This is a genomic window from Salinivibrio proteolyticus (assembly GCF_027286365.1).
GTDB lineage: Bacteria > Pseudomonadota > Gammaproteobacteria > Enterobacterales > Vibrionaceae > Salinivibrio > Salinivibrio proteolyticus.
In genome coordinates this window covers 901,717-959,387 of record NZ_CP114584.1, presented here as the reverse complement: position 1 = coordinate 959,387, position 57,671 = coordinate 901,717, and the positions used below count along the sequence as shown (strand labels likewise).

At 49.0% G+C, this 57,671-nt stretch carries 52 protein-coding genes, 4 tRNA genes, 1 other RNA gene and 1 pseudogene (1 of these 58 running past the window's edge); 25 read left to right on the top strand and 33 right to left on the bottom strand.

Annotated elements, in window-relative coordinates; translation table 11 throughout:
* Window positions 1–660, top strand: the 3' end of a protein-coding gene (locus N7E60_RS04700) for a TonB-dependent receptor (RefSeq protein WP_269598246.1). 1,419 nt of this gene lie to the left of the window's left edge; the window shows 660 of its 2,079 coding nt (coding positions 1,420–2,079); its start codon lies beyond the left edge, outside the window; it ends in the stop codon at window positions 658–660.
* A 133-nt stretch (window positions 661–793) separates the two neighbouring features.
* Window positions 794–1,126 (top strand): hypothetical protein, encoded by a 333-nt coding sequence (locus tag N7E60_RS04695; protein WP_408642334.1) that lies wholly within the window; start codon window positions 794–796, stop codon window positions 1,124–1,126.
* 154 nt (window positions 1,127–1,280) lie between these two features.
* Here N7E60_RS04695 and ffs read toward each other — a convergent pair.
* The 3 genes from ffs to N7E60_RS04680 form a co-directional block, all read right to left on the bottom strand.
* Window positions 1,281–1,377: signal recognition particle sRNA small type (ffs, locus tag N7E60_RS04690), an RNA gene on the bottom strand.
* A 128-nt stretch (window positions 1,378–1,505) separates the two neighbouring features.
* Window positions 1,506–2,234: a VP0952 family biofilm-associated protein gene (locus N7E60_RS04685; protein ID WP_269598245.1), complete on the bottom strand. Its 729-nt coding sequence runs from the start codon at window positions 2,232–2,234 to the stop codon at window positions 1,506–1,508.
* A gap of 41 nt (window positions 2,235–2,275) precedes the next feature.
* A complete protein-coding gene (locus tag N7E60_RS04680) occupies window positions 2,276–2,695 on the bottom strand; it encodes a YbaY family lipoprotein (protein ID WP_069588014.1) in 420 nt (139 codons plus the stop codon).
* A 99-nt stretch (window positions 2,696–2,794) separates the two neighbouring features.
* Between N7E60_RS04680 and tesB the strand changes: the two genes are divergently transcribed.
* Entirely contained in the window at window positions 2,795–3,658 is an 864-nt protein-coding gene (tesB, locus tag N7E60_RS04675) for an acyl-CoA thioesterase II (protein WP_077457642.1), read from the top strand.
* An 89-nt stretch (window positions 3,659–3,747) separates the two neighbouring features.
* Here the strand turns inward: tesB and N7E60_RS04670 are convergent, their stop codons facing one another.
* From N7E60_RS04670 to N7E60_RS04660, 3 genes are read right to left on the bottom strand one after another with little or no spacing between them, the layout of a single operon-like run.
* Window positions 3,748–5,508, bottom strand: a complete 1,761-nt coding sequence (locus tag N7E60_RS04670) for an ABC transporter transmembrane domain-containing protein (RefSeq protein ID WP_269598244.1) — start codon at window positions 5,506–5,508, stop codon at window positions 3,748–3,750.
* A complete protein-coding gene (locus N7E60_RS04665) occupies window positions 5,501–7,261 on the bottom strand; it encodes an ABC transporter transmembrane domain-containing protein (protein WP_077457639.1) in 1,761 nt (586 codons plus the stop codon). Before N7E60_RS04665 ends, N7E60_RS04670 begins: the two co-directional genes overlap by 8 nt.
* A 42-nt stretch (window positions 7,262–7,303) precedes the next feature.
* Window positions 7,304–7,771, bottom strand: a complete 468-nt coding sequence (locus N7E60_RS04660; protein ID WP_077457637.1) for an Lrp/AsnC family transcriptional regulator — start codon at window positions 7,769–7,771, stop codon at window positions 7,304–7,306.
* A gap of 130 nt (window positions 7,772–7,901) precedes the next feature.
* Between N7E60_RS04660 and N7E60_RS04655 the strand changes: the two genes are divergently transcribed.
* The 3 genes and pseudogenes from N7E60_RS04655 to N7E60_RS04645 all read left to right on the top strand — a co-directional run bounded on the left by N7E60_RS04655 (window position 7,902) and on the right by N7E60_RS04645 (window position 11,493).
* Window positions 7,902–8,966, top strand: a complete 1,065-nt coding sequence (locus tag N7E60_RS04655; protein ID WP_269598243.1) for a PLP-dependent cysteine synthase family protein — start codon at window positions 7,902–7,904, stop codon at window positions 8,964–8,966.
* A gap of 85 nt (window positions 8,967–9,051) precedes the next feature.
* Window positions 9,052–10,256, top strand: a pseudogene (locus N7E60_RS04650) (IS256 family transposase).
* 28 nt (window positions 10,257–10,284) lie between these two features.
* A complete protein-coding gene (locus N7E60_RS04645) occupies window positions 10,285–11,493 on the top strand; it encodes an IS256 family transposase (RefSeq protein WP_077605338.1) in 1,209 nt (402 codons plus the stop codon).
* Window positions 11,494–11,598: 105 nt separating this feature from the next.
* On the opposite strand, the gene N7E60_RS17400 is transcribed toward N7E60_RS04645, so the two are convergent.
* From N7E60_RS17400 to dbpA, 6 genes are all read right to left on the bottom strand, one after another.
* Window positions 11,599–11,718 (bottom strand): hypothetical protein, encoded by a 120-nt coding sequence (locus tag N7E60_RS17400; protein WP_408642341.1) that lies wholly within the window; start codon window positions 11,716–11,718, stop codon window positions 11,599–11,601.
* Window positions 11,705–11,992 carry a bacteriocin immunity protein gene (locus tag N7E60_RS04640; RefSeq protein WP_077668730.1) on the bottom strand — a complete coding sequence of 96 codons (288 nt, stop codon included), beginning with the start codon at window positions 11,990–11,992 and terminating at the stop codon, window positions 11,705–11,707. Before N7E60_RS04640 ends, N7E60_RS17400 begins: the two co-directional genes overlap by 14 nt.
* 2 nt (window positions 11,993–11,994) lie before the next feature.
* Entirely contained in the window at window positions 11,995–14,472 is a 2,478-nt protein-coding gene (locus N7E60_RS04635) for a T6SS effector antibacterial DNase (RefSeq protein ID WP_269598541.1), read from the bottom strand.
* A 322-nt stretch (window positions 14,473–14,794) separates the two neighbouring features.
* Window positions 14,795–15,289 (bottom strand): DUF1003 domain-containing protein, encoded by a 495-nt coding sequence (locus N7E60_RS04630; protein ID WP_269598242.1) that lies wholly within the window; start codon window positions 15,287–15,289, stop codon window positions 14,795–14,797.
* A gap of 79 nt (window positions 15,290–15,368) precedes the next feature.
* Entirely contained in the window at window positions 15,369–16,193 is an 825-nt protein-coding gene (locus N7E60_RS04625) for a phosphotransferase family protein (protein ID WP_269598241.1), read from the bottom strand.
* 39 nt (window positions 16,194–16,232) lie between these two features.
* Window positions 16,233–17,615, bottom strand: a complete 1,383-nt coding sequence (gene dbpA / locus N7E60_RS04620; RefSeq protein ID WP_269598240.1) for an ATP-dependent RNA helicase DbpA — start codon at window positions 17,613–17,615, stop codon at window positions 16,233–16,235.
* A gap of 243 nt (window positions 17,616–17,858) precedes the next feature.
* Here dbpA and N7E60_RS04615 point away from each other — a divergent pair, with 243 nt between their 5' ends.
* Window positions 17,859–18,293: an acyl-CoA thioesterase gene (locus tag N7E60_RS04615; RefSeq protein ID WP_231637397.1), complete on the top strand. Its 435-nt coding sequence runs from the start codon at window positions 17,859–17,861 to the stop codon at window positions 18,291–18,293.
* 75 nt (window positions 18,294–18,368) lie between these two features.
* On the opposite strand, the gene N7E60_RS04610 is transcribed toward N7E60_RS04615, so the two are convergent.
* The 3 genes from N7E60_RS04610 to N7E60_RS04600 form a co-directional block, all read right to left on the bottom strand.
* On the bottom strand, window positions 18,369–18,668 hold the full coding sequence (locus N7E60_RS04610; RefSeq protein ID WP_021024563.1) for a type II toxin-antitoxin system RelE/ParE family toxin: 300 nt from the start codon (window positions 18,666–18,668) through the stop codon (window positions 18,369–18,371).
* Entirely contained in the window at window positions 18,656–18,913 is a 258-nt protein-coding gene (locus N7E60_RS04605) for a type II toxin-antitoxin system Phd/YefM family antitoxin (protein ID WP_025744793.1), read from the bottom strand. The genes N7E60_RS04610 and N7E60_RS04605 overlap by 13 nt, the downstream gene beginning before the upstream one ends.
* Before the next feature lie 89 nt (window positions 18,914–19,002).
* Window positions 19,003–19,527, bottom strand: coding sequence for an RES family NAD+ phosphorylase (locus N7E60_RS04600; protein WP_269598239.1), 525 nt, complete (start codon window positions 19,525–19,527; stop codon window positions 19,003–19,005).
* Window positions 19,528–19,708: 181 nt separating this feature from the next.
* Here N7E60_RS04600 and queC point away from each other — a divergent pair, with 181 nt between their 5' ends.
* Window positions 19,709–20,404, top strand: a complete 696-nt coding sequence (queC, locus tag N7E60_RS04595) for a 7-cyano-7-deazaguanine synthase QueC (protein ID WP_077640455.1) — start codon at window positions 19,709–19,711, stop codon at window positions 20,402–20,404.
* A gap of 82 nt (window positions 20,405–20,486) precedes the next feature.
* On the opposite strand, the gene N7E60_RS04590 is transcribed toward queC, so the two are convergent.
* Both N7E60_RS04590 and N7E60_RS04585 read right to left on the bottom strand, forming a co-directional pair.
* Window positions 20,487–23,636, bottom strand: coding sequence for a multidrug efflux RND transporter permease subunit (locus N7E60_RS04590; protein ID WP_269598238.1), 3,150 nt, complete (start codon window positions 23,634–23,636; stop codon window positions 20,487–20,489).
* Entirely contained in the window at window positions 23,636–24,757 is a 1,122-nt protein-coding gene (locus N7E60_RS04585) for an efflux RND transporter periplasmic adaptor subunit (protein ID WP_269598237.1), read from the bottom strand. The genes N7E60_RS04590 and N7E60_RS04585 overlap by 1 nt, the downstream gene beginning before the upstream one ends.
* Before the next feature lie 356 nt (window positions 24,758–25,113).
* On the opposite strand from N7E60_RS04585, the gene N7E60_RS04580 reads away from it, so the two are divergent.
* The 4 genes from N7E60_RS04580 to N7E60_RS04565 all read left to right on the top strand — a co-directional run bounded on the left by N7E60_RS04580 (window position 25,114) and on the right by N7E60_RS04565 (window position 25,516).
* A tRNA-Tyr gene (locus tag N7E60_RS04580) sits at window positions 25,114–25,198 on the top strand.
* A gap of 22 nt (window positions 25,199–25,220) precedes the next feature.
* Window positions 25,221–25,305 (top strand) — tRNA-Tyr (locus tag N7E60_RS04575).
* Window positions 25,306–25,327: 22 nt separating this feature from the next.
* A tRNA-Tyr gene (locus N7E60_RS04570) sits at window positions 25,328–25,412 on the top strand.
* Window positions 25,413–25,431: 19 nt separating this feature from the next.
* A tRNA-Tyr gene (locus tag N7E60_RS04565) sits at window positions 25,432–25,516 on the top strand.
* Window positions 25,517–25,573: 57 nt separating this feature from the next.
* On the opposite strand, the gene N7E60_RS04560 is transcribed toward N7E60_RS04565, so the two are convergent.
* Window positions 25,574–26,548, bottom strand: coding sequence for a glutathione S-transferase family protein (locus tag N7E60_RS04560; protein WP_077640451.1), 975 nt, complete (start codon window positions 26,546–26,548; stop codon window positions 25,574–25,576).
* Between the two features lie 242 nt (window positions 26,549–26,790).
* On the opposite strand from N7E60_RS04560, the gene N7E60_RS04555 reads away from it, so the two are divergent.
* Window positions 26,791–28,719 carry a methyl-accepting chemotaxis protein gene (locus N7E60_RS04555; RefSeq protein WP_269598236.1) on the top strand — a complete coding sequence of 643 codons (1,929 nt, stop codon included), beginning with the start codon at window positions 26,791–26,793 and terminating at the stop codon, window positions 28,717–28,719.
* Between the two features lie 47 nt (window positions 28,720–28,766).
* Here the strand turns inward: N7E60_RS04555 and arsJ are convergent, their stop codons facing one another.
* The 6 genes from arsJ to N7E60_RS04525 form a co-directional block, all read right to left on the bottom strand.
* Window positions 28,767–29,996 carry an organoarsenical effux MFS transporter ArsJ gene (gene arsJ / locus N7E60_RS04550; protein WP_269598540.1) on the bottom strand — a complete coding sequence of 410 codons (1,230 nt, stop codon included), beginning with the start codon at window positions 29,994–29,996 and terminating at the stop codon, window positions 28,767–28,769.
* Window positions 29,997–30,069: 73 nt separating this feature from the next.
* Window positions 30,070–31,077 (bottom strand): ArsJ-associated glyceraldehyde-3-phosphate dehydrogenase, encoded by a 1,008-nt coding sequence (locus N7E60_RS04545; RefSeq protein WP_269598235.1) that lies wholly within the window; start codon window positions 31,075–31,077, stop codon window positions 30,070–30,072.
* An 11-nt stretch (window positions 31,078–31,088) separates the two neighbouring features.
* A complete protein-coding gene (locus tag N7E60_RS04540; RefSeq protein ID WP_021024015.1) occupies window positions 31,089–31,430 on the bottom strand; it encodes a metalloregulator ArsR/SmtB family transcription factor in 342 nt (113 codons plus the stop codon).
* Window positions 31,431–31,536: 106 nt separating this feature from the next.
* A complete protein-coding gene (gene arsB / locus N7E60_RS04535) occupies window positions 31,537–32,598 on the bottom strand; it encodes an ACR3 family arsenite efflux transporter (RefSeq protein ID WP_269598234.1) in 1,062 nt (353 codons plus the stop codon).
* Window positions 32,599–32,613: 15 nt separating this feature from the next.
* The gene (gene arsH / locus N7E60_RS04530; RefSeq protein WP_269598233.1) at window positions 32,614–33,327 is read right to left on the bottom strand and encodes an arsenical resistance protein ArsH; all 714 of its coding nucleotides are present in this window, start codon (window positions 33,325–33,327) and stop codon (window positions 32,614–32,616) included.
* 1 nt (window position 33,328) lies between these two features.
* Window positions 33,329–33,664, bottom strand: a complete 336-nt coding sequence (locus N7E60_RS04525) for a metalloregulator ArsR/SmtB family transcription factor (RefSeq protein ID WP_269598232.1) — start codon at window positions 33,662–33,664, stop codon at window positions 33,329–33,331.
* Window positions 33,665–33,882: 218 nt separating this feature from the next.
* On the opposite strand from N7E60_RS04525, the gene N7E60_RS04520 reads away from it, so the two are divergent.
* Window positions 33,883–34,806, top strand: coding sequence for a sensor histidine kinase (locus N7E60_RS04520; RefSeq protein WP_269598231.1), 924 nt, complete (start codon window positions 33,883–33,885; stop codon window positions 34,804–34,806).
* Here the strand turns inward: N7E60_RS04520 and N7E60_RS04515 are convergent.
* Window positions 34,693–35,489 (bottom strand): IS5 family transposase gene (locus N7E60_RS04515; RefSeq protein WP_269597063.1). Its coding sequence is split into 2 segments (ribosomal slippage): window positions 34,693–35,148 and window positions 35,151–35,489, totalling 795 coding nucleotides; the frame shifts between segments, so codons are not numbered across the junction. The genes N7E60_RS04520 and N7E60_RS04515 overlap by 114 nt on opposite strands.
* Before the next feature lie 43 nt (window positions 35,490–35,532).
* Between N7E60_RS04515 and N7E60_RS04510 the strand changes: the two genes are divergently transcribed.
* The 7 genes from N7E60_RS04510 (at window position 35,533) to xthA (ending at window position 41,565) form a co-directional block, all read left to right on the top strand.
* Window positions 35,533–35,763, top strand: coding sequence for an ATP-binding protein (locus tag N7E60_RS04510; protein ID WP_332301854.1), 231 nt, complete (start codon window positions 35,533–35,535; stop codon window positions 35,761–35,763).
* Between the two features lie 2 nt (window positions 35,764–35,765).
* Window positions 35,766–36,470: a response regulator transcription factor gene (locus tag N7E60_RS04505; RefSeq protein ID WP_069589400.1), complete on the top strand. Its 705-nt coding sequence runs from the start codon at window positions 35,766–35,768 to the stop codon at window positions 36,468–36,470.
* Window positions 36,463–37,923, top strand: coding sequence for a TrkH family potassium uptake protein (locus N7E60_RS04500; protein ID WP_269598230.1), 1,461 nt, complete (start codon window positions 36,463–36,465; stop codon window positions 37,921–37,923). Before N7E60_RS04505 ends, N7E60_RS04500 begins: the two co-directional genes overlap by 8 nt.
* Before the next feature lie 15 nt (window positions 37,924–37,938).
* Entirely contained in the window at window positions 37,939–38,592 is a 654-nt protein-coding gene (locus tag N7E60_RS04495; protein ID WP_269598229.1) for a potassium channel family protein, read from the top strand.
* Between the two features lies 1 nt (window position 38,593).
* Window positions 38,594–39,958, top strand: a complete 1,365-nt coding sequence (locus N7E60_RS04490) for a TrkH family potassium uptake protein (RefSeq protein ID WP_269598228.1) — start codon at window positions 38,594–38,596, stop codon at window positions 39,956–39,958.
* A gap of 484 nt (window positions 39,959–40,442) precedes the next feature.
* Window positions 40,443–40,643, top strand: coding sequence for a hypothetical protein (locus N7E60_RS04485; protein WP_167314136.1), 201 nt, complete (start codon window positions 40,443–40,445; stop codon window positions 40,641–40,643).
* Window positions 40,644–40,761: 118 nt separating this feature from the next.
* Window positions 40,762–41,565 carry an exodeoxyribonuclease III gene (xthA, locus tag N7E60_RS04480; RefSeq protein WP_269598227.1) on the top strand — a complete coding sequence of 268 codons (804 nt, stop codon included), beginning with the start codon at window positions 40,762–40,764 and terminating at the stop codon, window positions 41,563–41,565.
* An 83-nt stretch (window positions 41,566–41,648) separates the two neighbouring features.
* Here xthA and N7E60_RS04475 read toward each other — a convergent pair whose 3' ends face one another.
* From N7E60_RS04475 to N7E60_RS04455, 5 genes are all read right to left on the bottom strand, one after another.
* Complete coding sequence (locus tag N7E60_RS04475) at window positions 41,649–42,326, bottom strand: ABC transporter permease (RefSeq protein WP_096631293.1); 678 nt, start codon at window positions 42,324–42,326, stop codon at window positions 41,649–41,651.
* Between the two features lie 6 nt (window positions 42,327–42,332).
* Entirely contained in the window at window positions 42,333–43,073 is a 741-nt protein-coding gene (locus N7E60_RS04470) for an ABC transporter permease (RefSeq protein WP_069589362.1), read from the bottom strand.
* Window positions 43,074–43,111: 38 nt separating this feature from the next.
* Window positions 43,112–43,888, bottom strand: coding sequence for an ABC transporter substrate-binding protein (locus tag N7E60_RS04465; protein WP_069589361.1), 777 nt, complete (start codon window positions 43,886–43,888; stop codon window positions 43,112–43,114).
* A 76-nt stretch (window positions 43,889–43,964) separates the two neighbouring features.
* Window positions 43,965–44,735 (bottom strand): ABC transporter ATP-binding protein, encoded by a 771-nt coding sequence (locus N7E60_RS04460; RefSeq protein WP_069589359.1) that lies wholly within the window; start codon window positions 44,733–44,735, stop codon window positions 43,965–43,967.
* A 573-nt stretch (window positions 44,736–45,308) separates the two neighbouring features.
* Window positions 45,309–46,610, bottom strand: coding sequence for a tetratricopeptide repeat protein (locus tag N7E60_RS04455; RefSeq protein WP_269598226.1), 1,302 nt, complete (start codon window positions 46,608–46,610; stop codon window positions 45,309–45,311).
* Window positions 46,611–46,963: 353 nt separating this feature from the next.
* On the opposite strand from N7E60_RS04455, the gene N7E60_RS04450 reads away from it, so the two are divergent.
* Together N7E60_RS04450 and pflB are read left to right on the top strand one after the other, a co-directional pair.
* Entirely contained in the window at window positions 46,964–48,475 is a 1,512-nt protein-coding gene (locus tag N7E60_RS04450) for a DUF3360 family protein (RefSeq protein WP_077479039.1), read from the top strand.
* Between the two features lie 136 nt (window positions 48,476–48,611).
* On the top strand, window positions 48,612–50,888 hold the full coding sequence (pflB, locus tag N7E60_RS04445; protein WP_077456182.1) for a formate C-acetyltransferase: 2,277 nt from the start codon (window positions 48,612–48,614) through the stop codon (window positions 50,886–50,888).
* Window positions 50,889–51,068: 180 nt separating this feature from the next.
* On the opposite strand, the gene N7E60_RS04440 is transcribed toward pflB, so the two are convergent.
* A complete protein-coding gene (locus tag N7E60_RS04440) occupies window positions 51,069–52,691 on the bottom strand; it encodes a methyl-accepting chemotaxis protein (RefSeq protein WP_269598225.1) in 1,623 nt (540 codons plus the stop codon).
* A 333-nt stretch (window positions 52,692–53,024) separates the two neighbouring features.
* On the opposite strand from N7E60_RS04440, the gene pflA reads away from it, so the two are divergent.
* Window positions 53,025–53,765: a pyruvate formate lyase 1-activating protein gene (gene pflA, locus N7E60_RS04435; protein WP_077456180.1), complete on the top strand. Its 741-nt coding sequence runs from the start codon at window positions 53,025–53,027 to the stop codon at window positions 53,763–53,765.
* 53 nt (window positions 53,766–53,818) lie between these two features.
* On the opposite strand, the gene N7E60_RS04430 is transcribed toward pflA, so the two are convergent.
* Window positions 53,819–54,724, bottom strand: coding sequence for a LysR substrate-binding domain-containing protein (locus tag N7E60_RS04430; protein ID WP_069589352.1), 906 nt, complete (start codon window positions 54,722–54,724; stop codon window positions 53,819–53,821).
* Between the two features lie 206 nt (window positions 54,725–54,930).
* Here N7E60_RS04430 and focA point away from each other — a divergent pair, with 206 nt between their 5' ends.
* Entirely contained in the window at window positions 54,931–56,385 is a 1,455-nt protein-coding gene (focA, locus tag N7E60_RS04425; RefSeq protein ID WP_408642340.1) for a formate transporter FocA, read from the top strand.
* 93 nt (window positions 56,386–56,478) lie between these two features.
* Here the strand turns inward: focA and N7E60_RS04420 are convergent, their stop codons facing one another.
* Window positions 56,479–57,666, bottom strand: a complete 1,188-nt coding sequence (locus N7E60_RS04420; RefSeq protein WP_167314127.1) for an MFS transporter — start codon at window positions 57,664–57,666, stop codon at window positions 56,479–56,481.
* Window positions 57,667–57,671 lie beyond the last annotated feature (5 nt).

Sequence of the window (57,671 nt, the reverse complement as noted above, 5' to 3'; positions counted from 1 at the left end):
GCTGGCGGACTTGGATACAACGAGTACCAACAACAAGTGTTTGTTTTTGAGCAGGAAGAAGTCTGGACTTATGAGCTAAGTTCCCGTTCAACTTTCCTTGAGAATAGACTTGGTTTAACTGCAAATGTCTTCTACAACGACTATGAAAACTATCAAACGGTTGTGTTTGGTGACAGTGGAAACCGTCTCGACAATTACATAGCAAACATCCCTAAAGGAAAAACATACGGTACTGAAGTTGAAACTAATTACTGGTTTGACTCAGGTCTGGACGTATTCGCATTTGTAGGCTTATTAAAAACAGAAATCACCGAAGGGCCAAGCGGTACTGTTGAAAAATTAAATGGGAATGAGTTCAGCTATGCACCTGAATTATCGGCGGGTCTTGGCTTCACCCAACAGCTAGATTCGGGCGTTTTCTTTGGTGCTCGTGTTAATCACGCAACGGATTACTTTACAGATCTCGCCAATACACGAAGTACGTCAGCAGGCGACTACACTATATTGAACCTCAATGCAGGTTATGCCATGGGTGATCTCACCATTCGGGCTTACATTAAGAATGCAACAGATGAAGATTATGTTCTTCGCCATAAGAATGATCTTATCGAAATGGGCGGACCTCGTACATTCGGTCTTGTGGCTGATTACCAGTTTTAACAACACAAAGGGCTCTAATGTTATATAGCGTCACTTAAAGGGTGTATATTGTGTATTAAGGCAGAGAAATCTGCCTTTTTTGTGTAACCTTCCCCTAAAATCTAGCCGTTAACAGTAGTCCAAGTATGTTGGTATGGATGCCTCAGATGTTAAACGATTAAAAGAGCTTGAGGATGCGAATCGGAGGCTCAAACAAATGTTTGCCGACCTCAGTCTAGAGCACCGTATTGTCAAATATATCCTGAGGAAAAAAGCTATAAGGCAAGCGTTTAACCGAGAGCTTGTCGATTATGCTCGCCACTATCAGGTCAGTTTACGCATGACCTGCCGCGCAGTTGGTATTAGTGACTCTGTGATGAAGGAATATAACGATGAACGCCATCATGATTCACTCGATGACCTGACGCCTTGGGAGTATTTAGCAACGCATGAAAGTAGAAAAATCTCTAATTTAGAATGCTACTAAAACAGGGACAGGTACGAAAAACAGAAATAGAATTCCAGAATGGAGATAGTGCGAACAACATCAACGTTATCAATGAAGCGTGTCGCATAAATGGATTAAAAGAAGGGTACGCGACAAAGAATAAGAGAAAAGCGAAGAGCAGAAAGGGCGGAGGCCTCCCCAGCTACATCCCGGCACACACGTCCCAAGCGCGGGCTGCTTCCTTCCGGACCTGACCCAGTACACAAGATAGTGTTGCGGGAGAACCAAGGAGGCCTCCATCGATATGTCGTTAAGCTTGCTTAACTGCGGAGCATTATGTGGCATGGCTGGATGCAATGCAAGGAGGATTGATAGCTGCGCCGCTTAACTGTTGATCTTATGAGCAATATCCACCCAGTCAGTCGTCCGGCTCTTCCAAAAACAAGTATTCCCCGATCCAAATTGCTGCTAGCATCGTTGCCCACGCGACCAAAAGCGACATGGTAAGTTGTGAGGGCGTCACTAGCGTGACCACCAAAAAAGGAACGCAAGGTAATACATGTAAAGCGATGGGACGCGAGGAAGCAAACCGTGGCGTCAGCCCTATCCACTGCAATAACCAGATCACCGCCACAACCGAAACACACCAAAGCGCAGTCGGCCAACCAAGCAGCACGGCAAGCACTGGTAGCAAAAGCCATGCACTTTGCCGAGGTGGCATGTACGAGCGCCATTGCTGTAGCGCGCCCCATGTCACGACTAATCCCAGCAGCAAGACAGTGAATACCCAAGGTGAACCGGCGAGTTTTGCCTCCGATTGCAGCGCCATAATACCAGTCAGCATCGCAATCATCACTGAGCCCAGCAGTAGTTTGACATGTAGATGCCGCAAGGGGTTCATCAACAATGACAAGGCGGGCAGCATCAGTAAACTGGTTGCACTGAGCAATGCAGGCAGCTGGGGCATGGCATAGGCAAACGCCCCCATCGCCAACACAAGTAACCAACTCGTGAGTGTCTCGGGGTAAAAGAAAAAAACAGCTGGGACGAAAATCGCCCAACTGGATAACGAAAAACCGGAGACCAAACTGGCTGCCGCTGCAATGGCGACAAGCAACGCAGGCCAAAGCAAAGAAGAGATCCGCATGCACACTCCTTGTGCTCCACTCACTCTTCTCAGTGTAGTGATTAGTTGCCGACTCGCACCAGTGTCAGGGTGGGATCAAAGGTATGATTCGTATCCGTGATCACCTTATTGATGGTATTGGTGATAAACAGCGGGCGTTCGTTCACATCAATTTGTGCCGTGACGACGTATGTGTGTGTTGGAGAAATTTGGCTCGGATCGTAATTCAGTGAAAAGTGAATAGGCACTTGCTGGCCTTCGGTTACGAATGATTGTCGGCTAATCTCTTTACCGGGTGAACCCATTTTTTTCATTTCTACCAAACGGACCGTGACGCTGGCATTCTCAGGTAAAGCAAGTCGCTCACGATACACTAAAGTGCCGGAAACACTCGCTAAATCATTAGGTTGACTATTCCCTGAACAGGCAGTAAACACTAGGGCAGTGAATAAGGCGAACAACAGAAACGATAGTTTCTTCATTAAAGAATCCTCACTGGTACGCGTTTGAATGCGGCAAAAACGCTAAGGTTATGATAGCTTGATCAATAACACTGGAAGCATAGCACGTACCAAGGACTTATGAGCCAACCACTGACAGAACTCTTACAATTACTGCAGCTTGAGCGGTTAGATACTGGCCTTTACCGAGGTCAAAGTGAAAACCTTGGACTGCCACAGGTGTATGGTGGGCAGGTCATTGGGCAGGCCCTATCGGCCTCTAAAACCTCGGTCGACCCTGATCGCTTTTTGCATTCATTCCACAGTTACTTTCTGCGCCCAGGCGATCCTGAGCAGCCGATCATCTACGACGTTGAGATACTCAGAGACGGAAAAAGTTTCAGTACGCGACGGATCAAAGCGGTGCAAAACGGCAAACCCATCTTCTATTTGACGGCGTCTTATCAAGAAGAGGAAGAAAGCTTTGAGCATCAAAACACCATGCCGACCGACGTGCCAGCGCCCGAGACCTTGCGCTCGGAGCAGTCGCTAGTCAATGATATCGCCCACAAGCTGCCACCTAAGGTGGTCAAAGCGTTTGGGGGCGACAAGCCGATCGAAGTGCGACCTGCCACGGTGATCAACCCACTAAAGCCCCATGCGGCACCGGCTAAGCAATATTTATGGATCCGCGCCAATGGTGAAGTAGGAGACGATTTTCATGTCCACCAGTATTTACTTGGCTATGCCGCCGATTGGGGCTTTTTGGTCACGGCCTTGCAGCCTCACGCAGTGACGCTGCTTACGCCGGGTATGAAAGTGGCCACCATTGATCACTCCATGTGGTTCCACCGTCCGTTTAGAATGGATGAGTGGCTGTTGTTTGCGATTGAAAGCCCCTCCGCCAGTGGTGCGCGTGGCTTTGTACGCGGCGAACTTTTCAATCAGCAAGGCGATCTTATCGCCTCAGCGACCCAAGAAGGCTTGATGCGTAAACTCTCCTAACCATCAACGTCTCGAGCGTGAACGAGTCTGAGCAATACAAAAAAGGGGCATTGCGCCCCTTTTTATCTGTTCCACCCATGACTGGGCCGCTACACCTGCGCCTCTTCCTCTAATGCGGCTAAATGCGCGCTGGCTTGCTGGAGTTGATACATCTGCCAGTAGCGGCCTTGCTGACGCAGCAGGCTTTGATGACGCCCTTGCTCAATCACGCGGCCACGATGCAAGACGAGGATGTTATCGGCCTCGGCAATGGTCGATAAGCGGTGCGCAATCACTACCACTGTCATCTGTTGACGTAACCTGTTCAGCGCCTGTTGCACAAGCTCTTCGGTGCCAGAGTCGATATTGGCGGTAGCTTCATCAAGGATCAGAATTTTAGGCTGACGCACTAACACGCGCGCCAGAGCCAACAGCTGGCGCTGACCGGCAGAAAAGGTCATTCCGCCCTCACCAAGTAAGGTATCCAGCCCCGCTGGCAATCCTTTCACGTAATCTGCCAACGCCACTTGCTCGAGGGCATGCCAAATTTTTTCATCGTCCAGTGTCTGTCCCAGCGCGATGTTTTCTCGCAAGCTCCCCGTCAACATATGTGGGTCTTGTTGCACCATGGCAACGCCCTCACGCAAGCTTTGATGACTCAAGCTTTCAATTGGTAATCCACCCAGCGTCAGCGTCCCCTCACCTGCGCGATAAAATCCCATCAGTAACGACGCCAAGGTTGATTTACCGCTGCCCGTATGACCGACCAACGCGAGAAAACCGCCGGCAGGGACGTCTACATTCACGTCGGACAATACCGGTGTTTCACCATCATAGGAAAACGACACATTCTGCAGTGCAATGGCACCATCAGGGATCGGCGTGGTGTCATGGCCATATTGCTCAGGCGGCGTATCCATCATTTCGAAAAGCCGCTCACCGGCCGAGATAGCCTGCTGAAGCAGTGACAGTTGCTGCATCATTTCAATCAATGGCTCGGTGATCCGCCCCAAGTAGCTTAAAAAGGCGTACAGCACCCCAACCCCAATCACTGCTGTGCCGCTAAAACCGAAGATCGCCACCAAAGACAGCAACGCGGCCCCTGCCAATAAATCAATCAAAGGGCGGAGATAGATCCCGTTCAGGCGCTGAATGGTGACCATGGCATCCAAATGATCCGCGGTCATATCGCTGAATCGCGAGGAGAACGCCCGCTCTTGCTGCATTAGCTGGATCAAATTCATGCCGAGCACAGATTCATTCATCACCCCGTTGATATCTGCTAGCCGGTCTCGCGCTCGACGATACGCAGGCGCTGAGCGTTTTTGATAGCGCGCCATCACCAGCACCACACACGGCAGTAGCACCAACACCACCATTGTCAGTTGCACACTGAGCATTAGCATCGCCACCAGCATCACCCCAATCAGCGCAATGTTGCGTAAAAAGGTTGAAAGCACCGACACATACAGCTCTTTCAACGACTCGGTGTCATTGGTCAAACGCGATACAATCCGCCCCATTGGCACATAGTCAAACGCTGACAGAGGCTGTTTAATCACGTTGGCGAACACCGCTTTACGAATACGTTGAATGATGGCCACCGCCATGGTGTTAAAACGTAGCTCGTACTGATACTGAAAGCCCGCGGAAACAATGGTCGATACGATATAACCCACCGCCAGTGCCCACATGATCATCGCCGGATAATGGTCTTTGGCGACATAGTTATCGAGAAAGATTTGTACCAAGTAAGGCCCCGTCACCTCCGCCACCGCCGCGACTAGCAAGAAAACCGTGGCAATCACAAATTGACGTCTGTCGCGGCGCATGTAGCTTAGCAATCGAAATAAGATCTCTCGCTTAGTCATGGCGCGGCTCCTCATCGGCTTCCAATGCCGCTTCCAGCTGCTGATATTGGTGCATTTCTTGATACCATCCTGGCTGTTGAATCAATTGGCGATGCTGGCCACGTTCGCGTATTTGCCCATGACTGAGCACCACAATTTCATCGGCATTTTCGAGCGCCGATAAGCGGTGGGCAATCACTATCGTGGTACGGGTATGCTGATGCTGTTGCAGGTTCTGCAAAATGCGGTGCTCGGTGTCACCATCAACCGCCGACAAGGCATCATCCAAAATCAAACACTCCGCTTCCACCAACAAGGCGCGAGCAATCGAAATACGCTGCTTTTGACCGCCAGATAAGGTGATCCCTTTTTCACCCACTGCAGTTTCATACCCATGCGGCAGCTGACGGATGTCTTCATCGATGCAGGCAAGTGTCGCCGCCTGCTCGATTTCTGCTTGGGTCGCATCAGGACGACCAAGGGCGATGTTTTCCGCAATCGAGCGAGAAAACAAAAACGGCGTTTGCGTCACTACCGCGAAACGTTGTCGCCATGACGACAAATCAGCCTCCGCTATCGACACATCCCCATAGCGAATATCGCCCTTTTCAAGCTGGGTCAGATGAAGCAGCAATTGCAATAAGGTTGATTTGCCACTGCCGACTGGGCCGGCAATCCCCAACATGGCTCCAGGCGGAAGCGTCACATGGATATCTTTAAGGGCAAAACTGTCATCCGGTTGCCACTTAAACTGCTCAATCGCCAGCGTCAACGGCTGCATGGTGTCAGGCAGCGGCGTGTCACCGCCAACAATGTCTGGCTGCTCTTGCAGCAACGCATCAATCCGCGTCCAAGCGGCACGCCCACGCTCAATGATATTAAACAGCCACGCCACTGCGAGCATCGGCCAAATCATCAAGCCTTGATACAAGGTAAATGCGGTAAGATCCCCTAATGAAATCTCACCGTTAGCGACTAAGTAGCCGCCGCCAGACACGGTTAGGAAAAACGAGGCGCCAATGGTGCCTTGGATCACCGGCGAAAACAGCGCATCAACCCGCGCCACCGCGAGGTTTTTCTCCCCAGTACGATCGGCGACTTGATCAAACTGATTCATTTGATGCTGCTCTAAGCCAAATGCACGCACCATACGCACTGCTGACAGTGAGGACTGACTCACCTCTGACAGCTCAGAAAATGCCGCTTGTGATTCGGTGAAGGTATGGTGCAAACGACGGCCAAAGCGATTAACCAGCACCGCCATCACCGGCATCGGTAGCAGCGCTAAAAGCGTCAGCTGCCAGCTGATTTGGCTTACCATCACAATGAGCACGGCCGCGCCTGTGATAATGGAATCCCCCGCGGTCAGAACCCCTTCACCGGCGGTCATTACCACCGCTTTCACATCATTGGTAGAGCGCGCCATGATATCGCCACTCGGATAGCGACGGAAAAAATGCGGGGACTGGCGAGTAAAATGATCATAAAGCCGGTTGCGCAGCACAGTACCCAGCTCGGCCGCGGCACCAAATAGCCAGACTCGCCACACAATGCGTAGCACATACACCACCACCCAAATGGCCAGCATACCCGCGAGTAGCCACATCAGTAGCTCAGTCGAAATCTCTCCCGCGACCACGCCATCAACCACATGGCCCACAGCCATCGGTGGAATGAGCTCGAAGACAGAGACAAATACCAAAATAATCATGGCGCCGACATAACGACGCCATTCACGTTTAAAAAACCAGCCTAGCTGCCAAAACACCTTCATGAGGTCTCCTTTTTATCCCCGCCTTTTTATCATCACAACGACCTATCGGATCGGTAAGGCGGTGGTGTACTTAAGCGCTTCCATGGCGAATGTTGATGTCACATTATTCAGACTTGGCACAGAATTGACCAGCTTTTTATAAAAATGATCAAATCGAGTCATATCAGCTACCTGCACCTTCATCATGTAATCATACTCGCCTGCCATGCGGTAGAATTCCATCACCTCAGGGAACTCGGTTACCACCTCGGTAAAGGTCTTGTACCACTGCTCACTATGGTCATTGGTTTTGATATGGACGAAGGCGGTAAATGCGAGGCCAACGGTTTCGGGGTCAAGCAATGCCACCCGCCCGCGGATCACTCCTTGTGATTCCAGCCGTTTCAGCCGCTTCCAACAGGGGGTTGTGGTTAAATTCACCCGTTCTGCCAGCGCGGACACAGACCAGTTGGCATCTTCCTGCAGCGCCGCGAGTAAAGTGCGATCTATCTCATCTAAAGTGACAGTCATGAAAATTTATTTCCATTAATTGTTATGTAGGAGTTTATTTTTCTCTTTTGGCGTCATTATAGAGCAAAAATAGCAAGGTTTTTATCCCACTCTTTACGTAAACTGGTGCTAATTACGTATTCGGAGATGCATGATGACAACCTCACATCCTTGCCATACTTGGGTCGGTAACGCGATTCGCCTGATTGAAGCCGACTTTAAACGCTCTGCAGATACCCATTTAATTAAGCTCGATCTCCCTAGCTTTACGGACATTGATATCTATTTAAAAGACGAGAGCACCCACCCGACCGGTAGCTTGAAGCATCGCTTGGCGCGTTCTTTATTTTTGTACGGCTTGTGTAATGGTTGGATTGATGAGCACACCACCATCATTGAAAGCTCATCAGGCAGTACTGCCATTTCTGAAGCGTATTTTGCCCGTCTGCTTGGCTTACGTTTTATTGCCGTGGTGCCCAAAAACACTGCGTGTAAGAAGATTGAGCAAATCCGTTTTTATGGCGGTGAAGCGCACTTTGTCGAGCGGTCAGATCAGATCTATGCCGAGTCTCGCCGCCTTGCTAAAGAGCTAAACGGCCACTACATGGATCAGTTTACCTATGCCGAGCGAGCGACCGACTGGCGTAGCAATAACAACATTGCCAACCGCATTTTTGATCAAATGCAGTACGAGCGCTTCCCTATACCTCGCTGGATTGTGATGAGTCCGGGCACAGGTGGCACCTCAGCGACCATTGGCCGCTACATTCGTTATCGTTGCCAACCGACTCAGCTGATGGTGGCAGATGCTGAGCACTCGGTTTTTCACGATTACTACCTCACCGGCGACAGTGCACTGACCACCGATAAAAGCAGCCGCATTGAAGGGATTGGACGACCACGTGTCGAGCCCAGCTTTATTCCCGGCGTGATTGATAGAATGACCACAGTGCCGGACACTCACAGTATCGCCACCATTCATTGGCTAGAAAGCCAGCTTGGCCGCAAAGCTGGCGCGTCTACCGGTACCAATCTATACGGCGTTTTGATGCTGGCCAATGAAATGCGCGCCAACGGCGAGAAAGGCTCTATTGTCACCTTGTTATGTGACAGCGGCGAGCGCTACCTAGACACCTATTACAACCCTGATTGGGTACGCGAGCACATTGGGGATCTCGACCAAGCAACCCATGATTTGCAGACGGTGTTGGGGTAACACGCCATCGTCTCTAACTGGGTTTTCACGGTAGTGTTCAGAATTCTGTGTCATTTCGTTAGACTGTACCCAAAAGGGATGACACATGACCAAACCAACATTCGATATGGATGCCGCCTTGCAAGCTTTGCGTGAAGGTAAAGACCTCACCGGCAAAGACGGCGTCTTAACCCCCCTCATCAAGCAGCTCACTGAAGCAGCCATGCAAGCTGAGCTTGATGAACACCTCGCTGATGAAAAGCAGTCTAACCGTAAGAACGGCTCTACATCAAAGTCCGTTAAGAGCCCTGCTGGCGGCTTTGAACTCAGTACACCACGCGACCGAGCTGGCTCGTTCGAGCCGCAATTAGTGAAAAAGCATCAAACGCATTTAACCGATGAGCTGGAGCGTAAAATCCTTGCGCTGTTTTCGCTGGGTACCAGTTACCAAGATATCCGCATGCATATCGAAGAGTTGTACGGTATTCATGTATCTAACGGTACCATCAATGCCGTGACTGATAAGCTATTGCCTGAACTTCAGGCTTGGCGTGAGCGGCAATTAGAATCGGTCTATCCGATTGTCTGGCTCGATGCCATTCACTATAAAATCAAAGAGAACGGCCGCTTTATCACTAAGGCGGTGTACACCATTCTCGGCCTCAACGTTGAGGGGAAAAAGAGCTGCTGGGCCTTTACCTATCAGAGTCTGAAGGTGCCCACCACTGGCTCAGCGTGCTGACCGACCTGCATAACCGTGGTGTACAAGATATCCTTATTGCGTGCGTTGATGGCCTTAAGGGCTTCCCTGAAGCGATTGAAAGTATCTATCCGAAGACGGAAGTACAGCACTGCATTATTCATCAAATTCGCCATTCAATGAAATACGTGGCCAGCAAGCACCAAAAAGCCTTCATGGCCGACTTGAAGTGCGTGTACAAGGCAGTCACATTATCCGCCGCAGAGAGCGCCCTGGATGACTTAGAAGCTAAGTGGGGTGGCAAATACCCCATCGTTATTAAGTCCTGGCGCAATAAATGGTTCACGCTCTCTACTTACTTCAAATATCCGGAATACGTGCGTACCGCCATTTATACGACAAACGCCGTTGAGGCCGTGCACCGCCAGTTCCGCAAACTGACCAAAACCAAAGGCGGATTTGCCAACGAGAACAGCTTGCTCAAGCTACTCTACGCAGGTATGTTAAAGGCGTCTGAGCGTTGGTCTCATCCGGTGCAGAACTGGAGCCTGACGCTATCGCAGCTGACCATTCACTTCGGTAGTGTTCAAAAGTCTGTGTCACTCCTATAGTTAACCCTCAACAGGGAGTGATACATCAATGTCCGACAAATACGAAATTGATATTCAAGCTTTTGCTAAGGCACTGCAATCTGGACAGGGCCTCAACGGGAAAGATGGACTGCTAACGCCGTTGATTAAACAGATCACCGAAGCTGCTTTGGCTGCTGAGATGGATGAGCACCTGACCAAAGAGGGTCAGCCTAACCGCAAAAACGGTGTCTCTCAGAAAACCATCAAAACCGCTTCAGGCTCGTTCGAACTAGACACGCCCCGTGATCGCAACGGCTCTTTCGAGCCGCAGACCGTTAAGAAGTATCAGACTCGGCTAACCGATGAGATGGAGCGTAATATCATCTCATTATTTGCACTTGGGAATAGCTACAAAAGCATTCGTGAGTACCTTCTTGAGATGTATGGGACTGAAGTGTCCAATGGCACGATAAACGCCATTACAGACCGTTTGGTGCCTGAGCTACGCGCCTGGCAAGAACGCGAATTGGAGGCGGTTTACCCCTTCGTCTGGTTAGATGCTATCCATTACAAAATCAAAGAAAATGGCCGCTTCGTCTCTAAAGCCCTGTACACAATCTTAGGGCTGAATATCGAGGGCAAAAAGGAACTACTTGGCCTTTATCTCTCAGAAAGTGAAGGTGCCCGTTACTGGTTAAATGTACTGACAGACCTACAAAACCGTGGCGTTAAAGACATCCTTATTGCCTCGGTCGATGGATTAAAGGGCTTCCCTGAAGCCATCGAAACTGTCTATCCCAAGACGGAGGTTCAGCTCTGCATCATTCATCAGATCCGCAATAGCGTGAAGTACGTGGCTAGCAAGAATCAGAAAGCCTTTATGTCCGATCTGAAGTGCGTTTACCGCGCGACGACCCAAAACGCCGCAGAGCAAGCGTTAGATGAACTGGAAAGTAAATGGGGTGCTCAATATCCACTGGTCATAAAGTCGTGGCGCAGCAAATGGGAAAACCTATCGGTGTACTTCAAGTACCCAGAACAGGTACGCAAAGCGATTTACACGACCAATGCCGTTGAGGCTGTTCATCGCCAATTCCGCAAACTGACGAAGACCAAGGGTGGCTTTGCCAACGAGAACGCATTGCTCAAGTTGCTGTATGCAGGTATGTTGAAGGCGTCAGAGAAGTGGACGCATCCGGTGCAGAATTGGAACCTGACATTGTCCCAACTGAGCATCCACTTCGAAGGACGGCTCGACGACTACGTAGATCTTTAAACGCCGGGTGACACAGAACTATGAACACCCTCTCCCCAACTGAGCATCCACTTCGAAGGACAGCTCGACAACTACGTAGATCTTTAAACGTTGGGTGACACAGAACTATGAACATCCTCTATTTACCCGAAGGTTATCAACATCATACACTTCGCCACCATATTGAATTTCGTTAACATGATGTAATTCAAATGAGTTCCGCTTTCCTGCTTTATCTCTTCTGATTTTTAAAACAAACCTTCCCTTGCTTTTGATACCATGCTTTTATTTCACTAATAATACCACTCGGAGAGTCTTCTCGATCCTCGCTCGGATGAAATATAAGTCCATTTCCATCAGGATGTTCTACAAGACGAGTAAAATGTTCCGCAAGTTTAGATATATGCTTGTCATATTCCTCGTCCGACAAGTCATTTGTATCTGTATCCTCAAAAAAATCCTCAAGAAACCGATAGAACTCTTCTTCGGTATAGTCTTGTAATTGGTCTTTTAGCTCCATAACTAGCCCCGTTTATGTATATCAATATGTCGTTTAGGAGTCATGACACTTAAATTGTCTACATTATAGACTTCACCGCCATGTTGAATTTCTTCTATGTGATGAATCTCATATCGCTGTCTTCCGCCAATGTGTTCGCCTGGAGTTGAAAACGGAGCTTTACCTCGTTTGAGTAGTCTCTGGTTTGCTCGACTAAATTGAGACAGCAACCTAGAATCCTTTCCTACTTCGCTCCAAAATTCCTGTCGGAAAGCATCGAAGCTACTGAACTCTTTCCCTCTGAGTTTATCCGCAATCTGAGACGGGATAGGTGCCCCTAAATCTTCGCTCGCTTTCTCCAGCCACCTTCCGGTGATATCTTCTCCGTTTCCTGTCACTACGCCTGATTCATCGCGCGCCGTTTTGCGGAAGACTAAATAAAGCGGCGGCAAACCAGCATCAGCAGGAAATGTCACTAAGTACTCAGCAAGATCTTCCTCGGGGTATAATGGCGTCCCAATCTCCTGCTCGTGCTCTTCTATCGGCCGGACCCAGATATTATGCACGTCTAGCTGATCGTTCTCAGGCAATACCGTATCGGGTGTTAGAACATCTGTCGAGCCATCTGGAGTCCATGTAATGGTAATACCATCATCCAGTTCAGCAACGAAGTTCTGACCATTTTGACGAGCCTCACGCTTTGTCACACGCTCTCCATATGGACTACCTTCACCGGTTTTTATACCAACGACTTGCTGTTTACCGTTTTCATCTGTGTACATATTGAAACGCACACGCATCGTTACAGCATCAACACCACCCAGTTCTGGATGTCCGTCGAGCGTGCCATCCCCTAGCTGAGACGGCCACAGTGCCGCTACTAGAAAGCCTCCCATACGGGCGAAACCCGCCAGCGCTTCGCTAGATAGCGACCAGGTTCCCATCGTTTTCGCAGTATTCGTGCTGATGACACCGAGATTAGTAGCCGCTCCACTGGCAGGCAGCGTAAGTATTGCTGCTTTACCGTAGTCAGTCGCTTTTGAAGCCGTCGTGATTGCAGTTAGATTCGCAACCGGTAACTCTCTTTCTAGCAGGCTGTCATTGTTAATCGCCTTGAAAGGCGTTCCAGCTATAAACGGCTCCGAATAGTCATAATGGGCATTTTCAGCACAATTATATGCACAAGGAGAAAGTGGTGGTAGCTCCGTTGCGGCTTCGCTAGAAGATTGCTTAGCCTGCGCCTGTTGAACGATGAGGGTATCACCGACTTTTAACGACATGGGGTCAGCGTTATATGCGGGGTTTAGATCAAGTAACTGTTTTGCCGACAAACCATACTTACCTGCTATCGTTCCCCATGACTCGCGCTGTCGAGTGTCTGGATCAGTTGCAACTTGGTGGGTTTCTGGCTCCGCTTGCTTTGGTTCGCTGTCTGCATCGTTAGCAGAAGAACTCCCTCTCTCCGCCACCGGCTGTCTAGGCGCAGCCAGTAGTTCACCAATAGAGAGCTTTATGCCGTTTTCTTCCAGCCACTCATCATTCAGATTATCGAGTTCGTGTCGCGTTATTGGCTCGTTACGATAGACGAGGTGCTGTTCCTCAACCTCTTTCCCACCAATCTTCCAGTACACCAAGATAGCACTCTGGTATTTATTGACGCCTTCCTCGTGATTGAGCTTTTCATGAGTGGACCGCGTTGCTTGAAACTGCCATTTACCATCACCCAACAACTTGTACTCTTGCACAAGGCGCTTTTGGTGAAAGTGATAGTAGTAACCCTCCGTAGGTAAGCCCAGTCGTTCACCAAGCTGTACTGATGGAACTACGGGAATAAATGCCTCACGTACAGAAGCGGAGCCCTCTGGCTTCATCACTATGTTTTGGGGAACACTGATTCCCATCGTATCGGCTGATACCTTGACTAACAGCTTTTTCGGTTCGTCAAATGCCGCATAGGCTTTGTACTTAGTGCCATGTTCCGTAGATTCAGTTTGCCACTGACCAATTACCCCTTCCTGTTCAGTCTTGGCGATCTGGAAGGTGCAGCCCACGGCTTTACGAAAAGTCTTATCTGAAGCTGCAACCTCAAAGCAGTACTCATATTTCAAAGCTGGCGGCACGTCTGAACGATCAGGCTTCACTGGTTCAGGTACATAGGTGTCTTCAATATTTGTTGTCGCGCCATGTGAGCTGGTACTAGCGCTACCCGATCCACTCGCCCCTCCTGCGACATTTCCAGATTGATTCGCTCTAGCAGAAAGAGCCGACCGGGCTTGTGGTGAAAGCGTTGTGTCAGTGCCAGGGGCAACGGACCATATCTTATTCACACTATCATGCACCATCGCAGGATGCGTCGGCGTATCGGTCAATAGTGCATACTCACCGCTATCAAGCCGTTCCTTAAACTGAGAAAAACTCACGCCATCAGGGATGATATTGCTAACGTCACGCTCGTTTAGCGTGCTGATATCACCTTCTACTTGGCCAAACTCATAAGACATGAGTTCGGTCAACCGCACTAATTTATAAGTCACCTTTCTGTCCGCCAGTCAATGATTATGGCGATGTATTCTACTCAGCAAGCCAGATTTTTGGATACTTTTGTTGTCATAGTTAGGTTAGCTCTGGCTGAATTGTGAAGTGCGTGCAAGGAGGGATAACAGGAATAATATCTCCCGCAGATTGCAACGCGGAGCAGTAGGTCGGTAATAAGCGCCCTAACGCTATCAATCATGGACTCAATATACGCGGCGCGTCCGTTGCACGGCGCCTCCGGTATTCGGCTCAAACGATTGATCAAACGCACAAAAAAGTATTAATACGCTAGTCCGTAGCTTTATCTATCCGCGCCTGCAGGGCATCAAACTTGTCGTGCAGGCGCATTAGTTCAAGCTCGAGTTTTAGATTGATTTCGTAGGTGGCTTTTTGCTCCATCCTATCTTTTGCCGCTTGGCGGTTTTGCGACATCATGATGATCGGCGCTTGGAAAGCCGCCAGACTGGATAACCCAAGGTTCAGCAAAATAAAGGGATAGGGATCGAATGACGCGTCTCCCACTAACCAAACCGTATTCACGACAATCCAGCCAATGATGAATGCGAAGAAAAGCCCGATAAATGACCAAGAGCCACCAAATGAGGCAATTTTGTCCGCCACCATTTGCCCAGTGGTCAGACTTTCGTGGAAGGACTTGTTGACGTTCTCAGACACTGCCGTGTTATTGGCAATGCTTTCAATGACTTTCTGTTCTCCCGAACTAAGACTACCAAATGGCTGGCCGAGCAAAGCTTTGGCTAAGTTCTCAAAATATTTTTTCATCTATGACTCCATGCCAACACGCACAATACCAACGGGGTATTATGTAGCGCTTATCATTAAGCGATTGAAATAGAGTAGATTAACGTAGGGACTCCGCAAGTGATGCCCATCTGAAAGCGTGAGGCAACCACTGCGGTAAGACTGAATTATACCAATTCAAATAGCGGTCTCGATTGGGTGTGCCACGCTGGGTCAATAGGTTCACGACCTCTATAACTATCCATGCTTTTGCCAAGACAAGCTCAACAAACAGTGAATGACTATCCACACTCGGATTTGCTGCTTTGTAACGAGCGATAATCGCTTGATAGGCTGATTTATCTCCCATTCCCGCGACCAAAGGAGCTAAATCAATCGCTGGTGAACCTTGCCCAAAGCGCTCCCAATCAAACAGCACTAATGTACCGTCTTCACGTCTTCCCCAATTGCCCGGATTAGTATCACCAGAGAGTACACAACGGGGCGTGAACAATACATCGCTGCGCTGTTGTAACTGATACAGCATACTTTCAAGCTCGGGTGTTAGGCTGAGCTGTTCAAGCGCGGATTGAGTTTGCGGTAAAGACCATTGGTGGTGTTTGAAGTGTGGCTGGATAGGTCGCTCGACACCATGTAAGCGAGCTAATTGCTCAAACGTATTGGTGTCTTGCGCAAGTTCTTCTATCGAAACCGCATGTGGAATCCATTCCATACAGAGAGTCGTCTCTCTCACCTCGAACAATGCTGGCGTGTTCACACCGACTGCATTGACATAAGGCGCAGCAGAGCAGTAAAAGTCCCGCTCAACTAACGTTGCATGAGTTTTGGTGATACAAGCCCGACCTTGATACATTGAACGATAGACCGACGCCTCACCCATTTGAGCTAGGTTTTTTAAGACGAGAACAACATCCTTGTTCGTCATGCTTATTCCTTGGTTATGTCTTTGATGCGTTCTTAAAAACTAAATCCGGCGGGCGCGGATAGTGCGGCCTTTCACTTTTCCATCATTGAGCTTACGCAACGCGGCTTTAACGCAGGATTGGGACACAGCAATAAACGCCACATTGTCGAGTACATTGATTTTACCCACCTGCTTACCGTCAATGCCCGCTTGGCCCGTCAGCGCGCCCAAAATGTCACCCGCGCGCACTTTTTGTTTTTTACCTGAGTCAATCATCAAGGTTGCCATCTCAGGCTGGTAAGGCGCAGTGTCAAGCAAGTCTTGCGACGGCAGTGCTGCAGGGAGAAAATCGCGGTCATACCGATCGCCAATCATCGCCAGCTTATAGTGCTCGGCATCGTTATATAGCGAACACGCCACCCCTTTTTTGCCAGCGCGACCGGTACGGCCAACGCGGTGTACATGAGTTTGCGGATCGTGGGCGAGTTGATAGTTGATCACCATATCCATGTCATCAATGTCTAAGCCTCGCGCGGCCACATCAGTGGCCACCAGCACGGACGCACTTTTGTTGGCAAATTTTACCAAAGTGCGCTCACGGCCACGCTGTTCAATATCACCATGCAAGGCAACAGCGCTAAAACCATCGTCTTCTAGGTTATCGCAAACTTGTTGGGTTTGAGCTTTGGTTGTACAAAACACCACGCAGCTTTGCGGCTGAAAGTGCAATAAAAGTAACTTTAACGCTTGATAACGCTGCTTGTTGTCATCGACTTTATAGACGTGTTGCGAGATTGTACTTTGCGTTTGCACCTCATCCACTTTAACGGAGACAGGGTGGCTCAGCACTCGCTGGGCAATCGCATTGATCGAGCGCGGGAAGGTAGCGCTGAATAACAAGGTTTGGCGATGAGCAGGAACACGCGCAATGATAGCATCCAAGGTATCTTGGAAGCCCATATCCAGCATCTGGTCGGCTTCATCCAACACCAACGTCTCAACGTCATCGAGACGCAAGGTGCCCTTACGTAAATGGTCATCCACACGCCCCGGCGTGCCGACAATAATGTGTGCACCATGCTCCAGTGAGCCAATTTGTGGGCCAATCGATACTCCACCGCACAGCGTCAGTACTTTGACATTATGGCGGCCACGCGCCAACTTACGCATCTCAACCGCCACTTGCTCGGCCAGCTCACGGGTTGGACACAGCACCAAAGATTGCACGCGAAAGCGTTTTACGTTCAGTTTGGCTAACACGCCCAGGCTAAACGCCGCCGTTTTCCCCGAGCCGGTTTTTGCTTGGGCAATAATATCTTTCCCACTGAGCACAGACGGTAAGCTCTGCGCCTGAATGGGCGTCATGTGCGTATAACCCAAGGTTGCTAAGTTATCGAGTAAATCAGCGGGTAACGCAAGCGAGGAAAAAGCGGTATCAGTCAAAGTCGTATCCACAACAAAAGTAAATCATGCCGCGCCCAAGCACGGCCAAAGGGGACGTATCATACCAGAATCTGATTGCTGCCACATTAACCGATTAGCGCCACCCGCGTTGAGAACCGCTTTGTCGAGTCATGTATTTTGTTACGTCATTGTTAGACAAAGCTCCGTATTTATACCTGCTCGACTTGTCTTGTCATTGGGCTTGGTGTGCAATCAAGGCACACAATTAAGGAGGATTGTCTTGTGGCAAATATCCCAGTAGAAAACTACCCGCTCTCTCATACGCAGGCGATTGTTTGGAATGACATGGATGCCCTGCAACATATCAATAACACCGTGTATTTTCGCTACTTTGAAGATGTACGCGTGGTGATGCTTGAAAAATTGGAAGTGTTCGAGCTAGCCAAACGACTGCATGTTGGCCCCGTGGTCGCCTCAACCCGCTGCGATTATCGCGCCCCTTTGGTGTATCCAGATACCATCACCACCGTCGCTTGGGTCGAGGATATTCAAGAAAAGCGCTATGCGATGAAGTATGAAATCTACAGCCACAATCAAGAGCGCTGTGTGGCCGAGGGCGAGGCTTTGATTGTCTATTGCGATTTTAAAACCGGTAAAAGCTGCCCTATCCCAGCCGAGACGCTCGAAGGGTTAAAAGCTTTTGTGGCGAAACAGTAAGCATAAAGACGAGCACTGCGCGTTTCCTGACGCGCAGTCAGTAATCAATAAAGATTTTTGAGTGTAATGACAGATTTAACGCGATAGTAAGAACTTACGTAGATCCTGTTCTGAACGCATGACGAATAAGATAAACACCGTGTCTTCTTCTTGCTTATAGAAAATACGACAAGGATTCACCACCACCTCTCGATAATTCAAGTGCGGTAGTTCAGGTGGCACTCGACCAGAATCAGGAAAAAGCACTAACCGCTCCACTGCGGTAAAGGCCGCTTGCACTAGCGCTTTAGCTGCAACCAGGTTGTCCAGTGCAACATATTCAGCAACGTCATTCAGATCTGCCAACGCAGGCTCAGTCCAAACTATTTGAGCCATCTGGACATTTGTTCCTTGGCATCATGGTGACTCAAGAGCTTCTCTTCGGTAATGGCGCGCTCGCCACGCGCGATCCCTTCTAAGATAGCAAGACGGCGCTGCATTAATTCGTAATCATCCACACTTAATAAGTATGCTGAAGGCTTACCATGTTCGGTGATCAAAACAGGCTCTTTATTCGCCTTCAATTCAGACAAAATTTTGGTTGCCTGACGCTTCAGTGTAGTCACAAGTTCTACTTTCATCGCTCGCCCGGATAGTGACATTAAAGTATCAGTATTATAGCACTTAAGTATCACTGAAAAAGTTTTTTGATTCGCCTTACCAGCGACCGTCATTTCAAACTAATCTCTTCAGGCTCGCCCACTCTAGTCACAGCCGGCGCGCCTGGGGCGTTCCAGCGAAACAAGGTGATATGCCAAGTGCTGGGATCTTTTCGCGACGGGTCAATTAAGCCAATTTCATTACCGCTTCTCAGTTTATCGGCCACCCACCAACTGGATGGTGATTCGCCTTTTGCTAAGGCGGCTTGCCAATCAACGCTGGATAAGGTTTTGTATTGCTGGAGTTCAGGATGACGCAAATCTACCAGCTCACAGGGGTCAACCTGATACCGCACAAGCACGCGTGGCGTTGTGATCTGGCTGGCGTACTTTTGCATGGCTACGCGCGCACTCTCTGCACTCTCGGTTAAATACAGCGCGCTTTCCCCCTGACGATTATACCGACCGTTCGGTCTGTCTTTACTTTCTCGTATCAAGACAGCGTCGATGTGCTCAGGGTGACATACTCTGACAAAAATACCCGAGATAGGCGTGCGGCACAGGCTGGGGATAGCTTGCGGTTCAAGTCCGTCCATGACTTGTGAATGTCCTTTATAAATCAACCATCAAGGCATAGCTTAGCAAACAAAGAGGGGACAAATTGCGTGCTGACTAACGGATTGCATCATCGCATCTGGCTTGCTGTCGATACCACACAGGGGTACCATCCGTGCTCTGTGTAACACTGGGTAAGTAGCACCGCCAAAGGACAAACCAATGAAAAAAGCCGTTGTGGTATTTAGCGGAGGACAGGATTCAACCACCTGTTTGATTCAAGCGCAGGCAGAGTACGACGAAGTGCATTGCCTCACTTTCGACTATAACCAGCGCCACAAGCAAGAAATTGATGTTGCCCGTGAGATTGCTGCGAACCGCAAAGTCAGTGCGCACAAGGTATTGGATGTTGGCTTGCTCAATGAATTAGCAATTAGCTCGCTCACACGCGACAACATTCCTGTTTCCAATGCACTGAACGAAAACGGCCTGCCCAATTCCTTTGTGCCGGGACGTAATATCTTGTTTTTGACTTTAGCGGGTATCTACGCCTATCAAATTGGCGCTGAGGCGGTGATCACCGGTGTCTGCGAAACCGACTTTTCTGGCTACCCAGATTGTCGTAACGATTTTATTCAATCAATGCAGCAAGCCCTTGAGCGCGGCATGGACAGAAAACTCGCCTTAGTCACACCATTGATGTGGCTGAATAAAGCTGAAACGTGGGCACTGGCCGACCAGTATCACGCTCTCGATTTTGTGCGCGACCACACCCTAACCTGTTATAACGGCATTAAAGGCACTGGCTGTGGTGAGTGTCCAGCCTGCCACTTGCGTCAGCGTGGCTTAGATGACTACCTCGCCAACCAAGCGGACGTACAAGCCGCACTGCAACGCAAACAAGCCGAGAACGCGTAACTGCGCGCATCTACTGGCAGCGACAAAACATAAAAAACCGCCTCGGAATGAGGCGGTTTTTGTATCGAGAATACAACAGCGGTTATTTATGCGGCTCATCATGCGGATGGGTATCAAACTCACCATGACTGGCTCGATGCACAGTTTCCACCGCGAGCGCTTTATCCAACTGCTGCGCCACATACTCAGGCGAGTGAGTATGAATAGAGAGCAGACGATACATCGCCGGGATCACCAGCAAGGTGACAAAGGTCGCAAAGGCCATGCCGGTGAAGATCACCGTCCCAACCGCGATACGACTTTCCGCTCCCGCGCCAGTGGAGAGGATCAGTGGGATCATCCCTGCCAAAGTGGTAAACGCCGTCATCAGAATCGGCCGCAAACGACGGACTGACGCATCGATAATCGCTTTTTCAAATGCAATGCCGCGGTCACGCAATTGGTTGGCAAACTCCACGATCAAGATACCGTTTTTCGTCACCATCCCAATCAGCATAATCAGACCAATTTGGCTGTAAATATTGATCCCTTGGTTAGTCAACCACAGGCCTAAAAAGCCGCCCAGCATCCCCATGGGCACCGTCAACATCACCACCAAGGGGTTGATAAAGCTTTCAAATTGCGCCGCTAACACCAAGTACGACACCAAGAGCGCTAAACCAAATACCACCAGCACACTGGTTTGGTTGTCACGAAAATCTTTCGACTCCCCTGAATAGCCCACCGAGATATCGGCCGGTAGATTCTCAGCCGCGACCCTATCCAGATAATCCAGTGCTTGGCCCAGCGTCACTCCCTCGCCTAAATGCGCCGATAAGGTGATCGATTTTTGCTTGTTGGTATGGCTTAAACGCTGCGCGGACGCTGTTTCCTCCACCGTGGTTACCGCATCGAGCGAAACCAATTTACCGCTACGACTGCGCATATAAATACGACTGAGATCGCCTTTACTGCTAAAGGCCTTTTCATCGCCGCGCACATATACATCGTACTCTTCACCGCGATCCACATAACTGGTCTGGGCACGGCCGCCAAGCATCACCTCTAACGTATCGGACACATCCCGCACCGAAATGCCGAGTTCAGAGGCGCGACGACGATCCACTTTAACCACTAGCTCAGGGGTAGTTTGGTTGTAGTCATAATCTGGGCTATCAATCATGCCCGCCTCACGCCCCATTTCGCCCAGTTTTTCCGCCCAGCGGTGAAGCTCAGGATAGTCTGGGCCACTCAATACAAACTGCACGGGCTCTGAACTCCCCCCACCAAAGCCAGGCGCAAACGGAAACACTTGCACGTCTGGCACACCATTTAACACCTGACGGACTTCCGCCAAGATATCCTGTGCAGAGCGATCACGCTCATCCCAATCCGGCAATAGCATGATCACAAAGCCCGTTTGATCTCCCGCTCGACCGCCAAACGCCGGTGTCTGTACGCTGACCGAGCTCAAGGTCCCCGCCTCGACCAAGGGCATTAAACGCTGCTCAATTTGCTCGATGTTACCCACCATACGGTTGTACGCCGTGCCTTCCGCACCACGGACAAATGCCAGCAACACCCCACGATCTTCTTGTGGCACCAATTGCGATGGTAAGTGCTGCATCAATACACCACTGCCACCAATACAAAGCAGAATGACCACAGGTGCCACCCAACGCCAGCGCAGTACATGCCCCAACGCACGGCGATAGTAGCCTTCAAGCACATCAAACCCACGAGTGATAACACGGTTTACGGGAGTCGATGCCACATTTAAGCGCAGTAATTTACTGCCAAGCACCGGCGTGAGCGTTAACGCAATGAGGGACGAACAGAGCACAGTGACGGCAAGCATCACGGCAAACTCGGTGAACAGCTTACCAATCATGCCATCCATGTAGGTAATGGGGAGGAACACCATCACCAACACCGCCGTGGTGGCAATCACCGCAAAACCCACCTCCCGTGCGCCACGGTAAGCGGCCACCAAAGGTGGATCGCCTTGCTGTAAGTGGTGGAAGATATTTTCAACCACCACAATGGCATCATCCACCACGAGACCAATCGCGAGAATGAGCGCCATTAAAGTCAGCAGGTTGATGGAAAAGCCCATCGCCGAGGCAACGATAAAGGCGGATATCAAGGACACAGGCACAGTCACTGCTGGGATCAAGGTGGCGCGCGCTTGGCCAATAAAGATATACAGCACTAACACCACCAATGCCCCAGTGATAAACAGGGTGCTGTACACCTCTTCAATCGAGCGATCAATAAACACCGTGGTGTCGTAATCGACCCAAAGGCGCGTGCCTTCGGGCAGGAAGGCCTGCATTTCATCGACAAGCTTATGTGCCCGTGCGGATATGTCGAGCGGGTTGGCATCGGATTGTGGGATCAGCGCCAAACTTAAATTATTGATACCGTTGTTTTTGTAGGTGGCATCTTCGTTCCGTGAGCCAATTGCCACCTCCGCCACATCCGACAGATAAATCGCAGTGCCATTCGCCGTAGTGCGCACCACCAGTTGTTTAAAGTCCTCCGCATCACGGTATAACCGATCGCTACGCACTGGCATGGTCATCACGTCATTGCGGATTTCTCCGCCCGGACTTTCTAAGTTTTCATCCCGCAATGCATCAAGAATATCTTGAGTGGTAACACCGTGCCCCGCCATTTGGGTCGGATTCAGTTTCACATACATCACTTTATACAGCGCGCCGTATAAATCGACCGAGCTCACGCCTGAGATCAAACTGAATCTGTCTTCGAGAGTACGTTGGGCATATTCCGTCAGTTGGTTGCGATCCATTTCTGACGAGGCCAGGTTGATATAAACCGCCGCTTCGCCGGTGCCGTTGTCTTTGTACACAATCGGATCATTGGCATCATCGGGCAGTCCTCCTTGTGCGCGTGCCACGGCATCACGCACATCACTCACCCCTTCGGTCAGCGGATGATCGAGCTTAAACTCCACCGTGATCCGTGATGAGCCATTGCGACTAACCGAGGTGATCTCTTCAATACCGCTAATGCCGGAGAGCTCATCTTCAATCAATTGCGTGACTTGGCTTTCCATAATGCTCGCCGAGGCGCCGGAATAGCCGGTGTAGATACTCACCACCGGGCTATCAATATCAGGCATCTCACGCACAGACAAGGTCGAGAAAGAGACCGCCCCAAAGACACATAACAGCAAACTCAACACAATCGCCATCACTGGCCGTTTTACCGAGACATCAGACAACCACATTAGCTGGCCTCCGTCTCAGAAACGGTCTCAGTCACACGGCTTTGATCATCAGCTTGGTCCTTACGCGCTTCCGCATTTAATACCGAGACTTGCGCCCCATCACGCATGTTCACTAAACCTTGCACCACAATGTGCTGACCCGGATCGAGTCCTTTACTTACCACCACTTGATTATCAATCCGCGCGCCAAGGGTGATTTCAGTACGATGAGCAATGCCTTCATCATCAATCCGGAAAACATAACGTCGTGTGCCGGAATATTGCAGAGCTTGCACAGGCACTATCACCGCGTATTGCTCAGGCAAAGTCAGTTTCGCCTCCATCAGCATACCGGGCTGCAATTGGCGTTCAGGATTATCTAGCGCGACGCGAACACTGACCGATAACGCGTCTTTATCCACCCGAGAGTCCACCACACTCACCGTGCCGGTAAAGGCCTCATCGGGATAGGCTTGCGACGTGACCGCCACTGGCATATTGGGGTACAGCAAGCCGATATATTGTTCTGGTACTTGAATATCGAGGTTCATCTGCGAAAGATTATCGAGACTAAAGAGCGATTCGCCCACATCGACGCGCTGCCCGACACTTAAATCAAACAAACCAATGCGACCCGAAAAAGGCGCAATTAAACGGTGATCATCTAAATCAGATTGCGCCGATTGCAAACGCGCCTTGGCGATATTGACACTCGCTTGCTGTGCATCCAACTCGGTTTGCGTCAACGCACCACGCTGCGCCAGCTTGGTATACTCTTTTAGCTTACGCTGCTCGTCATTGAAGTAAGCCGACGCTTCCAGCACCGCAGCTTGAGCTTTGGCACGATTAAAGGTCACCAACGGCGCCCCTTTTTGCACGGTTTCGCCCGGCTTAACGTGAACAGTTTCAATGCGCGCCGACACTTCCGATTCGATATTAATCTGTTGGTGGGCTTTGACATTCCCCACCAAAGATAACGACGGCGCAATCGGTCTGGTTTCCACTTCCGCTGTCATCACATCCACAGCGCGCGCGCTTGGAGCGGAGGTTGCCGTATCTTCGTTCGTGGGCCCCGCTCCACTCCATAACCAGAACGCAACGCCGGCCAATATCACGGCGCCTAGTAGCATCCCTTTTTTCATTGCATCACACCTTATAATTTGAATAGCACCAGTGTACTGATCTGCTTTGTTTTGTCCTTAAAGAATTGTAAAGACGCTATTTTTTATACTTATTACATCCAAATATGAGATTCGATCAGAATGTATAATTCCTTTTTGATTTATCTATCAGCGATATGCAGGATTATGATCTCCCACACATCATCGAAACTGGGCATAAGACTGCGGCAATAAGCAACGGTTTCAAAAAACGCATAAAATTCGATGTTGGCGGTTAAAAACGCCGTAAAGCGTTGAAAAAAACATCAACCGCTACACGGGATCAAGAAAATCCTTTACAGCACCAATCGGTTTGATAATATTCGCCCCGTTCGCGTGGTGGGATTCCCGAGCGGTCAAAGGGATCAGACTGTAAATCTGACGGCTCAGCCTTCGAAGGTTCGAATCCTTCTCCCACCACCACTTTTACAAAGCAAGACTCCGTGGTGGAGTTCCCGAGCGGTCAAAGGGATCAGACTGTAAATCTGACGGCTCAGCCTTCGAAGGTTCGAATCCTTCCTCCACCACCACTTTTACAAAGCAACACCCCGTGGTGGGATTCCCGAGCGGTCAAAGGGATCAGACTGTAAATCTGACGGCTCAGCCTTCGAAGGTTCGAATCCTTCTCCCACCACCACTTTACAAAGTAAGACTCCGGTGGAGTTCCCGAGCGGTCAAAGGGATCAGACTGTAAATCTGACGGCTCAGCCTTCGAAGGTTCGAATCCTTCCTCCACCACCATATTTAAGGGCCAGCATCTGCTGGCCCTTTTTCGTTGTTGTGTCGTTAACTGCCCTATCATTTCCCACTTGTTAGTGATGCCCGCCCATGCGGCGACCATAAATCTTGCTCCGGTCCTTTCGGTACAATTCGGGTTGGATTGATATTCCCGTGGCTGTAATAGTAATGGGTTTTGATGTGCTGCATATCGACGGTCTCAGCCACCCCTGGCACTTGAAACAGCTCTTTCATGTAGCAGAACAAATTGCAGTAATCGGCAATACGTTGCTTGTTACATTTAAAGTGGCCCACGTAGACAGGATCAAAACGAATTAAGGTGGTGAACAAACGCCAATCGGCTTCTGTGATCTGATTTCCGGCAAGGTAACGGTGACGACTTAAATGATCGTCCAATACCGTCAAGGCAGTAAATAACTTATCAAAAGCGTCTTCATAGGCCGCTTGCTCAGTGGCAAAGCCGCATTTATACACGCCATTGTTCACATTGGGATAAACAAACTCATTCCACTGATCAATCGCTGCACGTAGGTTTTCTGGGTAATAATCGTCATGATTGCCCGTAATACCATCAAATGCCGAATTGAACATTCGAATTATGTCGGCGGATTCATTACTGACAATGGTCTCGGTTTGCTTGTCCCATAAAATTGGCACAGTGACCCGTCCGGTGTAGTCAGGTTTGGCTTTGGTATACAACTGGTGCGCGTAGTCAAACCCATATAAGGGCTCTGGCTTCGAAAACGTCCAGCCATGTTCTAGCATCTCAGGCGCCACCACAGTGACAGCAATATGAGGCTCAAGTCCTTTCAAATGACGCATAATCAGGGTGCGATGCGCCCAAGGGCATGCCAAAGAGACATAGAGATGATAACGTCCTGATTCTGCTTTAAAGCCCGCGCTCCCGCTGGGCCCTGCATCTCCATCAGGCGTTATCCAATGACGAAACCCAGCGTCTTCACGGATAAATCGGCCGCCGGATGATTGGGTGTCATACCACACATCGTGCCACACACCATCGATCAGTTTTCCCATACGTCCTCCTTTTTCTCTTTGCAGTATAAAAAGCCACAACGAGAAAGTCGGCCGTTCAGCTTGTTGGAGTTATTCGAAAAAGCTGTTCAAGTCGCTGATCGTCGCAGAATGGAAGGAGTACGAGGCCACCGAAAAATCATACGCCAAGGCGCACACCATAGTGTCCCCTTAGAGTGAAAACATGTCAGTTAGTAAAATTCCACTATATTGAATAGGTCCCACCTCAACTGAATAGGCGCCCAATGAAATGGATGTATAACCTTAAAGTGCGGCTTAAGCTGATGATCGCATTTGGCATTTTGGTGTTATTAACCGCATTAGTGACGCTGAACGCTGTCACCGGCGTGGCTCAGCTCAATAACGAAGTCTCGGCAGCTGATGATCTTAATCGAATAGTAAAGTACATAAAAGAAGTACGGATTACCGAAAAGAATTTTATTTTGCGCCGCGACAACAGCTACGTGGCGGAAATTAAACAACTCACCGATACCATCAATCAGCAAGCGACCACCACAACTGCCAAAGTCAGTGATCAACAAACGAAAACGCTGCTCTCGCAAATCATGGCTGAAAATAAAGCGTACCAAACGGCGATGGATCAGTATGTGGCCCAGTATGACAAACTTGCGCAAGCGGAAACGGGGATGCGCGATCAAGCCCGGCGGGTTGAGCAAGCGCTGATAACCATTCGTCAAACGCAAAAGGATCGCGTCAATCGTTATCTTGCCCAAGGGCGCTCGCCGGAAGTGATCATTGATACGTTAAAAATTGCCGATGAAGCGAATCGCTTAATTAAATGGATGCTCGAGTCTCGTCTCGCCGAGAAGAATTATATACTGTCCAGCGATGCGCAATTCACGGAAGCCGTTAACCAAAAGCTGGCTGATATGGATAAACTGAGCGACACCCTTCCGGATGAAATAGACACGTCAGCCGTTCGACAAGGCATCGCGTCCTATCGCAACGCATTCCAAACCTACGTCAGTGCATATCAACAACGCCGAGCAATTAACGATACCATGTTAACCAAAGCGAGAGCGGTAGAAGATCTTGCGGAGAAAGGCCGTGACATCGGCAAACAAAAACTCGCTACAAATAAGCAAAGCATGCTGTTCACGAATATCGTGCTTGCTAGCGTCGCCATTGCAATCGGTATCGGCGTCTCTTGGCTGATGACCGCCATGATCGTGCCGCCTTTACAGCGCGCAGTGGCAGCGAGTCAGAAAATTGCCAATGGCGATTTAAGCGTCAACATTGCGACCGATAGGAAAGATGAAATTGGTGAGCTGCTCGGATCCATTTCCACCATGTCAACCCGTCTAAAAACCATGATTGGCGATTTGTCGGACAACATTACCCGCATTGCCAACTCGTCAGAGGAATTATCTTCACTGACCAACGAAACCTCCCACGGCGTGAAGACACAGAAGCAGGATATTGAACAAGTGGCTGCAGCAGCAACACAAATGAGCGCCTCAGCTCAAGAGGTGGCGCATAAAGCAGAGGCAACTTCGGACTCCGCCCATCAGGCGAACGATCAAGCGCAACGCGGTAATGCGTTAGTAAGCACCACAGTCGCCGGTATTTCGACCTTAGCGGAAGCCATTGGACAGTCCGAGTCAGTCATTAACACAGTAAAAGATGACAGTGAGAACATCGCGTCTATCTTGGATGTGATCAAGGGGATTTCGGATCAAACTAACTTACTCGCACTCAATGCCGCCATCGAAGCCGCCCGCGCGGGTGAGCAAGGTCGTGGCTTTGCAGTAGTGGCGGATGAAGTCCGTTCACTGGCACAGAAAACCCAAGAATCGACCGTCGAGATCGAAAAAATGATCGAGACCCTTAAAGCAGGTGCCGAATCCGCCGTGAGTGAAATGGTGAAAAGTAAGCAACAAGTCGAAGAAGTGGTCGAGCAAACCGAACAAGTTCGTGAAGCGCTTGAGTCTATTTCAGCAGAAATTAGCAATATCACGGAAATGAACACCCAAATCGCACAAGCCGTCAAAGAGCAAGGGCACGCGGCGGAAGATGTCAGTCAACGCATGAATACCATTCAAGATGTGGCCGACCAAACTTCACAAGCCTCTGAGCAGACCTCGGTAGCCAGCCAAGACTTGGCATCCGTCGGTGAAGAGCTGCGTCGCCTCAGTACCGTGTTTAAATGGTAATCAAAATGCCACCCAGCCTGCTGGGTGGCACTTATCTCATTCTGCGGTTATGACCAAGGCGGCAAAGGCTGTGGTTGACGGTTCGGTAACCACAGCGAAATGACCGTGGTTACGGTAAGAAATCCAAACGACACCCAAAGGCATGCCGCCAGTCCCCATACTTGGAAAACCCAACCGGATAACACGGTGCCAATTAAGCGTCCCATGGCGTTCGCCATATAATAAAATCCTACATCCAGCGACACGCCGTCGCCTTTGGCGTAGCTGACAATCAAGTAGGAATGCAGTGACGAGTTAATCGCAAATATCGCCCCAAATACCATGAGTCCAACGATAATCACCCCTTGCGGATACCACTGTTCGCCAATCGCGTAAGCAATAATACCCGTCACCACCGCCAATAAACCTGCCCAACCTAACGCCGCTTTACCGCCCGGCGAATGGCCAATTTGGCGCCCGGTAATTTTCGGCGCAATCCCTTGCACCACGCCGTAAGCGATCACCCATAGTGCAAGAAAGCCGCCCACCGCACTGTGGCTCCAACCAAATGTGGTGCCAAGATAAATTGGCAAGGCCACCACAAACCAAACGTCTCGAGCGCCGAAAAGAAATAAACGTGCTGCCGAGAGGATATTCACGCTGCGAGACTTGGAAAAGATTTCCGAAAACTTAGGCTTATTTTTCGCTTTCCCCAACTCCGCATTGAGCGATACCACACTGCCGATAAACACCAAACTCAACACGCCAGCCATCGCCGCCACCGCATACTGAAAGCCAATTAATGAGAGCAAGGCGCCACCGACAAAAAAGCCCACACCTTTGAGTGCATTCTTCGAGCCGGTCAAGATTGCAATCCACTTAAACAGGGCTCCCTGTGCGTTGTCAGGCACTAAGGTTTTGATCGCGCTTTTAGCGCTCATCTTGTTCAGATCCTTTGCAATGCCAGACAAGGCTTGAGCCGCCATCACCCAAGGAATGGTGAGCCAACCAGCTGGCACGGCTAACATGGCAAGCGCGATAATTTGCATGCCAAGGCCAATATTCATGGTGCGATTAAGGCCTAAACGCGCACCGAGCCATCCACCGATAAGGTTAGTGACCACCCCGAAAAATTCGTAAAACAAAAACAGCGAGGCGATTTCTAACGTGCCGTAGCCCAACTCATAAAAATACAGCACCACCAGCATCCGCAGTGCACCGTCGGTGATGGTGAAATTCCAATAGTTAAAGGTGACCAGCATATACTGGCGCACAGATTGGCTTAATTGAGCAAACATAGTGGTCATCGATTCACATACCAAAAAGGGCGATGCGGCACTGGGCACACATCGCTACCCGATAAAAAAGCGATTACTGATCAACGCCGCCGACGTTGCGCACCAGCTCAGCAGTGCGCGTGGCATACCCCATTTCGTTGTCATACCACGCATAGATTTTGACCATACGCTTACCCACTACCATGGTGGATAAACCATCGACAATAGTAGAGCGCTGATCGCCACGGTAATCAATCGAGACTAAAGGACGCGCCTCAAAGCCAAGAATGCCTTTAAGCTCGCCGTCGGCAGCCTCTTGCAACAGTGCATTCACCTCTTCAGCAGTGGTATCGGTTTCCACATCAAAGATCACATCCGTCAGCGACGCATTGGCGAGGGGGACACGCACCGCATGGCCATTAATCTTGCCTTTTAGATCCGGGAAAATTTCTACGATAGCGGTCGCCGATCCTGTAGTAGTCGGGATCAAACTCATGCCGCATGCGCGGGCACGACGTAAGTCTTTATGCGGCGCATCTAAAATCGTTTGGGTATTGGTTAAATCATGAATAGTGGTGAAGGTCGACTGTGCAATCCCCAGCTTTTCATGAATCACTTTCACAATCGGAGCCAAGCAGTTCGTGGTACACGACGCTGCGGTAACGATCCGGTGTTTACTCGGATCAAAAATCGCGTCATTCACCCCCACCACGATATTCGCCACACGCTCATCTTTGACTGGCGCAGAGACCACCACGCGCTTTACGCCTTGGCCCAAATATTGTTGCAGCAAATCCGCGTCACGGTGTTTTCCCGTTGCTTCAATCACCACATCGCAGCCTGACCAGTCGACTGCATCAATCGCTTTTTCTTGGCTTGTCGTCAGTGTTTGGCCGTTAATCTGTACGCGGTTGCCTTCTACACTCACCGCGTGATGCCAGCGCCCTTGTACCGAATCAAACTCCAGCAGATGCGCCAGCGTTTCGGTATCTCCCGCCACATCGTTAATATGCACAAACTCGAGCTCTGGCCAATCAAATGCTGCCCTTAATGCCAAACGACCGATACGGCCAAACCCATTGATTCCGACTTTAATTGTCATTGCTTTCTCCTTTACACGCAGCAGGTGGGGCGTGACGCCATTTTGGCCAGCCGCGTGATATCTTCTTGATAAGTGTCTTTTAGGCAGTTGGAATCAACTAACCCCTGAATTTGTTTGCGCATCCAGCCGGGTAAGTCAGCGGCTAAGCGATAAAACACCCATTGCCCTTGGCGCGTATCAACCAACACACCACTGGCCCGCAGTTGCGCCAAATGACGTGAGATCTTCGGCTGCGAGGTGTCCAGCGCTTCGGTGAGCTCGCACACACATAACTGCCCTTCACGGGCAATAAGCAGTAAACATCGCACGCGCGTTTCATCGGCCAATAATTTGAAAAACTGATGAGGCAACATAGGCTCTCTCACTACACTCCACTAAATGCATATATGGATATGCGCATATTAATAAACCTAAGCCGGCATGCAACCCTCACAGACAGGGATTCATAAAAGCTTCATATTAAGTCGTATAGCGTCGCTTCATTCTTAGCGCGACATTTACCAAGGCAATCAACACAGGCACTTCCACCAGCGGCCCAATCACCCCTGCAAAGGCTTGATCTGAGTGAATACCAAACACCGCTATCGCCACCGCAATGGCTAACTCAAAGTTATTGCCAGATGAAGTAAACGCAATCGACGCGTTGCGGTCATACCGGATCCCCAGTTTTTTGCCCACAAAGAAGCTAATAAAGAACATCAGCACAAAGTAGGTCACTAGCGGTACAGCGATACGCAACACATCAAGTGGCAGCGCAATAATCGCCTCCCCTTTTAGGCTAAACATCAACACAATGGTTGCCAACAAAGCGATTAACGTCATCGGGGAGATACGTGGCAAAAAGACATTTTCGTACCATTGCTCCCCCTTTTTAGCGACCAGCACGGTGCGTGATAGATAGCCCGCGACAAAAGGGATACCCAAGTAAATCAGCACACTTTGTGCGATATCCCCCATGGTCACATCCACCACAAAACTTTGTAAGCCCAGCATGGGGGGTAAAACGGTGATAAATAGCCATGCCATCACACTGTAGGTCAGGATCTGAAATAAGCTATTCATGGCCACCAGTGCCGCGCCATACTCTTTATTACCGCCACTGATATCGTTCCACACCAAGACCATAGCGATACAACGGGCAAGGCCAATCAATATCACTCCCGCCATGTAGCCTGGCTCATCACGTAAAAACAGCACCGCCAGCGCGAACATAAGAATGGGACCCACGACCCAGTTCATGATCAGCGACAGCGTGATGGCTTTTTTGTCGCGCGTAACCGAGCCCAGTAAGCGATAATTTACTTTCGCCAGTGGCGGATACATCATTAAAATCAAGCCAATCGCCAGCGGCACATTGGTGCTCCCGACCGATAAGCGCTCACTGAGGGTCGCCACTTCTGGATAAATCCACCCTATACTGACCCCAATGGCCATAGCGAGGAAAATCCACACGGTTAAATACCGATCGAGCCATCCCATTCTTTGCGCGGCCGACGGTGCACAGGTATCAGATTGAGTCATCGCGATATTTCCTTTTTATATCTGACGTTGATTGACACGTGCTGATAGTTCATCGGCACTCTCAACGCGCTCAGAGTAGCGATCAACGAGATAGTCTTTGTTGTCACGAAGTAAGAGCGTAAATTTCATAAGCTCTTCCACCACATCAACAATGCGTTGATAAAAAGGCGATGGCAGCATCCGGCCTTGTTCATCAAACTCTAAATAGGCTTTGGGCACTGATGATTGGTTCGGAATGGTAAACATACGCATCCAGCGGCCGAGAACGCGGAGCTGATTAACCGTATTGAATGATTGGGAGCCCCCACATACTTGCATCACTGCGAGCACTTTGCCTTGGGTTGGTCTCACGGCCCCAAGACTTAGAGGCACCCAGTCGATTTGGCTTTTCATGATACTGGTCATCGAACCGTGTCGTTCAGGCGAACACCAAACCTGCCCTTCAGACCACATCATCAACTCGCGCAATTCCGCCACTTTCTCATGTGAAGGATCAACACTATCGGGCGCGGGCAATCCGCTAGGATCATAAATCTTCGCTTCAGCCCCCATCACAGTCAGCAAACGCGCAGCCTCTTCTACTAACAGTCGACTGTATGAACGTGTCCGTAAGGAACCATATAGCAGCAAGATACGAGGACGGTGGCTCGATCGCTGAACCGCAAACTTATCAGCCGACGGAATATCAAACGCATCGGCCGTGATATTTGGGAGTTCGTTATCATTCATACTATTGTTTTTCCTCACAGCAAGTCTGACTAAAGGCCATTGGCTCAACAGGCGGCAACATGGCAGGATTGTGTTTTACCGTGGTCAGTAAAATGTCGCGCATCCAGTCAGGTAAGGCTGGGTGTAATTGGTAATAGACCCACTTACCACGACGCTCTCCGACGACTAACTGATGCTTACGTAGCTCCGCCAAATGCCGTGAAATTTTAGGCTGACTCAACGCCAGCGCAGTCATTAAATCGCATACACATAACTCACCATGCTGTGAGAGCAGCAATAGAGAGATCAGCCGAGTGGGCTCAGATAAGGCTTTGTAAAACGTTAGGGTGTCACACATTGAGGTCATCCGCGCTTTTCATATATGGTAAATAATATATATGGTTTTCCATATGTCAATTGAAATACTGAGCCATGATAACCAATTGGAAACAGTAATTTCGTCAAATTTTTGACTATTTGCTCATGAAAGAGTGAATTTTTTACGCTTTTTTTACGCGGCTGTAGGCAGCCTTTTTGGTACATTACGAGGCTTCATGAATTGCATGAGCCTTAAGAATGCTACAGTTTCTTCGCCGTTATCCTGTGTGTGCCTCCTTTAGCTTACTTGGTACTACACTATTGCTATGCTGGATACTGAACACTTTTATTCCTGTAACAATTGCAGTGTTACTACTACTACAACTTTCTGTTGCAATTGTTGCTCTGCAATCCGGTCCCTCTCTGGCTGTACCGATATCTTTAGTCGCTGCACTTAGCTTTAATTTTCTTTTCACCGCCCCGCGTTTTTCTTTACAAATGAGCGACGTCACTGATGTCATTAACTTGGTGGTATTTATGTTGGTCGCTGGCGTGACAAGCTACATAGCACACTTTTATCGCCAACAACGTGATGAATTAGAGCAAACCCGATTAAGAAATAGCATCTTACTCTCCGTTTCACACGACTTACGTACCCCGTTAGCGACAATTATTGGTACCTTGACAACGTTGCAAGCGTATATGAATAAACTGTCGCATACAGAAAGGAATGAGCTACTCGATAGCGCGACGCAAGAAAGCCACCGCCTACATCACTACATAGAGAACTTGCTGCAAGCCACTAAGTTGCAACACGGTAGTTTAGTGATCAATAAAAACGCTGAAAACATCATCGATGTTATCAATGTTTCTGTCTCTCGGTGTCATGAGCCTGAACGAGTAAAAATTACCAGCATTGAATCTCCTACTGTGCCGGTCAGCCGTGCACTCATAGAACAAGCCATTTTTAATATTATTGACAACGCCTTAAGATATTCTCCGGCAAACACCATTGTGACTATTCATGTATATAGTCAGTCAAACAACATATACATCGATATTAAGAACCTATCCCAAAAGGGATTTATTCCAAACAATGAGGCCACAAGCAAAATGCAACATGGCCTCGTAGTTTTCGATTTTCTTTTCCCAACGAACAAGCAATCTACGATAACGGTTTAGCCAGCTATGAGTTCGCTCAACAACCCAACGATGAGCCTTAAAATCATCCGATTGCTTCAAGCTCGCGGCCTCTTCAGCACGTGATTGAACATGGGGAATGTAGTTCAAAGCAACCAGTTCATCATGTAACCACTGGCCTGTATAACCTTTGTCTAGGTACAAAGGTACTTTCAGCGGCGGCCGATAACACTCTAGTGCATCTAATGTTTGAAGTACCAGCTTAATGTCGTGGACGTTTGCGCCATCGCTAACAACAGCCAGTGGCAATCCATTCGCATCCGTCAACAAACTGCGTTTTACGCCTTGTTTCGCACGGTCTGTTGGGTTCTTACCTGTTTTTTTGAGCCAGCTAAAGGTGCTTTAGTTTGGCACCCGTCCATTGATATGGAACTCCAATCAACCCCTTCGTAAATCAGGCCATTTTGCCAAAATCGCTCAAAGACTCCTGCATCTCGCCACTCTTGAAAACGACGATGTGCAGAGCTAGAGGAACAAATACCTGTCGCGTTAAGCGCATTCCACTGACAACCAGTTCTGAGAACAAAGAGGATGCCGTTCATAGCATCACGATTATCGACTCTCTTTCGATGTGTTCCTAGAGGATGGTTCGTCTTGTGGATTGGTAAAAGCGGCTCAATTTTTGCCCAAAGGGCGTCAGAGATTAGGTATTGTGTCGAATTCATTTACAGTATTTTCAATAGGTGTTGATTTACTCAGACAACACCTATTGAGATAGGTTCTAAAGATCAGGGTAAAGGGATCCCCCTAAAACATGCACATAAGATATTTGATCTTTTTTATACAACGCACGAGGATAAAAAAAGCGATAGTGGGTCAGGGCTGGGGCTGGCGGTTGCTAATGGAGTTATACGGGCACATCAGGGCAGGATTGAGTTAGCACACTCAGAAATAGGCTGTTTAATGAGAATTTGTTTGCCTGTTGATGGTGGAGAGTAATGATGGCATACCGCGTATTATTGGTTGATGATGAAAAACAAATCCATACATTTGTTCGAATATCACTGAATGCAGAAGGATTTGATTATCTCGGTGCATATTCATTAGATGGCGCATTAAGTGTTATTCAGAATCGGTCCCCCGATGTGATTGTATTGGATTTAGGCTTACCCGACGGCGAAGGTATTTCTTTACTCAATCACATTCGAGAAAAAGGACATACAACACCGGTTATTATTCTCACTGCGCGCGATCAGGAAGATGAGAAAATCACATTACTCGAAGCCGGTGCAAATGATTATATAAGCAAACCATTTGGCGTGAAAGAGCTTATTGTAAGAATAAAAGTGCTCGTCAGAGATTTAATCGCACCATCAAAGAAAACCGAGGATCTTATTCAGTGCGGCGAATTAAGCTTATCTTTGTCTAGCCATCAATTTTGGTATGATTCGCGTTTGATCTCGTTAACAAAGAAAGAATTTCACTTTATTAAAATGCTCATGGAAGGTAATGGTGGTTTAGTAAGACAAGACGATCTTCTTATCTCAATTTGGGGTGAAACACATAGACAAGACAGCCACTATCTACGTGTTTTAGTTAGTCAGATAAGAAAAAAAATATGCGAGGAAGAAAGTCGAAAAAATATAATAAAAACAGAGCCTGGTATTGGTTATCGTCTTTGTGTCGATGAGATTGAAAATGATTAACCCTAAAAGTACCGTTCGTTTATTATCTATGCCCATTCTATGGATGGGTATCGTTCAGTTTTCATTTGGTATCCTATCACTTTTCCTGTTTGAAGATCATATATCTAGATTATTTTTTCGGCCAGCTATAATAATGCTATCTTTTTCTTTCTTATTATCTTTCTATTTTCGAAAAGAGAAGATTGAAAACGTAGCATTTAGAGATGCATTGATATTTGCAACCTTAACTTGGTTTGTAACTGGGATATTAGGCGCTTTGCCTATTTATTCTGTTACTCGCGTGAACTTTTCTGATGCAGTTTTTGAATCTATCAGTGCACTAACGACGACTGGAGCAACAGTACTCTCTAACTTAGATACTATGCCACCTTCTTTTTTAATGTATCGTCAATTTCTACAATGGATGGGAGGGCTTGGTGTTGTCATTTTTGTTGTAGCAGTCTTGCCGATGCTCAATGTTGGCGGAATGCGTCTTCTTAAAGCAGAAACGCCTGGGCCAATAAAAGACGACAAACTTTCGCCTCGGATTACAAAAACCGCTCATTACTTATGGGGTGTTTATTTATCGATTACAATATTGTGTGCTATTTCCTATTATGTGGCAGGCATGTCTCTTTTTGACGCCATAGGCCATAGCTTTACGACCGTCTCTACCGGTGGCTTTTCAACACATGACGCTAGCATGTGGTACTTTGAAAGCCATAGCATTTTAATGATTGCCAATATTTTTATGCTGTTAGGCGCTATCAATTTTGGTTTGCATTTTCGTGTTTTTCAGCGCGGTGCAAAAGGCGTGAAGTTATACATTCAAGACGAAGAAGCCAGAACATTCCTACTTATCGTTCTTTTTTTAGGGAGTGTTTTAGGTCTCTATCTCTATAAAACAAATACTTACCCATCATTGGCATCTTCGGTAAGCTTTGCACTCTTCCATGTTGTGTCTTTTATTACGAGTACTGGTTATGGCGCTGCTGATTTAGGGGCGTGGCCTGCCGCAACTGCATTGTTCTTAGTTTTCTGTGCTTATCTTGGCGGCTGCTCTGGCTCGACAGCAGGTGGTAATAAAATTATTCGAGACATTATCACATTTAAAGTGATACGTCGTGAAATTCAGCAACTTTCTCACCCACGGGCAGTGATCCCTATTCGTTATCAAAAGAAAGCGGTTTCATCAGATGTTACAAATGCAATCATGGCCTTTATGTCATTAGTTGTTTTGACTACGGTAGTATTCACTCTTTTACTTATCATGACAGGACTTGATTTTTGGACATCATTTACCGCAGTTGTGGCTTGTATTAATGTACTCGGCCCAGGATTTGGTGAGGTAAGTAGTAATTTTCAGCCAGTAAGTGATATAGGAATTTGGTTACTTAATGTGGCGATGATCCTTGGTCGTCTAGAATATTTTACGGTTTTAGCAATGTTATTACCGCACTTTTGGAAAATATAAGAAGGTTACGAGACTATGGCACACTTCACTGTCATTGGGTTAGGTCGCTTTGGTGTTGCAGCGAGCCTAGAGCTTATTCATCTTGGTCATACTGTTACTGGTGTTGATAAAGATTCCAAAATGGTTGAACAGTATGTTGAAGATTTAACTCAAGCGGTCATTTGTGACTCTACAGATGAAAATGCACTGCGCGAACTCGATTTAGCGAACAGCGACGCGGTACTCGTTGCGATTGGAGAAGACATGCAATCCAGTCTCTTGTGTACGCTTGCATTAAAGAACTTAGGAGTTAAAGAAATTTGGGTTAAAGCCAGTACGAAAGCGCATCATACAATTGTTTCTAAACTAGGGGTTTCTCGCATCATTCATCCTGAAGAAGAAATGGGGATCCGTGTTGCTCAGTCTTTAAACTATCCAATGGTTAATAACTATCTTGCCATTGGTCATGGCTTGTATGTTGTAGAAATTGAGATAAAACCCAAACTTCATGATAGGACAATTGCACATGCACTCGGCGATGCGCGGACGAGCATCACGCCATTGCTGGTTAAGCGCGGTCAAGAGGTAATCACGGGGTTAGATACAGGCTTTGAGTTACGTACGGGTGATCAGCTTCTCTTGTGCGGTACACGTGCTGAACTGAAATATATTGCACCGAGGTTAGTGTGACATGGTGTTATGGCATCCTTCGATTAGCCCTATCGAGCGTAAACCAAAAGCGGGCAAGAAATTACTCGGTGCACCACCGCTAATTTTAAGTGGTAGTTTTGCCTTACTAATCCTACTGGGGACATGCCTTTTAAAACTCCCTGTTGCAACGACAAGCCCTATCTCTTGGATTCAAAGCTTATTTACCGCAACCTCAGCGGTGACAGTGACTGGGCTGGTTGTCGTTGATACAGGTACCCAGTTCACTATGTTTGGGCAAACGGTGATTGCACTGCTTATTCAATGTGGTGGGCTTGGTTTAATGACCTTTGCCATTGTGACGTTAATTGCGCTGGGCGGACGAATTGGCTTCTTACAGCGAACCGTCGCGCGTGAGGCTTTCAATCAGACAGACGCATCAACACTTACTTCGACAGCTAAGTCGGTCCTTGCGTTTGCGTTGCTAATTGAAGCCATTGGTATGGTTGTACTCACTCTCCGTTGGCAAGCTGAATTGGGTTGGACTGATAGTCTATTCCATGGCTTTTTTTACACCATCAGTGCATTTAATAATGCAGGATTTGCTCTCAGCGCTGACAGCTTAATGCCATATGTTGATGATATTACGGTTAATTTAACCATTACTGCGCTGTTTATTATTGGCGGGTTAGGGTTTACGGTATGGATAGATTTAAAGCGTCATCGCTGTTGGTCAAAACTGACCGTGTACAGCAAAATGATGATCACTGGGACATGTTTAATTAATGGTGTTGCATTAATTGCCATTTATCTTATTGAGTACGATAACCCTAATACATTGGCTCCCTTGAGTGAATCTGGAAAATGGCTTGCTTCGTGGTTTCAAGCAGTAACACCGCGTACCGCAGGATTTAATACACTGGCGATTGATCAACTTGAGGATGCAACCACCGCCATTATCTTGGTATTAATGTTTATTGGTGGAGGCTCGCTTAGTACCGCAAGCGGTATAAAAGTCGTTACTTTTATGGTGCTTATTTTAGCGACATATGCATTTTTACGTCGAGATGAAGCGGTTTACGTCTATAAACGTGAAATATCTAGAGAAACTATTAGTAAGGCGTTGGCACTGTCGCTTATTTCAATAGGAATCACTTGGATAGCTATTTTTTGCTTATTGCTGAGTGAAAGCGCAGAAATGACGGATGTAGTCTTTGAAGCCGTGTCTGCATTAGGAACTGTAGGCCTTTCAAGAGGACTCACTGGATCATTATCCGATGTCGGCGAGTGTATTATCATTTTTATGATGTTTGCTGGCCGACTGGGCCCGCTAACTTTGGCTTACTTTTTAGCCAGCCCAAGAAAGAAAAAGCTACGCTATGCAGAGACAAAGCTAGCGATAGGATAAGCGAGCGCTAGAATCATTAACGCGGTACTGATGTGCCGCGTTAATGGTCGTCAATACCAATAAATTATTGGTTAAAACCCTTTACATCCCCCAAAAATACTGTAGTGTGACCAAAGCTCTAGATACGGAGCATCAAAAGACATCAAGTCAAAGTCGAGACAGACCACGCTATTTCCCGCATAGACTCTCTGCAGTAATCCACTTTCGCTTTTTTCCTAGATTGATAACCCGTTAACCACCCCTTTTGCTATCACTCATTGGTGAGTATCACTGTATTGATGGTGTTCGCTCATTCCAAAGGGACCGGCGCATTTGCGCGGCTCATGATGGATAACCACTGAGGGGGCAGAGCAATAATCATTTAACTCACGGAGATAAAATATGGCCGCTACTAACGGCAGACTGCGTCACTGGTATCATTTACGCCGTGCGCAAACACAAACGAAAACCGCTAACAACACAAATAAAACAGTAAGGAACGCCATTGATAGTTAACTTTTCACTCCCTAACCTTGCCAACTGGCAGGTCGCGATTCATCAATTTAATGGGGATATTATCCTCAAGCACTTGCTCCATCGCCTACCGACATTACCCCAACCGACGCTACAATTTGATCCCAGCACCGAGCTTGGCACTATTTTTAGCCAAGGCGAATGCTTGGGTGAGTTTTCTCTCGCACACTAACGCTTAGCGCATATCGCGCGTTTCCGTAACCGGTAGAAATAGAGGCCGCCTTTCCGTTCATTGAACGAAGCTGGTAAAGTGTCTTGCTATTAACAAGACAACAAAGGCAGCCTCACACGTGAAAATCATTTCATTCAATATCAATGGTATTCGTGCTCGTTTGCATCAATTGCAAGCCTTAATTGAAAAACATCAACCTGACGTGATCGGATTACAAGAAACCAAAGTCCATGATGACGCCTTCCCGCTCGCGGATGTCGAAGCGATGGGTTATGAAGTGCACTTTCATGGCCAAAAAGCCCATTATGGCGTGGCAATGCTATGCAAAAAGTCCCCTATCAGCGTGCAAAAAGGCTTTCCCACTGATGACGAAGACGCCCAACGCCGGATGATCATGGCGACCTTTGAAGACGAAAACGGCAAGCCAATTACTGTGCTCAACGGTTACTTCCCGCAAGGGGAAAACCGCAGCCATGAAACCAAATTCCCCGCCAAGCGTAAGTTTTATCAAGACCTAATGGCTTATTTGTCTGGCCGTGATCCCAGTGAGCAGCTGGTGGTGATGGGCGATATCAATATCAGCCCGAAAGACGATGACATCGGCATTGGTGAGCAAAACGCCAAACGCTGGCTACGCACCGGTAAGTGCTCTTTCTTACCCGAAGAGCGTGAGTGGCTGGGCACTCTTATGGATTGGGGGTTTGTTGACACTTTCCGTGCCCTGCACCCAACCGTGAACGATCAGTTCTCGTGGTTTGACTACCGCTCACGCGGCTTTGACGATAACCGCGGCCTGCGTATTGACGTGATTCTGGCCACTCCAGAGCTAGCGAGCCAATGCATCGATGCTGGCATTGACTACGAGCTCCGTGCGATTGAAAAGCCATCAGATCACGCGCCGATTTGGGCGACCTTTAAGTAGGCCCCAAGGCACACGCGCTGGATAAAAAAACGCCGCAGATGATCAGATGATCACTGCGGCGTTTTTATTGCAGATTGAACCGATTAGCTAAGCGGCCTTAAATGGCGCAGGAAGCGGCGCTCTGCTAGGCGGAACATCCAAAGAATGCTAAAAGTCAGCGCCATATAGAACACACCCGCAGTCAGAAACGACTCGAACGGCGCATAGTAGCGCGAGTTAACAATCCGAGCGGCACCGGTTAAATCGACAATGGTGATAATCCCAGCCACCGCTGAGCCGTGTAGCATAAACACCACTTCGTTACTGTACGCGGGTAACGCACGACGCATCGCACTCGGCAATACAATGCGCGAAAAGGCTTTATAAGGGCTCATGCCATAAGCGATCGCCGCCTCGACTTCCCCTTTAGGAAGACCATTAATCGCGCCACGAATGATTTCGGCTGTATACGCGGCTGTGTTGAGCACAAAGGCTACCAAGGCGCAGAACCAAGCATGCTGCCATAAGGTATTCTCAACATTGATCACCTGACTTAAACCGTAGTAAATCAGATACAACTGAATTAACAGCGGTGTACCACGGAAAAAATAAATAAACGCCCACGCTGGATAGCGCCATAAAGGAAATTGCGCGTTGCGTGCTACCGCTACCGGCACCGCCACTACTAAACCAATTACCAATGCCAGTGATACCAGCCATACAGTGGTCCACAATCCCTCGAGGTAGATGGGCCACGTTTCCAGAACAAGTGAAAAATCCATAAGCACCTACCGCGTGTGAATACTAAAGCGACGCTCCATCCAACGCAGTCCCGTGGTCGAGATACTGGTGAAGAGCAAAAAAATCAGCGCGACAGTAAAATAGAAGGTAAATGGCATTTGGGTGGATCCGGCCGCCAATGCCCCTTTTCGTACCATGTCATCAAGACCGATGATTGACACCAGCGCGGTGGTTTTAAGTAGCACCAGCCAATTGTTACCGAAGCCGGGTAACGCGTGACGGATCATCTGCGGCAAAAGAATACGGCGAAACGCTAAACTGCTGCTCATGCCATAGGCACGTGCCGCTTCCATCTCTCCTGAATCCACTGCCATAATCGCGCCACGGAAGGTTTCGGCCATGTAAGCGCCAAAGATAAACCCGATGGTTAGGATCCCGGCGATAAATGGGCTGACATCGACGTAATCCGGCAAATAAGACGTCCACTCATGACTGGGATTCTGGCCTGCCATATACTCATTGAGCCACTCATTCATCCCATAAAGGCTGTTATTGAGTAGCATTTGTCCGCCATAAAAAATCAGCATCATCAAGACAAGGTCAGGGATACCGCGGATCACTGTCGTATAAAGGGTGGCTACACCACGCAACGTTGAAAATTTTGACAGTTTTGCCAACGCCCCGAGCATACCCAGCAACATGGCAAGACCTAACGAGAGCAGCGCAACCTGAAGGGTCACCCATGCACCTTCGAGCAGGGACCACTCGTAACCTTTCAAATCAATCATATGATTCGGGCAGCACTTTCATGCTGCCCGCCTGCCTATTACTCGCCGTATACGTCGTAGTCGAAGTACTTGGCTGCAATCTCGTCATACACGCCTTTTTCGCGTAACGAATCGATCGCTTGGTTAAGCTTCTCAGTCAGCGCTTTGTCTTGCTTGCGTGTCGCAATGCCAAAACCTTCACCAAACCACTCAGGATCGGTTAATGACGGACCAATAAACTCAAATGCATCACCGCCTTCTTTATCAAGCAGGCCTTGTTGCAGTGCTGACGCATCGCCAAGAATCGATTCGATACGACCTGCTTTCAAATCAAGGTAAGCTTCATCGAAAGTGCCATAGCGAACGATATCGACCGCATCGCCATAGTTATCCGTCAGGTACTTATCATGGGTGGTTGCGCGCTGAACACCGATTTTAACGCCATCTAATCCCTCTTTGGTAAAGGTCAGATCCGTGCCTTTTTCAGCCACAAATTTGTTCGGGATGAGGGCGTATTTGTTGGTGAAATCGACTTTCTTTTTACGCTCTTCGGTGATAGACATCGCCGCGATGATCGCATCGTATTTACGCGCTAACAGTGAGGGAATGATGCCATCCCAATCCTGAGCGACGATTTTACACTTCGCTTGCATCTCTTCGCACAGCGCATTGGCCATATCCACATCAAAGCCTTTCAGCTCGCCTTCATTGGTGGTCCAACTAAAGGGAGGGTATGCCCCTTCGATCCCAAAACGTACGACCTTCCAATCCTTGGCTGCTACGGAGGTTGACCCAACCGCGGCCATCACGGCGGCGGCAACTAGCCATTTTTTCATTTTCCTTTCTCCTGTCGTTATTACGATGTTGTGCGGGCTACGCCCATTTGCATGGTTATCCTATTGATATATTTAATTAATAGATGGATGAGATAAACTGCTTCAGGCGTTCTGATTCCGGGGCATTAAACAACTCTTTCGGGTCACCCTGCTCCTCAACCAACCCTTGATGTAAAAACATCACATGATTCGAGACATCACGTGCAAAGCTCATCTCGTGGGTAACCACCAGCATGGTGCGTCCTTCTTCAGCCAGTGAACGCATCACTCCCAGCACCTCACCGACTAACTCAGGATCCAGCGCGGAGGTTGGCTCATCAAACAGCAAAACTTCTGGCTCGACGGCGAGTGCACGCGCAATCGCGGCACGCTGTTGCTGACCACCGGATAAATGGCCTGGGTAGTAGTCGCGCCGCTCATACAATCCAACGCGATGCAACAAGGCCTCAGCTTGTTCAATGGCTTCAGCCTTGGGCACCCCCAATACATGAACAGGCGCTTCAATGACGTTTTGCATCACCGTCATGTGTGACCAAAGATTGAACCCTTGAAAGACCATGGCAAGACGCGAGCGAATGCGTTGCACTTGTTTGTCACTGACGGGAACAGGCTCACCAGCGCGATTGTTTTTCATTTTGATCAACTCACCATTGACCCAAATTTCGCCACCGGTGGGCGTCTCAAGTAAATTGATACAACGCAGAAAGGTGCTTTTCCCGGATCCGGAAGAGCCAATAATAGAGATAACGTCGCCACGGTGGGCGTCGAGAGAAATGCCTTTGAGCACTTGGTGCTGCCCAAAGCTTTTTTTGAGTGACTTAACCTGTAGCGCTACAGCTTCCGTCATGCGCTAGCTCCTATCATCCATGAAATCTGTTGTGTTTACGTACTGCCCACATCAAATGCGTGCTTATTATTACTCACTGCTGGGTGAGTACCTGACTCCTTACCATCGTTGGTGATTAATTCGACATCTTGTAATCGAAAATATCACCCCTCCCTTTAATGAGCAACATTTTGTTAACCTTGAAAATGAAATTATTATAGTCAATATTATTGCATAAAAAGTCAAATTCAAAATTTACTGCTGAAAAAATAACCAGAACATTCATCATATCGAGATCGTCGACATATCAACACAGTTACAACTGTCATTTTTCTCTGCCCCGCTCCCAACAGCCAACCGTCGGAAATATGGGCGAGAAACACAAGGGCAAACGTGCGATATCGCTTAACAATAAGCATAGCGCAGCGCATTGTTTTTAAGGAAATAAAGTAGGCACTGAATAGAAACCCATACTCTCACGCACGAGTTGTGAAAGCTTTTCAGTGTTAATGCGCACCAAGAAGTAACAAAACTGTGAAGGGGCGAACGCTAAGACCATGATGGCAGACAAAAGCGCCCGCATTGTAAGACAGGTTAGGAGATAGATAGATCAGCCAAGCTCGCGCGACCTGCTTTAAGTAATTCCAATGTTTCTCGCCACCGTTCTGCCAAGCCTGAGGTATCCCTTGCCTGCCACTCATTTAAGGCAAAATCAGCCAACGCATAATCTCCCGCTTTGATGGCGCTAATAGATAGCCACTGCCAAAGCATCCTATCTTCTTTTAGACCATGAGAAAGCGCCACTTGGGACGTATCAATCACCTCTTGCCAGCGCTTGAGCTGATACGCCAACATCACTTGCAGCTTAAGGGTTTGTTTATCAGGCGCGCTCAGGTTGATCTCGCTGACCCGATTAAGTGCCGCGACACGCTGGTTGTTTTGCAGCAGACACTGCACCAACAGCAGTTGCTCATCTCGTGTGGGAACGCGATCCAGTTGGCTTAACCCTTGCTGCCAATAAGCCAGGGCTACTTGAGGTTGGGTTTGTTCGAGTTGCTCTAACGTCAACGTGCGATACAAAGCAATATCGGCTCTCGCTCTCGCTAAGTATTGACGGGCTTGAGAGTGCGATCCGGCATGGGCATGTGTTCGCGCAGCCTGAGCCAACCATTTCGGCGCAACATCGTCTTGCTGAGCCAATACATCAAAGGTACGTGCCGCGGCGGAAAACTGCGACAAGGCCATTTCGCTCAACCCTTTGGTTTGCAGAGTAAACGCATCCGCATTACCGCTCTTTTGTAGTCGCGACGCATAGTCTATCGCCACATCATAGCGAGATAATGCGTAAGCAGACTGCATCGCCAAGCGGCTGGCATGCGGCAGTAATTCATGGTGGTCGGCCATTTGCCGCGCATAACGGAGCACTTCATCATATTGCTTAACGCGGTAGGCTAAGGTAATCACTGCTGATAAGGCGTCCGCTTCGCCGTCTTTACTTAATGCATTGAGCGCGAGTGCCTGACGATAACTGCGATACGCCTCTGCCCGTTGCTGTAAATACAAATGCGCTACGCCTTGCAGGCGCAACAGCTCGGCACGCGCTGAACTATCCAGTGCTGCATCATCCTCCGCGGTCAGCAACGTTTGGCTATTTTGCAACGCCTGCTGATATGCCCCTTGTTGAATAAGACCACTGACTGCGTCCACACTGGCGGCTTGTTGTCCGTACGCGGGTGCCAACACCAACATACTTGCCAGCATACAAGCGTGAATCCCCTTACTCGAAAAAGCGCTTCCTAAGTTCGAAATCAGTCGCCGCACCAAACTTATCCATTGTTCAACCATGATGGGAAGACTATAACGCAATTTTTCTTTATCAGCAGCGCTTGCCGTCATGCTGTCTACATTCCTTGGCGTGTGATCGCGTTCCTCGCGTCAGTCACTCACTTTCACCCTCGATATTCGCCTGTTTTGTGGCACATTTTAGGCGTGATTTTCGGTAAAAAAATTACAAAACTCCGACATGGGTGGCTTTTTAGGCACATTTAGTGCGCTAAAAAGCGCCGATAACCGGCCGTGGCACGTAAAAAAATTACACGGTAATGATCTAAGTCAACATTCAGAAAATCCTCTATTGTTAGCATGCTGATAACGAAACAGAACACGGCCACAAGGCCAGCGTAAAAACACTATAAAGACTGGCTAAGCCACTGTTTCGAAAGCTTTTGCTTTCTGTAGACGAGGAAATTATGGCAACACATGCTCAAGACCGCAGTGTGAGTCACGAAGAAAAAAGCGAATATCAAAAGAAGCACAAGCCGGCTTCATCGTTCGCCTCCCGCGCTGACTACCTGAATCACGAACTACAAATCATGCGTCCGCGCCGTTGGGGGCTAAACCTGCCCGGCCGTGACTTCCGTTTTGAACTTGAAGATCTCGTTCCCGCGCTAGCAGGTACCATCGGCATCATCGCAATGTATTCTGCGGTAATGATGTCATGGGCTGAGGGGCTAACCGCAGCGTGGGATCACATCACACTTGGTAAAGCATTTGCCGTCGAGGTTGCTCGCGTAGAAATGTTGATACCGGCTTTATTGTTTTGTGTGTTACTGTGCGGCTTTATCAACCCCCGCGCGAACTTAGCCGGTAACCACGGTCCGATGATCCCATTGGTAGGAACCATCGCCTTGGCCGGAGCTCACCCACTTGCCCTTGGTATTCTGATCGGTGTATTTGGCCTGACCTTAAGCTACCTCAAAGGCGGATCCAAACTGGTGAACCTCACCAGTCAGGGTGTGGCCGGTGGTTTGCTGATTTTCCTCGGCTTTGGTGGCGCAAAAGGGCAAATTGAGAGCCTGTTAGCGTGGGGCGCAGAGATCAACATGGGCTATGTCTCCATCTTGATTCTTGCCGTGTCGATTGTGATTTATGCCTTCTTGGCACGGATTGGTAAGCGCTGGCTGGCGATCCCTGTGTGTGCCATTACTGGCGGTTTAATTGCTACCGCGCTAGGTGCGGGCTCGTCGTTAGAGTTCGTCACCCAACCCGGTATCCCGAACCTCAACCCTGTGTACTGGTGGGGATCGACTGAACAAGGTTGGCAGCTAGGTTTGCCCAATGTATCGCACTTCTTAGCGTCATTGCCATTTGCTTTGCTCGCGGTTGCGATGTGGTCGCCAGACTTCCTTGGTCACCGTATTTTCCAGGAACTAAACTATCCTAAGAAAGCCGAAAAAGTACTGATGGATGTGGATGACACCATGACAGGCTGCTCAATTCGCCAAATGGTCGGCGCCTCTGTAGGTGGCGGTAACATCACCTCATCATGGGGCACCTATATGATCCCGGCTGCGATTGCTCGCCGCCCAATCCCAGGTGGTGCCATTATTCTCGGTTTACTGTGTATCGGTGTGGCTTTGATTGGTTACCCAATGGACGTTGCCACTTGGCCTCCAGTGATGACTATCGCACTGCTTTCAGGGGTATTCCTACCCTTGCTTGAAGCTGGTATGCAGATGGTCAAAGACGCCAAGTCAAGTCAGTCAGCCGGTATTTGTATTTTCGCCTCCATGGCTGTTAACCCAGTCTTTGGTTGGGCAGTCACAATGCTTTTGGACAACAACGGCCTTATCGGTGACAAAGAGCGTCCTAAAACGCTGTCAGCGGTTGACCGTCTGGTGATTCCAACCGCCACTGTGATTATTTGTATTGCTGCCATGTTGGCAGTTGGAATGATTCCCGGCATTCCAGCGTTATTGTAATAACTCAGCCCCGCTTACGGGCGGGGTAATCCGGATTTAAATCGATGGGTCGCAGGCGTCAGCCATACTGACAAACACTATGACTGAACCTGGTCCCGATAAACTTCTTTTTGAAAAGAGTACAGGTAGGTGCAACATGTCTGAGCACGTTTCTAATGCATGGGAAGGATTTGTTGAAGGTAACTGGAGCAAAGCCGTTGATGTTCGCGACTTTATCCAAAAAAACTATACCCCTTACGAGGGCGACGAATCATTCCTAGTCTCTGAGCCAACTAACGCGACTAGCCAGCTTTGGGCTCGCGTGATGGAAGGCATCAAGCAAGAGAACGCGACGCATGCACCGGTTGACTTTGATACGTCTGTGGTTTCTACCCTGACTTCTCATGACGCCGGCTACATCGAAAAAGATCTGGAAAAGATTGTTGGTCTACAGACTGACGCGCCGCTAAAACGCGCCATGCTGCCTTACGGCGGTATCCGCATGGTAGAAGGTTCTTGCCACGCTTATGGCCGTGAGCTTGACCCACAAGTGAAGAAGGTTTTCACCGAGTATCGTAAAACCCATAACCAAGGTGTTTTCGATATCTACACCCCTGAAATCATGAAGTGTCGTAAGTCTGGCGTATTGACCGGTCTTCCTGATGCCTACGGCCGTGGTCGTATCATCGGTGACTACCGTCGCGTCGCGCTATACGGTATCGACTTCTTGATGAAAGACAAAAAAGCGCAGTTCGATTCTCTGCAAGAGAAATTCGAAAACGGCGAAGATCTGCAAATGACCATGCAACTGCGTGAAGAAATTGCAGAGCAGTACCGTGCACTGGGCCAACTTAAAGAAATGGCAGCGAAATACGGCTGTGATATTTCTCGCCCAGCAGAAAACGCGCAAGAAGCCATTCAGTGGACTTACTTTGGCTACCTCGGTGCAGTGAAAACCCAGAACGGTGCAGCAATGTCACTGGGCCGTACGTCAACCTTCCTAGATATTTATCTAGAGCGCGACATGGCCGCTGGCAAACTGACTGAAGAACAAGCGCAAGAGCTGATCGACCACTTCGTGATGAAACTGCGTATGGTTCGTTTCCTGCGTACGCCTGAGTATGATGACCTCTTCTCTGGCGACCCAATTTGGGCAACTGAATCAGTAGCCGGTATGGGTCTGGACGGACGTACTCTGGTATCTCGTACCAGCTTCCGTTTCCTTAACAGCCTATACACCATGGGCCCAAGCCCAGAGCCAAACATCACTGTGCTTTGGTCTGAAAAACTGCCTGAAGGCTTCAAAAAATTCTGTGCCAAAGTGTCTATCGATACCTCGTCTATCCAGTACGAGAACGATGATCTGATGCGCCCAGACTTCGAGTCAGACGACTATGCCATTGCATGTTGTGTATCACCAATGGTGGTTGGTAAGCATATGCAGTTCTTCGGTGCTCGTGCCAACTTGGCGAAAACCCTGCTTTATACCATCAACGGTGGTATCGATGAGAAGCTGAAAATCCAAGTTGCACCTGAACACGCGCCAATGACTGACGAAGTGTTGGACTATGACAAAGTCATGGACCGCATGGATCACCTGATGGACTGGCTGGCGAAGCAATATGTGACTGCCCTGAACAGCATCCACTTCATGCACGACAAATACAGCTACGAAGCGGCGCTGATGGCACTGCACGATCGTGACGTACGTCGTACTATGGCATGTGGTATTGCAGGTCTATCCGTTGCGGCTGACTCACTGTCTGCGATCAAATACGCAAAAGTGAAACCTGTTCGTGACGAAGACGGTATTGCAATCGACTTTGAAATCGAAGGCGAATACCCAACCTTCGGTAACAACGATGAGCGTGTTGACCAAATCGCTTGTGACCTGGTTGAGCGTTTCATGAACAAAATCCGTTCACTGAAAACATACCGTGACGCTGTCCCAACACAGTCTATCCTGACTATCACCTCGAACGTGGTATACGGTAAGAAAACCGGTAACACACCAGATGGTCGTAAAGCGGGTATGCCTTTCGCACCAGGTGCTAACCCAATGCACGGCCGTGACGAAAAAGGCGCAGTTGCGTCGCTGACTTCTGTTGGTAAGCTGCCATTTGCCCACGCCAAAGACGGTATCTCTTATACCTTCTCTATCGTGCCAAATGCTCTGGGTAAAGATGAAAACACCCAGCGCGCTAACCTTGCCGGTCTAATGGATGGTTACTTCCACCATGAAAGCGGTCAAGAAGGCGGCCAACACTTGAACGTGAACGTGATGAACCGTGAAATGCTACTCGACGCGATGGAACATCCTGAGAACTATCCTCAGCTGACTATCCGTGTTTCTGGTTACGCGGTACGTTTTAACTCGCTGACCAAAGAGCAGCAGCAAGACGTCATCACTCGTACCTTCACCTCTTCACTGTAAGAGATGATCAAAAGCCCTTCGCGTAAGAAGGGCTTTTGAAAAGAAAAAACCGCCGGCAATGCTGGCGGTTTTTGTTTATCACCTGTTACCCTTTCACGATTTAGTCAGCAACGCATCTGTAACCCATCTAAGTTCCAACCAAGGCACACCCGTTGCCAGACTCGCTCGTTTACTCAGGAGCTAGGCCACCTCAAAGTGATCGAGTTTGCTATCCAACTCTCGCGCGGAATCAGCCAATAGCTGGCTTTGTTCGGCAAGGTGAGTGGCCGCACCGCTCACTTCATTGGCCGAGTTATGAATGTTACTCACATTCTGGTTCATCTCTTCCGAAACAGTGCCTTGCTGCTCTGCGGCCGCCGCAATTTGCACCACTCGATCGTTAGACTGATACAAGGCCGCTACCATGTCTTTAAGCTGCTGCTGAGTTTCGAGCGCTGTCGCCACACTTGCTTCACTGGATTGATGGCTCGAAGTCATCGCTTCGGCGGCTTCAATCGCGTTATTGGTCAGCTCCTCAATGGTGCCTTGAATTTCAGTGGTCGACTTCTGGGTGCCTTGCGCTAACGAGCGCACCTCATCGGCAACCACCGCAAAGCCACGGCCTTGCTCACCCGCTCGCGCCGCTTCAATCGCCGCATTCAATGCCAACAGGTTGGTTTGCTCAGAGATGCCTTGGATTACTCCCGCCACATCACTGATTTGCATCACACCTTGTTTCACTTGGTTCACTAGCTTATCGGCACTGGCAATACGCTCCGCCACCTCGCGAATACTCGCCACCGTACTGTCTAATTTGTGGTTACCCACTTCGGCCATATCGGCAATTTCATTGGTCGCTTGAGCCGTTTGCTCTGCATGGTCAGCCACATCCGCCACCGTTGCCGTCATTTCGTTCATCGCTGCTGCCAGTTGCTCCAGTTCAGCGCGCTGCGATTGGATACTTTGCGCACTTTGCTCGCTGGCCGAGGCAATCGACGACGCCATAGTGGACGATTGTTTGGCTTCATCATGCGCGATACGTAACGCTTCACGAACGCTGGTCATCGCCGTATCCATTCGACGTGCCAATTTGCCGATTTCATCCTCGCGTGTGTAGCCACATTGTACGCGCAAGTCACCACCGGCAATTCGGTCAAATTTCTCCACCAGCTCATCAAGCGGCATCACGATATCACGGCTCACAAACGCGCCCGCCACCAATAAGATCACCGCCGCGATCAACGTCATACCCGCGATCTGCCACGCTGAGGTAATAAACTGCTCTTCAATATCGCTCACGTGAACGCCTGAACCAATGATCCAATTCCAGCCATTTACGCGCTTCACGTAAGAGATTTTGGGTTTTAACTCTCCTTCTGGCGAGCGCCACGTATAATCCAGCACGCCACCTTCCGGCGGCTGGCTCACTTTTACCATTTCACGCCAATGAAAACGGCCAGCACCGTCGGTGATCGCACTCGCACTGGTCCCGTTCAAATTCGGCTTGATGGGATGCGTTACTATGGTGAGATCAGGCTTCAATACCCAAAAATAGTTATCGCCGTCGTAACGCAGTTTATTTAACTGAGCAATCGCCTGCGCCTTGGCGGTTTCTTCACCCAATTGCGCCGCTTGCTGGCGATAGTAGTTCACCACACTTTCAGCAACCTCCACGTTATTACGTAACGAGGCAGTCCGCTCGGTATACGCTTGGTCTTTTTCTTTTGAAATGGTGTAAGCACTGATTGCGCCAAGTAATGCAATGGCGACTAACATAAGTGCAATTAGCTTGTTCTTTACCCTTAAATCACTAATTTTTTTCATTATTGATTCCCAACTTTTTCGGCTTCAACACGTCAACGCAGTAAACCTTCGACGTATTCACACACATCCTTACCCGTCCATGTCAGTTTTCTCGATGTGTTGCACGTAAGTTTGGGCAGACATAAGAGTTACCTCAATGTTGCCATGGTTTTTTCCTCGGTGTGATCTCATTGTGGTGAAACGAAAAAATGGAACTGTGATCTAAGTTGGTAGGCACTGCAAACGACCATTCAGACAACTTACAAAATCGCGAAAAAGACGCGAATTCCCTTACGTTGAGGCGGGGTTTTGTAATAAAATAACGACATAGCAATTCGCAGTCTGGAGACACTTATGTCGGCAGTTGGTCGCATCCACTCGTTTGAATCCTGTGGCACCGTAGATGGCCCCGGAATCCGTTTCATTGTCTTTATGCAAGGCTGCTTAATGCGGTGCAAATACTGTCACAACCGTGATACATGGGACACGCATGGCGGCAAAGAAGTCACCGTCGATGAAATCATGAAAGATGTGCGTGCCTACCGCCACTTCATTACGGCATCGGGCGGCGGTGTGACCGCCTCAGGGGGAGAAGCCATGCTTCAACCTGAGTTTGTGCGTGACTTTTTCCAAGCCGCGAAAGCGGAAGGGATCCACACCTGTTTAGATACCAATGGGTACGTGCGTAAACACACTCCAGTGATTGATGAAGTGTTAGACGCCACTGACTTGGTGATGTTAGATCTCAAACAACTGAATGATGAGATCCATGAGAATTTAGTTGGCGTATCAAACCGCCGCACGCTCGACTTTGCCAACTACCTCCATAAAATTGGCCAAAAGACGTGGATTCGTTACGTGGTTGTCCCGGGTTACACCGACGATGATGACTCCGCCCACCGTCTCGGCCAGTTTATTAAAGAGATGGATAACATCGAGAAAGTGGAATTACTGCCCTACCACCAGTTGGGGGCGCACAAATGGGAAGCACTCGGCTACGATTACGAGCTGCAGGACGTTGCTCCACCATCTAAAGAAGTGATGGATAACGTCAAAAACATCATTAGTAGTTATGGGCATACGGTCACCTACTAATTAAACCGTGGATAGACCACGAATAGCCGGCCATTTTGGGCCGGCTTTTTGTATTACATATCACGGCGACGCGCTTTGGTCATCCGTGTCGCTTCGCGAATAATGCAGTCGCGTAACGGGTTCGCTGCCGCATCCGCGCGCCAAATAAACGAAAGCGTCCGCCGCATATTCAGCTCAGGTACATTCAAAGCCACCAGCTCGTCGCGCTCAATCCATTTTTCTACGTCCAAGTAAGGTAAGCAGCTGAGATAACTCGAGTTTGCGACTAAGGTTCTCAGCACAGGCACTTGCTCATACTCTCGGCGCACATCTAGATCTTCAATCACACCGTGAATCGCACTATCAAAGCTATGTCGCGTCCCTGCGCCGGGTTCGCGCAATACCCATTGTGCCTGCTCGAGTTGCGCCAAGCTAACGTGGTCAAGCTGCGCATAAGGGTGATGCTTTGCCGCAACCACGACAAGATGGTCATGGCACCAAACTTGTTGCTTTAAGCGGCTATCGTCACAACGCCCCTCGATGATCCCCAAATCATGTTGATACTGGCGCACACTGTCGATCACCTTCTGGGTGTTTTTCACCGTAAAGTCGATTCTAAGCTCTGGAAAGTCACTATCAATAATACTGATAAGGTCAGGAATAAGATGCTCGGCCGCCGTTTGACTGGCAATTAAGGCAATATCGCCACTGACCACATGCTGGCCGTCAAACCCAGCTTCAATTTGCTGCGCATCAAACAGTAACTGGCGCGCCTTCGGACGTAGCCACGCTCCCCAGTAGGTCAGCTGCATTTGCTTTCCCTGCCGTTCAAACAGCGGCCGACCCAATAATTTTTCCAACTGTGACAAAGCCATACTGGTGGCTGATTGCGTCAGTGCCAATTGGTCGGCGGCTCGACTCACACTGCCACTGGCTGCTACCGCTTCAAAAACGGCTAATTGCTTCAGTGAGTAGCGCATGTTTTTTACCCTTCTACGATGCCTGATTTCAATGACACCACACTATCAACTTTTGTGATTATTACCCTAAGCAATATCAATTTTACTCCTTATATCGCGCCGTTTAGTCTGGATGTATTCACAATCCGTCTAAAAAGGAGTACAACCTGTATGTTGATATGTCTTAGCCCTCGGGCAGAGTGTGCCGCCAGAGGAGACAGCCAATGGTGAGTGCAACTCAAATCAAAAAGCCCGAAGGACCCGCGGCGTTACTCGCTCAAGCTGAAGAGTATGCGGTGAGTAAAACCCGCAAATCCACCCGGATGGCGATTGGGCTTGCCATGATGGCCGGTTTGTTTATCGGGTTGGCATTTGTGTTTTATCTCACGGTTACCACTGGCAGCAACGCTGGCTGGGGGATCACCCGCTTGTTGGGTGGATTAGCATTCAGTATGGGCTTGATTCTGGTGGTACTGGGCGGCGCAGAATTGTTTACCAGTACCGTGCTCTCCATGCTGGCGCGTGCCAACGGCAAAATCTCAACCGCGGGCTTACTGCATACCTGGGCGAGAGTCTATCTCGGTAACTTACTTGGCGCCTTGTTGCTGGTGTTGATCGTGATGACGGCGGGGTTATATCAGCTTGATGATGGCCAATGGGGACTCAACGCGCTGCACGTTGCCCAACACAAGCTCCATCACACGTGGATCCAAGCTTTTGCACTGGGTGTGCTTTGTAACTTGCTGGTTTGTCTTGCGATTTGGATGACGTTTACCTCGCAAAATCCACTCACCAAGGCGGTGATGGTGATCTTGCCCGTGGCCATGTTTGTCAGTACCGGCTTTGAGCACAGCGTCGCCAACATGTTTATGGTGCCGCTGGGCATGAGTATTGCCACCTTTGCCCCTGACAGTTTTTGGCAGGCGGTGGGAGCCAGCCCAGACGCATTTAGCGATTTAAACTTGGCCCGATTTATCAGCGCCAATCTGATCCCTGTTACCCTTGGCAATATCCTTGGGGGCGCAGGACTGGTCGGCATGGGCTACTGGCTAATTATTAACCCTGAAAGAGAAAAGAAAACAGCGCAGATTGCTTCACTCGCTCTGCCTTCGGCTTCCTATTCTGAGAGTGCGATTATGACCCAAGAAACATTAACCATCGAAAAACACATGAAACCCGCTCAGTGCGCATTGAACGCACGCCAGTATGTCGCCGATGCACTAGAAAAGCTTAACCAATATCAGTTATCCGGCGCACCGGTTCTCGACGATGACGGTGATCTGGTGGGCTTTTTCTCGGTGCAAGATGTTCTCGTCGACCTGTGGTGGAACGATTATCAGCCGGATATGGATGCCAAAGTTGAATCCCTGATGCGCACTGAAGTACAAACCGTGGATGCCGATCAATCAGTGATTGAACTGGCGCAATATATGAGCATTGATAACAAAGTGGTTTATCCGGTCAGCGATACTGGGATCGCCACCCACTTTACCAATCAATCCGCGCTGGAGCGTGCGAAAACACAGACGGTCTCGCGCCCTTACATCTATCCAGTGATGCGCGATAATCAGCTGGTTGGCGTGATTACCCGTGCCGATGTGGTCCGAGCGCTAGCGCCCTTATATGGTAATGCCATGGATATCTTGCCAGCAGACGCCAAAGAAGGACTCGTCACCGCGTAACAGACAGAGACGCTAAGCCTCATATAACAACGCCCCAGCCAATGACCGGGGCGTTTACTTTATCGTTTGTTGCCTTATCTGTTCTGAACGATGTTAAGCCGCACTGAGGTCAGGCATTTGACGACGCTCTTTCACATACATCACCAACATATAAACCGCCGTACTTAACAAACAAACGGCTAAATAGGTCATCAAACCATTGGTGCCAGAAAATGCGTTATCTGCCAGCAACGGGCCTGATACGGAGCCAACGCTATACGCGAGCAGCAGTACTTCGGTGGCCGCCACGATTTTCTCAGCGGCCAGCCCGACACAGGCATAGGTAATCGCTACAGGATAAATCGCAAACACAGCGGCACCCAACACAACTAGTCCGATACCCATTTGCCATTGACTGCCCGCAAAAGCAATTAAGGCGACAGCCGCAGTGCCAATCACACATAGCCATGTCATCAGCAGCACTTTACTCATTCTTGCCGATACCAGACCAATAACGGGCTGTACGGCCATCCCGCCGACAATGACGAGCGCCATCATAGCGCCCACTTGTTGGTGATCACTGACTCGCTCAGCCAAATACAGTGGTAATAGGCCATAAACGGCACCGAGTGTCAGTCCAGACACCAAGCAACCAATATAGGCCGCTTTACGCAAAGATTTGAGCGAGCCTAAACGTGCACTATGGCCTTCCTCACGGCGAGGTTCCCCATGACGTGCAAACAAAGGCACCATGATCGCAAGCGTAATCAGTCCACCAATAAGCCAATAAGGCTGATTGCCGGTCACACCGACATAGCCCACGCCGAGCTGCCCTAAAGCATTACCGCCGTACAAAGCCGCCATGTAAAAACCTAATCGCTTCGCACGCTGGCGATCAGAGTCGGCCATCAGCAACCAAGACTCGACCACCACAAAGACACCGGCAATGGCAACACCGGCCACAAAGCGCGCAAGCAACCAGACGCCCTGCCCTTTAATCGCCGCCATGGCAGTAATGGAGAGCAGCACAATACCCAAAAACATCACCAGCGCACGGCGATGCCCCAGCGTCGCAACAATACGTGCACTGAACGTCGCACCCAATAACAAACCGGCGTAAAACGCACTGGCTAGCCATGCGGCCAGATGCGGCGCCAACCCCAAAGGTGCAAGGGCAAGCGGAATCAAGCTCATCAAATAGCCACTGGCAATCGCAAAGCCGGTTAAACTCACCAACGGCACCCAAGGGAAAGCCGACGGAGTCACGCAACCACCATGAGACACAGAGGAAGTCTTGTTCATTTAAG

Coding starts and splice junctions, on each gene's coding strand:
- N7E60_RS04695 (WP_408642334.1), top strand. CDS start 794: ATGGATGCCTCAGATGTTAAACGATTAAAAGAGCTTGAGGATGCGAAT.
- N7E60_RS04685 (WP_269598245.1), bottom strand. CDS start 2,234: ATGCGGATCTCTTCTTTGCTTTGGCCTGCGTTGCTTGTCGCCATTGCA.
- N7E60_RS04680 (WP_069588014.1), bottom strand. CDS start 2,695: ATGAAGAAACTATCGTTTCTGTTGTTCGCCTTATTCACTGCCCTAGTG.
- tesB (WP_077457642.1), top strand. CDS start 2,795: ATGAGCCAACCACTGACAGAACTCTTACAATTACTGCAGCTTGAGCGG.
- N7E60_RS04670 (WP_269598244.1), bottom strand. CDS start 5,508: ATGACTAAGCGAGAGATCTTATTTCGATTGCTAAGCTACATGCGCCGC.
- N7E60_RS04665 (WP_077457639.1), bottom strand. CDS start 7,261: ATGAAGGTGTTTTGGCAGCTAGGCTGGTTTTTTAAACGTGAATGGCGT.
- N7E60_RS04660 (WP_077457637.1), bottom strand. CDS start 7,771: ATGACTGTCACTTTAGATGAGATAGATCGCACTTTACTCGCGGCGCTG.
- N7E60_RS04655 (WP_269598243.1), top strand. CDS start 7,902: ATGATGACAACCTCACATCCTTGCCATACTTGGGTCGGTAACGCGATT.
- N7E60_RS04645 (WP_077605338.1), top strand. CDS start 10,285: ATGTCCGACAAATACGAAATTGATATTCAAGCTTTTGCTAAGGCACTG.
- N7E60_RS04640 (WP_077668730.1), bottom strand. CDS start 11,992: ATGGAGCTAAAAGACCAATTACAAGACTATACCGAAGAAGAGTTCTAT.
- N7E60_RS04635 (WP_269598541.1), bottom strand. CDS start 14,472: ATGTCTTATGAGTTTGGCCAAGTAGAAGGTGATATCAGCACGCTAAAC.
- N7E60_RS04630 (WP_269598242.1), bottom strand. CDS start 15,289: ATGAAAAAATATTTTGAGAACTTAGCCAAAGCTTTGCTCGGCCAGCCA.
- N7E60_RS04625 (WP_269598241.1), bottom strand. CDS start 16,193: ATGACGAACAAGGATGTTGTTCTCGTCTTAAAAAACCTAGCTCAAATG.
- N7E60_RS04610 (WP_021024563.1), bottom strand. CDS start 18,668: ATGGCTCAAATAGTTTGGACTGAGCCTGCGTTGGCAGATCTGAATGAC.
- N7E60_RS04605 (WP_025744793.1), bottom strand. CDS start 18,913: ATGAAAGTAGAACTTGTGACTACACTGAAGCGTCAGGCAACCAAAATT.
- N7E60_RS04600 (WP_269598239.1), bottom strand. CDS start 19,527: ATGGACGGACTTGAACCGCAAGCTATCCCCAGCCTGTGCCGCACGCCT.
- queC (WP_077640455.1), top strand. CDS start 19,709: ATGAAAAAAGCCGTTGTGGTATTTAGCGGAGGACAGGATTCAACCACC.
- N7E60_RS04590 (WP_269598238.1), bottom strand. CDS start 23,636: ATGTGGTTGTCTGATGTCTCGGTAAAACGGCCAGTGATGGCGATTGTG.
- N7E60_RS04585 (WP_269598237.1), bottom strand. CDS start 24,757: ATGAAAAAAGGGATGCTACTAGGCGCCGTGATATTGGCCGGCGTTGCG.
- N7E60_RS04560 (WP_077640451.1), bottom strand. CDS start 26,548: ATGGGAAAACTGATCGATGGTGTGTGGCACGATGTGTGGTATGACACC.
- N7E60_RS04555 (WP_269598236.1), top strand. CDS start 26,791: ATGAAATGGATGTATAACCTTAAAGTGCGGCTTAAGCTGATGATCGCA.
- arsJ (WP_269598540.1), bottom strand. CDS start 29,996: ATGTTTGCTCAATTAAGCCAATCTGTGCGCCAGTATATGCTGGTCACC.
- N7E60_RS04545 (WP_269598235.1), bottom strand. CDS start 31,077: ATGACAATTAAAGTCGGAATCAATGGGTTTGGCCGTATCGGTCGTTTG.
- N7E60_RS04540 (WP_021024015.1), bottom strand. CDS start 31,430: ATGTTGCCTCATCAGTTTTTCAAATTATTGGCCGATGAAACGCGCGTG.
- arsB (WP_269598234.1), bottom strand. CDS start 32,598: ATGACTCAATCTGATACCTGTGCACCGTCGGCCGCGCAAAGAATGGGA.
- arsH (WP_269598233.1), bottom strand. CDS start 33,327: ATGAATGATAACGAACTCCCAAATATCACGGCCGATGCGTTTGATATT.
- N7E60_RS04525 (WP_269598232.1), bottom strand. CDS start 33,664: ATGTGTGACACCCTAACGTTTTACAAAGCCTTATCTGAGCCCACTCGG.
- N7E60_RS04520 (WP_269598231.1), top strand. CDS start 33,883: ATGCTACAGTTTCTTCGCCGTTATCCTGTGTGTGCCTCCTTTAGCTTA.
- N7E60_RS04505 (WP_069589400.1), top strand. CDS start 35,766: ATGGCATACCGCGTATTATTGGTTGATGATGAAAAACAAATCCATACA.
- N7E60_RS04500 (WP_269598230.1), top strand. CDS start 36,463: ATGATTAACCCTAAAAGTACCGTTCGTTTATTATCTATGCCCATTCTA.
- N7E60_RS04495 (WP_269598229.1), top strand. CDS start 37,939: ATGGCACACTTCACTGTCATTGGGTTAGGTCGCTTTGGTGTTGCAGCG.
- N7E60_RS04490 (WP_269598228.1), top strand. CDS start 38,594: ATGGTGTTATGGCATCCTTCGATTAGCCCTATCGAGCGTAAACCAAAA.
- N7E60_RS04475 (WP_096631293.1), bottom strand. CDS start 42,326: ATGGATTTTTCACTTGTTCTGGAAACGTGGCCCATCTACCTCGAGGGA.
- N7E60_RS04470 (WP_069589362.1), bottom strand. CDS start 43,073: ATGATTGATTTGAAAGGTTACGAGTGGTCCCTGCTCGAAGGTGCATGG.
- N7E60_RS04465 (WP_069589361.1), bottom strand. CDS start 43,888: ATGAAAAAATGGCTAGTTGCCGCCGCCGTGATGGCCGCGGTTGGGTCA.
- N7E60_RS04460 (WP_069589359.1), bottom strand. CDS start 44,735: ATGACGGAAGCTGTAGCGCTACAGGTTAAGTCACTCAAAAAAAGCTTT.
- N7E60_RS04455 (WP_269598226.1), bottom strand. CDS start 46,610: ATGACGGCAAGCGCTGCTGATAAAGAAAAATTGCGTTATAGTCTTCCC.
- N7E60_RS04450 (WP_077479039.1), top strand. CDS start 46,964: ATGGCAACACATGCTCAAGACCGCAGTGTGAGTCACGAAGAAAAAAGC.
- pflB (WP_077456182.1), top strand. CDS start 48,612: ATGTCTGAGCACGTTTCTAATGCATGGGAAGGATTTGTTGAAGGTAAC.
- N7E60_RS04440 (WP_269598225.1), bottom strand. CDS start 52,691: ATGAAAAAAATTAGTGATTTAAGGGTAAAGAACAAGCTAATTGCACTT.
- pflA (WP_077456180.1), top strand. CDS start 53,025: ATGTCGGCAGTTGGTCGCATCCACTCGTTTGAATCCTGTGGCACCGTA.
- N7E60_RS04430 (WP_069589352.1), bottom strand. CDS start 54,724: ATGCGCTACTCACTGAAGCAATTAGCCGTTTTTGAAGCGGTAGCAGCC.
- N7E60_RS04420 (WP_167314127.1), bottom strand. CDS start 57,666: ATGAACAAGACTTCCTCTGTGTCTCATGGTGGTTGCGTGACTCCGTCG.